General features: G+C 37.1%; 49 protein-coding genes and 3 tRNA genes (1 of these 52 running past the window's edge). 43 read left to right on the top strand and 9 right to left on the bottom strand.

The annotated features are described in order from the left end of the window. Together bafA and ndk are read left to right on the top strand one after the other, a co-directional pair. On the top strand, positions 1 to 16 hold the final stretch of the coding sequence (gene bafA, locus ACFIK6_RS01545; protein ID WP_375641484.1) for a BafA family autotransporter. It extends 2,555 nt beyond the left edge of the window; the window shows 16 of its 2,571 coding nt (coding positions 2,556-2,571); its start codon lies beyond the left edge, outside the window; its stop codon occupies positions 14 to 16. Between the two features lie 391 nt (positions 17 to 407). Then, positions 408 to 830: a nucleoside-diphosphate kinase gene (ndk, locus tag ACFIK6_RS01540; RefSeq protein WP_375641483.1), complete on the top strand. Its 423-nt coding sequence runs from the start codon at positions 408 to 410 to the stop codon at positions 828 to 830. A 323-nt stretch (positions 831 to 1,153) separates the two neighbouring features. On the opposite strand, the gene pgsA is transcribed toward ndk, so the two are convergent. The 3 genes from pgsA to ACFIK6_RS01525 all read right to left on the bottom strand — a co-directional run bounded on the left by pgsA (position 1,154) and on the right by ACFIK6_RS01525 (position 5,046). Beyond that, positions 1,154 to 1,735: a CDP-diacylglycerol--glycerol-3-phosphate 3-phosphatidyltransferase gene (pgsA, locus tag ACFIK6_RS01535; protein WP_273723320.1), complete on the bottom strand. Its 582-nt coding sequence runs from the start codon at positions 1,733 to 1,735 to the stop codon at positions 1,154 to 1,156. Positions 1,736 to 1,807: 72 nt separating this feature from the next. Beyond that, positions 1,808 to 3,787, bottom strand: coding sequence for an excinuclease ABC subunit UvrC (gene uvrC, locus ACFIK6_RS01530; protein WP_375641482.1), 1,980 nt, complete (start codon positions 3,785 to 3,787; stop codon positions 1,808 to 1,810). A 395-nt stretch (positions 3,788 to 4,182) separates the two neighbouring features. Next, positions 4,183 to 5,046 (bottom strand): 23S rRNA (adenine(2030)-N(6))-methyltransferase RlmJ, encoded by an 864-nt coding sequence (locus ACFIK6_RS01525; protein ID WP_375641481.1) that lies wholly within the window; start codon positions 5,044 to 5,046, stop codon positions 4,183 to 4,185. A 1,558-nt stretch (positions 5,047 to 6,604) separates the two neighbouring features. Here ACFIK6_RS01525 and tatA point away from each other — a divergent pair. The 9 genes from tatA (at position 6,605) to ACFIK6_RS01480 (ending at position 15,359) form a co-directional block, all read left to right on the top strand. Beyond that, positions 6,605 to 6,907 carry a twin-arginine translocase TatA/TatE family subunit gene (tatA, locus tag ACFIK6_RS01520; RefSeq protein ID WP_375641480.1) on the top strand — a complete coding sequence of 101 codons (303 nt, stop codon included), beginning with the start codon at positions 6,605 to 6,607 and terminating at the stop codon, positions 6,905 to 6,907. Positions 6,908 to 6,963: 56 nt separating this feature from the next. Further along, complete coding sequence (locus ACFIK6_RS01515; protein ID WP_375641479.1) at positions 6,964 to 7,335, top strand: twin-arginine translocase subunit TatB; 372 nt, start codon at positions 6,964 to 6,966, stop codon at positions 7,333 to 7,335. A 29-nt stretch (positions 7,336 to 7,364) separates the two neighbouring features. Further along, complete coding sequence (tatC, locus tag ACFIK6_RS01510; RefSeq protein ID WP_375641478.1) at positions 7,365 to 8,147, top strand: twin-arginine translocase subunit TatC; 783 nt, start codon at positions 7,365 to 7,367, stop codon at positions 8,145 to 8,147. Between the two features lie 79 nt (positions 8,148 to 8,226). After that, positions 8,227 to 9,504 (top strand): serine--tRNA ligase, encoded by a 1,278-nt coding sequence (gene serS, locus ACFIK6_RS01505; RefSeq protein ID WP_375641477.1) that lies wholly within the window; start codon positions 8,227 to 8,229, stop codon positions 9,502 to 9,504. A 133-nt stretch (positions 9,505 to 9,637) separates the two neighbouring features. Continuing rightward, positions 9,638 to 10,297, top strand: coding sequence for a protein-L-isoaspartate(D-aspartate) O-methyltransferase (locus ACFIK6_RS01500; RefSeq protein WP_273791164.1), 660 nt, complete (start codon positions 9,638 to 9,640; stop codon positions 10,295 to 10,297). A 155-nt stretch (positions 10,298 to 10,452) separates the two neighbouring features. Then, on the top strand, positions 10,453 to 11,634 hold the full coding sequence (locus ACFIK6_RS01495; protein WP_375677287.1) for a peptidoglycan DD-metalloendopeptidase family protein: 1,182 nt from the start codon (positions 10,453 to 10,455) through the stop codon (positions 11,632 to 11,634). Positions 11,635 to 12,329: 695 nt separating this feature from the next. Then, on the top strand, positions 12,330 to 12,782 hold the full coding sequence (gene yajC / locus ACFIK6_RS01490) for a preprotein translocase subunit YajC (protein ID WP_375656762.1): 453 nt from the start codon (positions 12,330 to 12,332) through the stop codon (positions 12,780 to 12,782). Positions 12,783 to 13,231: 449 nt separating this feature from the next. After that, entirely contained in the window at positions 13,232 to 13,618 is a 387-nt protein-coding gene (locus ACFIK6_RS01485; RefSeq protein WP_375641474.1) for an Mth938-like domain-containing protein, read from the top strand. Positions 13,619 to 14,498: 880 nt separating this feature from the next. Further along, on the top strand, positions 14,499 to 15,359 hold the full coding sequence (locus ACFIK6_RS01480; RefSeq protein WP_375641473.1) for a phytoene/squalene synthase family protein: 861 nt from the start codon (positions 14,499 to 14,501) through the stop codon (positions 15,357 to 15,359). A 911-nt stretch (positions 15,360 to 16,270) separates the two neighbouring features. Here the strand turns inward: ACFIK6_RS01480 and ACFIK6_RS01475 are convergent. Next, complete coding sequence (locus ACFIK6_RS01475; protein WP_375677286.1) at positions 16,271 to 18,160, bottom strand: peptidyl-prolyl cis-trans isomerase; 1,890 nt, start codon at positions 18,158 to 18,160, stop codon at positions 16,271 to 16,273. 154 nt (positions 18,161 to 18,314) lie between these two features. Between ACFIK6_RS01475 and tpiA the strand changes: the two genes are divergently transcribed. The 15 genes from tpiA (at position 18,315) to ACFIK6_RS01400 (ending at position 33,374) form a co-directional block, all read left to right on the top strand. Then, positions 18,315 to 19,079, top strand: coding sequence for a triose-phosphate isomerase (tpiA, locus tag ACFIK6_RS01470; RefSeq protein WP_375677285.1), 765 nt, complete (start codon positions 18,315 to 18,317; stop codon positions 19,077 to 19,079). Positions 19,080 to 19,161: 82 nt separating this feature from the next. Beyond that, entirely contained in the window at positions 19,162 to 19,629 is a 468-nt protein-coding gene (secG, locus tag ACFIK6_RS01465) for a preprotein translocase subunit SecG (RefSeq protein ID WP_375641470.1), read from the top strand. 127 nt (positions 19,630 to 19,756) lie between these two features. Then, positions 19,757 to 21,385 (top strand): CTP synthase, encoded by a 1,629-nt coding sequence (locus ACFIK6_RS01460; RefSeq protein WP_375641469.1) that lies wholly within the window; start codon positions 19,757 to 19,759, stop codon positions 21,383 to 21,385. A gap of 36 nt (positions 21,386 to 21,421) precedes the next feature. Next, positions 21,422 to 22,258, top strand: coding sequence for a 3-deoxy-8-phosphooctulonate synthase (kdsA, locus tag ACFIK6_RS01455; protein WP_375641468.1), 837 nt, complete (start codon positions 21,422 to 21,424; stop codon positions 22,256 to 22,258). A 71-nt stretch (positions 22,259 to 22,329) separates the two neighbouring features. After that, positions 22,330 to 23,598 (top strand): phosphopyruvate hydratase, encoded by a 1,269-nt coding sequence (eno, locus tag ACFIK6_RS01450; protein ID WP_375641467.1) that lies wholly within the window; start codon positions 22,330 to 22,332, stop codon positions 23,596 to 23,598. A 113-nt stretch (positions 23,599 to 23,711) separates the two neighbouring features. After that, entirely contained in the window at positions 23,712 to 24,119 is a 408-nt protein-coding gene (locus ACFIK6_RS01445) for a TM2 domain-containing protein (protein WP_375641466.1), read from the top strand. A gap of 400 nt (positions 24,120 to 24,519) precedes the next feature. Further along, a complete protein-coding gene (locus tag ACFIK6_RS01440) occupies positions 24,520 to 24,951 on the top strand; it encodes a TM2 domain-containing protein (RefSeq protein WP_375641465.1) in 432 nt (143 codons plus the stop codon). A 383-nt stretch (positions 24,952 to 25,334) separates the two neighbouring features. Further along, entirely contained in the window at positions 25,335 to 25,787 is a 453-nt protein-coding gene (locus ACFIK6_RS01435; protein WP_375641464.1) for a TM2 domain-containing protein, read from the top strand. Between the two features lie 184 nt (positions 25,788 to 25,971). Further along, positions 25,972 to 26,283 carry a septum formation initiator family protein gene (locus ACFIK6_RS01430; protein ID WP_375641463.1) on the top strand — a complete coding sequence of 104 codons (312 nt, stop codon included), beginning with the start codon at positions 25,972 to 25,974 and terminating at the stop codon, positions 26,281 to 26,283. 135 nt (positions 26,284 to 26,418) lie between these two features. Further along, a complete protein-coding gene (gene pdhA / locus ACFIK6_RS01425) occupies positions 26,419 to 27,459 on the top strand; it encodes a pyruvate dehydrogenase (acetyl-transferring) E1 component subunit alpha (RefSeq protein ID WP_375641462.1) in 1,041 nt (346 codons plus the stop codon). A gap of 16 nt (positions 27,460 to 27,475) precedes the next feature. Further along, positions 27,476 to 28,840: a pyruvate dehydrogenase complex E1 component subunit beta gene (locus tag ACFIK6_RS01420; RefSeq protein ID WP_375641461.1), complete on the top strand. Its 1,365-nt coding sequence runs from the start codon at positions 27,476 to 27,478 to the stop codon at positions 28,838 to 28,840. A 14-nt stretch (positions 28,841 to 28,854) separates the two neighbouring features. Then, on the top strand, positions 28,855 to 30,198 hold the full coding sequence (locus ACFIK6_RS01415) for a pyruvate dehydrogenase complex dihydrolipoamide acetyltransferase (protein WP_375641460.1): 1,344 nt from the start codon (positions 28,855 to 28,857) through the stop codon (positions 30,196 to 30,198). A 221-nt stretch (positions 30,199 to 30,419) separates the two neighbouring features. Next, positions 30,420 to 31,880 (top strand): dihydrolipoyl dehydrogenase, encoded by a 1,461-nt coding sequence (gene lpdA / locus ACFIK6_RS01410; RefSeq protein ID WP_375641459.1) that lies wholly within the window; start codon positions 30,420 to 30,422, stop codon positions 31,878 to 31,880. A gap of 67 nt (positions 31,881 to 31,947) precedes the next feature. Continuing rightward, positions 31,948 to 32,910, top strand: coding sequence for a lipoyl synthase (gene lipA, locus ACFIK6_RS01405; RefSeq protein WP_375641458.1), 963 nt, complete (start codon positions 31,948 to 31,950; stop codon positions 32,908 to 32,910). Between the two features lie 2 nt (positions 32,911 to 32,912). Continuing rightward, positions 32,913 to 33,374: a type II toxin-antitoxin system RatA family toxin gene (locus tag ACFIK6_RS01400; protein WP_273723361.1), complete on the top strand. Its 462-nt coding sequence runs from the start codon at positions 32,913 to 32,915 to the stop codon at positions 33,372 to 33,374. Between the two features lie 597 nt (positions 33,375 to 33,971). On the opposite strand, the gene ACFIK6_RS01395 is transcribed toward ACFIK6_RS01400, so the two are convergent. Genes ACFIK6_RS01395 through rirA form a run of 3 tightly spaced genes read right to left on the bottom strand, consistent with a single transcriptional unit; the run spans position 33,972 to position 36,115 of the window. Then, entirely contained in the window at positions 33,972 to 34,460 is a 489-nt protein-coding gene (locus ACFIK6_RS01395; RefSeq protein ID WP_375677284.1) for a CinA family protein, read from the bottom strand. Beyond that, positions 34,457 to 35,647: a bifunctional 2-C-methyl-D-erythritol 4-phosphate cytidylyltransferase/2-C-methyl-D-erythritol 2,4-cyclodiphosphate synthase gene (locus ACFIK6_RS01390; RefSeq protein ID WP_375641554.1), complete on the bottom strand. Its 1,191-nt coding sequence runs from the start codon at positions 35,645 to 35,647 to the stop codon at positions 34,457 to 34,459. Before ACFIK6_RS01390 ends, ACFIK6_RS01395 begins: the two co-directional genes overlap by 4 nt. 24 nt (positions 35,648 to 35,671) lie before the next feature. Continuing rightward, positions 35,672 to 36,115 (bottom strand): iron-responsive transcriptional regulator RirA, encoded by a 444-nt coding sequence (gene rirA, locus ACFIK6_RS01385; protein WP_375641456.1) that lies wholly within the window; start codon positions 36,113 to 36,115, stop codon positions 35,672 to 35,674. A gap of 173 nt (positions 36,116 to 36,288) precedes the next feature. Here rirA and ACFIK6_RS01380 point away from each other — a divergent pair, with 173 nt between their 5' ends. The 8 genes from ACFIK6_RS01380 (at position 36,289) to ACFIK6_RS01345 (ending at position 47,492) form a co-directional block, all read left to right on the top strand. Then, a complete protein-coding gene (locus ACFIK6_RS01380) occupies positions 36,289 to 38,574 on the top strand; it encodes an ATP-binding protein (protein WP_375641455.1) in 2,286 nt (761 codons plus the stop codon). A 1-nt stretch (position 38,575) separates the two neighbouring features. Then, positions 38,576 to 39,934 carry a sigma-54-dependent transcriptional regulator gene (locus ACFIK6_RS01375; RefSeq protein ID WP_375641454.1) on the top strand — a complete coding sequence of 453 codons (1,359 nt, stop codon included), beginning with the start codon at positions 38,576 to 38,578 and terminating at the stop codon, positions 39,932 to 39,934. 4 nt (positions 39,935 to 39,938) lie between these two features. Then, positions 39,939 to 41,315 carry a Trk system potassium transporter TrkA gene (trkA, locus tag ACFIK6_RS01370; protein WP_273791154.1) on the top strand — a complete coding sequence of 459 codons (1,377 nt, stop codon included), beginning with the start codon at positions 39,939 to 39,941 and terminating at the stop codon, positions 41,313 to 41,315. Positions 41,316 to 41,325: 10 nt separating this feature from the next. After that, a complete protein-coding gene (locus ACFIK6_RS01365) occupies positions 41,326 to 42,135 on the top strand; it encodes a hypothetical protein (protein ID WP_375641453.1) in 810 nt (269 codons plus the stop codon). Positions 42,136 to 42,281: 146 nt separating this feature from the next. Continuing rightward, a complete protein-coding gene (gene clpP / locus ACFIK6_RS01360) occupies positions 42,282 to 42,914 on the top strand; it encodes an ATP-dependent Clp endopeptidase proteolytic subunit ClpP (RefSeq protein ID WP_005773677.1) in 633 nt (210 codons plus the stop codon). Positions 42,915 to 43,098: 184 nt separating this feature from the next. Then, positions 43,099 to 44,373: an ATP-dependent Clp protease ATP-binding subunit ClpX gene (gene clpX / locus ACFIK6_RS01355; protein ID WP_375641452.1), complete on the top strand. Its 1,275-nt coding sequence runs from the start codon at positions 43,099 to 43,101 to the stop codon at positions 44,371 to 44,373. Positions 44,374 to 44,556: 183 nt separating this feature from the next. After that, positions 44,557 to 46,983: an endopeptidase La gene (gene lon, locus ACFIK6_RS01350; protein WP_375641451.1), complete on the top strand. Its 2,427-nt coding sequence runs from the start codon at positions 44,557 to 44,559 to the stop codon at positions 46,981 to 46,983. Between the two features lie 230 nt (positions 46,984 to 47,213). Further along, positions 47,214 to 47,492 (top strand): HU family DNA-binding protein, encoded by a 279-nt coding sequence (locus tag ACFIK6_RS01345; RefSeq protein ID WP_012231443.1) that lies wholly within the window; start codon positions 47,214 to 47,216, stop codon positions 47,490 to 47,492. Positions 47,493 to 48,589: 1,097 nt separating this feature from the next. Here the strand turns inward: ACFIK6_RS01345 and trmFO are convergent. Beyond that, positions 48,590 to 50,002: a methylenetetrahydrofolate--tRNA-(uracil(54)-C(5))-methyltransferase (FADH(2)-oxidizing) TrmFO gene (trmFO, locus tag ACFIK6_RS01340; RefSeq protein WP_375641450.1), complete on the bottom strand. Its 1,413-nt coding sequence runs from the start codon at positions 50,000 to 50,002 to the stop codon at positions 48,590 to 48,592. 134 nt (positions 50,003 to 50,136) lie between these two features. Between trmFO and ACFIK6_RS01335 the strand changes: the two genes are divergently transcribed. From ACFIK6_RS01335 to ACFIK6_RS01310, 6 genes are all read left to right on the top strand, one after another. After that, a tRNA-Leu gene (locus ACFIK6_RS01335) sits at positions 50,137 to 50,219 on the top strand. Between the two features lie 135 nt (positions 50,220 to 50,354). Then, positions 50,355 to 51,782 (top strand): trigger factor, encoded by a 1,428-nt coding sequence (gene tig / locus ACFIK6_RS01330; RefSeq protein ID WP_375641449.1) that lies wholly within the window; start codon positions 50,355 to 50,357, stop codon positions 51,780 to 51,782. Between the two features lie 129 nt (positions 51,783 to 51,911). Continuing rightward, complete coding sequence (gene gatB, locus ACFIK6_RS01325; protein WP_375677283.1) at positions 51,912 to 53,411, top strand: Asp-tRNA(Asn)/Glu-tRNA(Gln) amidotransferase subunit GatB; 1,500 nt, start codon at positions 51,912 to 51,914, stop codon at positions 53,409 to 53,411. 180 nt (positions 53,412 to 53,591) lie between these two features. Further along, positions 53,592 to 53,990 carry an NADH:ubiquinone oxidoreductase subunit NDUFA12 gene (locus ACFIK6_RS01320; protein ID WP_375641447.1) on the top strand — a complete coding sequence of 133 codons (399 nt, stop codon included), beginning with the start codon at positions 53,592 to 53,594 and terminating at the stop codon, positions 53,988 to 53,990. 89 nt (positions 53,991 to 54,079) lie between these two features. Then, positions 54,080 to 54,505 carry a DUF2155 domain-containing protein gene (locus ACFIK6_RS01315; RefSeq protein WP_375641553.1) on the top strand — a complete coding sequence of 142 codons (426 nt, stop codon included), beginning with the start codon at positions 54,080 to 54,082 and terminating at the stop codon, positions 54,503 to 54,505. Between the two features lie 883 nt (positions 54,506 to 55,388). Then, positions 55,389 to 56,114 (top strand): rhomboid family intramembrane serine protease, encoded by a 726-nt coding sequence (locus ACFIK6_RS01310; protein ID WP_375677282.1) that lies wholly within the window; start codon positions 55,389 to 55,391, stop codon positions 56,112 to 56,114. A gap of 3 nt (positions 56,115 to 56,117) precedes the next feature. Here ACFIK6_RS01310 and ACFIK6_RS01305 read toward each other — a convergent pair whose 3' ends face one another. Beyond that, positions 56,118 to 56,948, bottom strand: a complete 831-nt coding sequence (locus ACFIK6_RS01305; protein ID WP_375641445.1) for a TrmH family RNA methyltransferase — start codon at positions 56,946 to 56,948, stop codon at positions 56,118 to 56,120. Positions 56,949 to 57,153: 205 nt separating this feature from the next. Here ACFIK6_RS01305 and ACFIK6_RS01300 point away from each other — a divergent pair. The 3 genes from ACFIK6_RS01300 to ACFIK6_RS01290 form a co-directional block, all read left to right on the top strand. Continuing rightward, positions 57,154 to 57,237, top strand: a tRNA-Tyr gene (locus tag ACFIK6_RS01300). A gap of 33 nt (positions 57,238 to 57,270) precedes the next feature. Then, positions 57,271 to 57,344 (top strand) — tRNA-Gly (locus ACFIK6_RS01295). Positions 57,345 to 57,525: 181 nt separating this feature from the next. Beyond that, a partial coding sequence (locus tag ACFIK6_RS01290) for a GTP-binding protein (RefSeq protein ID WP_375677306.1) occupies positions 57,526 to 57,671 on the top strand: 146 nt, incomplete at its 3' end.

Raw genomic sequence — 57,671 nt, 5'->3', positions numbered from 1 at the left:
ACGCTATAGTTTTTAATTATATGGTTATTTTTTGATTGATCTCAATGTGTGTAGAAGGATTTTCAAACCTAGAACGAAGTGTCTAGGTTCGTCCTCTTTAAAGAAGAAGGCTTTCAAAAGGTATATATTTTGCAGTTAGGATTTTCTTATGACGTTTTATTGCTTCAATGATAAATTTGATGAGAGGCATTTAAGATTATGTAAGAAGGTTCAATATTTATTGAGAGTCGGTAGCACATCTTTATGATGGGATAAGCAATTACAGGTATTTCTGTTAAAGTTTTCTTTATAATTCATTCTATATTTTTGAGAATTTGTGTAGATTTTTGCAGAGTCACTTGGCAAAGAGCTCCTTGCTCGCTATAGAAATGGCTAGAGAATATTATAAATGAAATAAAGGTGGTTAAATGGCTTTAGAGCGTACTTTTTCGATGATTAAACCAGATGCAACCCGTCGTAATTTGACTGGCGCAATTACTAAAATGCTTGAGGATACGGGGCTGCGTGTCATTGCATCTAAACGTGTCTGGATGAGCAAACGTGAGGCTGAAAATTTTTATGCTGTTCATAAAGAACGTCCTTTTTTTAGTGAATTGGTTGAATTCATGTCTTCTGGTCCAACCGTTGTACAAGTTTTGGAAGGCGAAAATGCAATAGCTAAAAACCGTGAAGTAATGGGGGCGACGAATCCTAGTGATGCAGAAGAAGGGACAATTCGTAAGGTTCATGCTTTATCGATTGGCGAAAATTCTGTCCATGGATCCGATAGTGCTGACACGGCAAAAACAGAAATCGCCTTTTGGTTTTCTGAGGTAGAAATTGTTGGTTAATAAAGCTTTTATAATAATAAAGCGTATATAGAAAGCAAAAAACCGAAACACAATATTTCGGTTTTTTGCTTATAAGATTATAGACTTTTGGGGAAGCATAGGGAGCGTTAATCGTTTTTTTTTAGCTTTTAATATTGCAACTTCTTTTGTGAGAATATCAATTTTTTAAGAGTTTTTATCTACACTCCACCCTTACTTGTAATGTGCAAAAAAGAACTTTATTAATTTATCATTAATAGATTTAAACTCAACCAATCTTATGCTATTCTCATCTCTTATTTAAGTGCAAAAAGATAAATAATCATTATAAATTTCCATACTCTTCATAGGATAACGTGTTTTAAACCTGCACGAAAATAATCCCATCCTGTCCACAATGTAAGGAGGGCAGAAATCCACAGCATAGTAATGCCAAACTCTACTGTGTAAGGGAAAATTTTATTACCGGCTGGTCCAGCTAAAAGAAATACAATAGCGATCATCTGTACAAAAGTTTTCCATTTTGCAAGACGAGAGACAGGAACACTCACTTTTAACTCAGCCAAATATTCACGTAATCCTGATACAAGAATTTCTCTGCAAAGAATGATAATAGCTGCCCATAGTGTCCACCCAGCGATAGTACTGTCTGCGGCAAGCAAGAGCAAACAAGCAGAGACGAGAAGTTTATCGGCAATTGGATCTAACATGCGACCAATATTGGATGTTTGTTCCCAAATACGAGCAAGGTAACCATCAAGAAAGTCAGTAATGGATGCAACGATAAAAATGGAAACAGCAATCCAGCGAGTGATATCACTTGATTGTAGTCGCCCTTCTAAAAAAAAGCATGCAACAACCATTGGAACGGCAACAATTCGTGCATAAGTCAAAATATTTGGAAAAGAAAAAGTATGATTTTTCATGGAGCCATTTTTAATTCTTGTGAAAGAGAATATATTTCCTAAACGTAACAAGGCGAAGGTTATGAAACAAGCCTATTTTTCATGAAAATGGTTATGAATTTTTTGTGCAATTGTCATAGAGATTCCCGTAACTTTTTTTAAATCTTCAAGTGAGGCACTAGCAACAGCTTTGGCACTTCCAAAATGATGAAGCAACGCACGCTTTCTCGTCGGACCAATATTTTCGATTTCATCAAGTGGGTTTGTGAATGTTGCTTTTTTTCGTTTTATCCTATGAGCTCCAATCGCAAAACGGTGTGCTTCATCACGCAGACGTTGCAAAAAATAGAGGATAGGATCACGTGGAGGAAGTGTAAAGGAGGGGATACCTTTTATAAAAAATCGTTCACGTCCCGCATGACGGTCAACACCTTTGGCGATTCCAACAACCGTGAAAAGGTCATTTAATTGTAATTCAGCAAGTATTGCATGTACGCTGTTGATTTGTCCTTCACCACCATCGATTAAGATAAGATCAGGCCAAATGGGAAAAAGATCATCATCTTTTACGTCATGACTTCTATTTGGTAGATCATGCTCTTTGATAAGGCGTGAAAATCTTCGTTTAATTACTTCTTTCATCATGCCAAAATCATCGCCAGGCGTGATATCTGTTGAGCGAATATTGAATTTGCGATATTGATTTTTAACAAATCCCATTTGACCAGCAACAATCATAGCTCCTACAGCATTTGTTCCCATGATATGAGAATTGTCATAGACTTCTATCCGGCGTGGAGGAAAAGGTAGTGTGAATGTTTTAGCAAGACCTTGAAGCAATTTTGTATAGGTGGCTGTTTCAGAAAGCTTATGTTCAAGCGCTTCATGAGCATTGAGATAGGCATGATTAACAAGAGTTTTCCGTTCACCTTGTTTGGGTAAAGAGAGGGACACTTTGTGATTTGCTTTGAGACTCAACGCTTCTATAAGAAGTGTCTTTTCTTCAATTTCTTCAGATAAAAGGATGCTTTTGGGAAGTGGTTTATCATCATAAAATTGGGCAAGAAAACTCGCTAAAATTTCAGTGCGGGAAAAAGAGGAATCTGCTTTAGGAAAATAGGCACGATTTCCCCAATTTTGCCCCATGCGAAAAAAGAACACTTGAATACAGGTTATTCCTTCTTTTTGCGCAATTGCAAATACATCCGCTTCTTTTATCGTTTGAGGATTAATACCTTGATGGCTTTGTATATGAGAAAGGGCTGATAAGCGGTCACGATAGGAAGCTGCTTGTTCAAAATCAAGATTTTCTGCGGCTTTATGCATAGCTTGAACCATATCGCTTTTAATAGATTGATCTTTTCCCGAAAGGAACGCTTTTGCTCCATTCACCAGTTCTTTATAATCACTGTCACTAATTTCATGGGTACAAGGTGCAGAACATCGCTTAATTTGATAAAGCAAACAGGGGCGTGTACGATTTTCAAAAACTGAATCAGTACAGGTTCGTAATAAAAAGGCGCGTTGTAAAACATGAACTGTTTGTGTCACTGCACCAGCAGAAGCAAAAGGACCAAAATAGTGAGCCTTTCGTGTTCGCGCACCACGATGTTTGTAAAGTGCAGGCACTCGATGATCATCTGTAATCATAATATAAGGGAAACTTTTATCATCACGTAGTAATACATTAAAATGTGGATGCAATCTTTTGATGAGATTGGCTTCTAAAAGGAGTGCTTCTGTTTCTGTATGGGTAACGATAAATTCCATATGATATGTTGCACGAATCATGCGGGTAATACGATTATTGTGTCCTTGTTCACGTGTATAGTTTGAAACACGTTTTTTGAGATTACGGGCTTTGCCAACATAGAGAATATCACCATTTTCACCAATCATCCGGTAAACCCCTGGCTTATGCGGAAGGTGTCTAACAAACTCTTGTATGACTTTGACACCTTGGAATTGATTTTTCTCATTGCTTTGATTGGCATTATGCCATGTAATATTAGAGAGAAAAGAAAGCTTTTCCCCTTCATTTTGCGGACAATTTGTATTATTTCTCAGGACCATTCCGTTTATTAAGAATATGTTGTTTGTTTAATATATGAAATATTCTTTTTTATTAAATAATGATTATTTATGTCTTTATAATTTTTTTATAAATATAATCTTATAGCATAAGAGTATGATTTTAGAGAGCCGATCTTTCATAAAAAATATGAGAGTTGTTATTCTAAGACAGCTTTATGAATGTGCCTAATTTATCCATTAAAATGATTGGAATAGGAAATCCATGATGATTAAGAGGATAGACTTTCTAAAAGGGAAGAAATTAATTCACGCTGATCGTTATCATCTTATCATTATAATATGTTGATATTATCCCAAAAATCAAAGAACTTTATCATTTAATGCCTTTGTATCTTACAACATGATATTTGATTTAGGAAAATATAGAGAAAAACCTAACATAATAGATGTTCTTTTTGAAGCCACTTATGCGTTATTTGGGCATTTTCATCTTGTCCCAGACGGTTGATAAGAAAGGGGCTGAGTTTTTTCATTTCTTCTTCCAAAAGGTAGGGAGGGTTAATAATAATCATACCACTTCCATTCATTGTCGGTGGATTTGAACTTTTTCGGATACGCATTTCAAGCTGTAGAATCTTAGGAATTCCGGTTTGATAAAGCGCGTGAAGAAAACTTTCAATTTCTTTGTCATATTTAACAGGATACCATAAAGCGTAGATCCCTCCAGAAAAGCGACGATAGGATTTCGTTAATCCCTCAATAAGGCGGGAAAACTCTCCAGCTTTTTCAAAGGGAGGGTCAACAAGGATAAACCCACGTTTTTCTTTTGGTGGTACATGAGCATTTAAGGAAAGCCAGCCATCTAAATGCAGAACTTTTGTTTGATAATCTCCTGCAAAGTTTTTTGCTAAAATATGATAATCTTCATTGTGCAATTCTATTGCGGTGAGGCGATCTTGTTTCCGTAATAATTGACGAATAAGAACAGGAGATCCAGGATAAAATACAATTTCTTTTTCCCCTTTATTGAGGGCATCAATGATATCACACCATGGACAAAGGAGAGTTCTTAAATCTTCTGGAATAGGAGTTGAAAAAAACCGTTGGACACCTTCGCGCCACTCTCCTGTTTTATATGCTTCTAGAGAAGAAAGGTCATAAATACCGATTCCAGCATGCGTATCTATAACGCGAAAAGCTTTTTCTTTGCGTTTGAGATATTCTACAATGCGAGTGACAATAATGTGTTTAAAAACATCAGCAAAATTGCCAGCATGATAAATATGCCGATAATTCATGGAGTAAACTCTATCATATGTATAACTGTACCGGATTATTAGCATAGAATATTAGAATTGATATCCATAAAAATACTCTTGTAGAAATCAAATAATACCTTCACTCCCAAATTATACACTACAGAAAAAATATTAATGGCATAGGAGCATTTATTCACTGGGCTATTTTTATATTATGAGATTAATCGTTAAGATTTTTGATTTTTTTATATGAAAAATAGATAGGAAGAGGGAAAACATTTCAATAGAGATAGTTATGTTGTAAGAGAAGTTTCTTATGATCGCGGATTCTTTCAGGAAAACGATAAAAGACAAGCAATTAACGAGAATATTAGTGAAGTTTGTTAAAAATTGAAGGGTATCTTTCAAATTCATTCATAAATTTGCTTGTTTAAAGATTAAAGAATTTCAAATGCTTGATAAAAACATTGTTACATTTATCAGTTTTTTAACGAGCGTAAAATTATGGATAGGGCAATAAAGTACTGGTATTATAGTGATAGATTTTTGTAAAAGTGTGAATGAATCTCATTGGTTTAAGCAGAGCCAAAGCTTTACAATATACACGCTAAATGGCTTGGTTATTGTGTATGATGCTAAAATAAAACTTTTGAAAAGTGATATGTGCTCTGCAAGCGATCTCAATAAAATGAGGGATTTTTAATTAAAGTACATAGGTTTATCTATCTCTAACACTGTATTATCGAGCGGCTTTATGAGATAATCTTATAAAAAGACAAGGATAAGAAATTCTTTTTACATGGATTATGCTTCGATACCCATGCTTTTTATTGGATGTAATTTTTCATTAATGCCCATTCTGTTTTCAATACTGAGATAAGTTAAGCACATGATATTATGAGAAAGCATGCCCAGAATCCAGAGACTTGTAATAGTTAGGGCATGTAGCGGCTCAGAGAGCTGGTTATATGGAGGTATCTGGATAAAGGCGCAAGCTGGTCCCATTTTTTTACACGCCAGATATTTAATTGAATGCGATGATGGCTCATATTTCTTATTGTATATGGAATAATGGATGATAAAATTCCTACCAACGCAAAGAATAAATGTTGTACGTAAGATGATAGTTTTTGAAGAGACTGATGATGTGTTAAGAAAGTTTTGTAGAGATTTTTCTTTCTGAATTTTTTTAATTGAAACCATAAAAATTTTTTACAGTATGGTATGATCTTTATCAGCAACGGGTAATTTTGAGGAAATGTTTATAATGATATGTACAACATTGTTTAAAAGGAAAGACATGAGCTATAGTGTTTCTAGGAAGATGAGTAACCTAAGAGATCAGATGAAGTTACTTTAGAAAAGTTTTTGAGCCTTTTGAATTTTGTATGAAGCGGTTTATCATTTTTGAATGGTTGATGTTATAATACGCTAAAAAGGGGTAAAAGGATAAAAAGTTTTTTTGCAATAAAAAAGCGTGTGATTGCTTTTAAGTTAAGAAGAAAATATATAATTAAGATATTATATTTGATACATTCTTCAGAGGAAGCAATGAATAAATGAAATCAAATTTAAAAGCATAAAGTTAGAGAGAGTAATGGGTAATATTTTTTCACCAACGCATTTAATTATAATTTTATTGCTTATTTTTGTGCTTTTTGGGCGCGGTAAAATTTCTGAATTAATGGGCGATGTTGCTAAGGGGATTAAAGCCTTCAAAAAAAATATGAAGGAAGAAGATGACAGCATTAAGGACAAAGTTGAAATGGCGACTACTTCTCGAATAATTGATGTAGAATCTCAACAATCTCAGCCGTTATCAGTAAAACATGCAACAGCGCGCAGAAAGGCTTCTTCTGCTTCTAAAAAAAGAAAAACATCTGTTGCGAAAAAACAGTAACAAAAAACGCAATCATCATTGTGCATTATTTTTTGATGAGAAAGTTGAATTAAGAGATGTTTGGGATTGATGGACCAGAGTTTGTCGTAATCTTACTTGTTCTCATCATTGTTGTTGGACCGAAAGATTTACCTAAAATATTAAAGACAATAGCAAAGGTAAGAGCTCATATGTGTTTAATGGCAAATGAACTTCGTCATCAATTTGATGATGCAATAAGACAAATTGAGCTCGATGATTTGCAAAAAACATGTTCGAATATTAGCGATTCAAGCAAGAAGGTGACAGAGACTTTTGATCCCATTCAAAATACATTAGAAAATATCCACGATAATTTAGATATTAAGGCAACACACCATAAATCAGAAAAAGGTAAAGAAATTTTGGAATGCGATCAAAACGTAACCAATAAAGATACGACAGTATAAATTCCTTCTAAAGATAGAGAAGATGTGCCATGAATGTTAAGAAAGATGAAGTTGATGCCCATACGGTACCATTTTTAGAACATTTAATTGAACTTCGTCAGCGAATTATTGCTGCCTTGGTTGCATTTATGATCGCTTTTATGATGTGTTTTCTTGTTAAAGATTATATCTTAAATTTTTTACTATGGCCATATCAGTGGGCAATGAAAATAGCAGGGGGTAATCCTGAGGGTATTCGTTTGCAATCAACGCAAGTATGGGAAACTTTTTTAACGAAGATGAAGCTTTCTGCTTTTGGGGGAATTATTTTATCTTTTCCCTATACGGCTTTTCAGTTTTATAGTTTTATTGCACCAGGGCTTTATAAAAATGAGCGTATGGCTTTTTTACCATTTCTCATCGGAGGGCCTATTTTATTTTGTATTGGGGGAGCGTTTGTTTATGGTCTATTAGCGCCAATAATACTATGGTTTAGCCTTTCTCAACAATTTCTTCCAGATGTTCATTTAAAAATAGAGTTTATAGTGCGTATTTCTGATTATTTGGGCTTTATGACATCGTTTATCCTAATTTTTGGTTTGATTTTTCAATTACCTCTTATAATCAGTCTTTTAACAAAAGTTAGATTTTTAACGTCTCATGATTTGGTGTCTAAACGAAAATGGGCTATTTTGCTCTCTTTTATTATTGCGGCAATCATAACGCCGTCGGATTTTTTTACGATGTTTGCCGTGGCTTTACCAACGATAGCACTTTACGAGATTTCAATTTTAATTGCTTACAGTATAGAAAAGAGAAGAAAATCCGCTTAAGAAAAGTGTATAAGCTTATGCGATAAGAAATAAATAAAAACAATATACATAAATAAAAAAATATAAATGAGGAATTTTTATGCTTGATATTAAGTGGATTCGTGACAATCCTGAGAAATTAGATAAAGCACTCGTAAGTAGAGGTCTTGAGCCACAAGCTGAAAGGTTAATACAACTTGATCTTGCACGTCGGTCGCATATTGCTAAGGTGCAGTTGGCCCAGGAACGTCGCAATGCTGTTTCAAAGGAAATAGGACAGGCTTTAGCGGTATCTGATCAGCAAATGGCTGAACGCTTTAGAGCTGAAGTTGAAGAGATTAAAGCCTTTCTTTCCTCTGCAACAGCGGAAGAAAAACAGCTGACGGAGAATCTTGAGAAAATTCTTTCAGCACTGCCAAATATTCCATTAGATGATGTTCCAGAAGGTAAAGATGAAAGTGATAATGTCGTCATTCGACATTTTGGTACACCTCCAACATTTAATTTTACACCAAAGGAACATTTTGATCTTGGTCAAGATCTCAAGCAGATGAATTTTGAACGAGCGAGTCGTTTGTCTGGAACACGTTTTACAGTACTTTCAGGGGCGTTAGCACGGCTAGAACGAGCATTAGGCCAATTTATGCTTGATGTACATGTGAATGAGCATGGTTATACAGAAGTCTCAATACCTCTTCTTGTTCGTGATGAGATTGTTTACGGGGCAGCACAATTGCCGAAATTTGCTGAAGACCTTTTTCGTACAACAGATGGTCGATGGCTTATTTCTACAGCAGAAGTGCCATTAACCAATTTGGTCAACGATGAAATTCTTGAAATATCAGATTTACCACTGCGATTTTCTGCCTTATCTCCCTGTTTTCGTTCAGAGGCGGGAGCAGCCGGTCGTGATACGCGTGGTATGTTGCGTCAGCATCAATTTTGGAAAGTTGAAATGGTCTCGATTACCAGTGAAGAGCAGTCTTTAATTGAATTAGAACGTATGACGGAATGTGCAGAAGATATATTAAAACGGCTTTGTTTGCCTTTTCGCACAGTGGTTCTTTCTACGGGTGATATGGGGTTTGCAGCGCGTAAAACCTATGACATCGAGGTTTGGCTTCCTGGTCAAGAATGTTATCGTGAAATTTCTAGCTGTTCAGTTTGTGGAGATTTCCAAGGTCGTCGTATGAATGCGCGCTATCGTAAAGAAAGCGATAAAAAATTACATTTTGTTCATAGCCTTAATGGTTCTGGTACAGCTGTTGGACGTTGTCTTATTGCCGTGCTTGAAAATTATCAGCAGGCTGATGGATCAATTGTTGTTCCAGATGTTTTACAACCTTATATGGGAGGCATGCGTTGTATTACTGCTTAATTTTACGAAAGGAGAGACAATATGCGTTTATTGCCAAGAGGTGATGATATGCAAACGCAAGTTTTTGCCATTTTAAAAGAAGCAGTTTGTCAGTATGATAAAAGTGCACCTCCATTGGAGATTGAATGATACTATGGGGCAAAAGGGTATTTTACAATTTCGTGAGGAGTTAGCCGCTCTTGTACTGAAAATGCGTAGCAAAGGCATTGATGACGTGCGATTTTTTTCGGCATTAGAGAAAATTCCGCGTCAACAGTTTGTTGCTGCTCCTTGGTTTAATAGTGCTTATGATAATAAAGTTATTCCCCTTGAGTGTGGTGAATATATGGAACGTTTGGAAGAACAACTCTTAATTCTTTCGGCATTATCGTTGAAAAAAAGGCATCGCGTCTTAGAAATTGGTACAGGATCTGGTTTTTGTACTGCTCTTATGGCATGTCTGAGTGACCGTGTGACAACGATTGATCGTTATAAAACGCTGGTTGATTTGGCACGCCAAAAATTTCAAACTTTAGGCATTGAAAATATTGTTATACGGCAGATTGATGGAAGTCATAGTGTGACAGGCTTAGGATCATTTGATCGTATTCTTATTTGGCCATCACGTTTTGATGAACCCAAGGAATTTTTAGAACTTTTAGCTGAAAATGGAATTCTCATTCAGGCGATAGGACCTGACGAAGGGGTACAAACGGTGACGCGCTATACAAAAATTGGTAGTCGATTTGAGTGTTTAGAACTGTTCCAAGTGCGTTACCAACCTTTTATTAAAGGCATTGCGGAGATACTTTAATTTTTAAAAGTTAAGAAATTGCTGCAAATTGTCTGCGTTAAATTCATTTTGATCTTATGTAAAGATATTTATGAATAAAACATCTCATTTTAACTCTTCGGTAATTTAAAAAAGCTTTAATGGAGTGAGTTGATTATTGATGAGTGAGCAAAACGATGTGTCTAAAAGCTTTGGATAATATTTTCCAGCATAATTTTCAGAAAATAACTTTTTTAGCGGTGGTAACTATTGTTGCTGGTTGTAGTTCTGGTACACAGCGTTTTTCCAATATGTCTTCTCATCGTACGGTATCATCTCAATCAAATATATCGAGCACTATGTCTACAGATCCGCGAATGCTATCATACGGTAGTGGTATGATACAAAGCACTGAATTGCCACCTGTAGAATCAAGTGATGATTCGTGGGGAGATGACAATTCTCCCTATAATTTTTCACATCAAGGTAGGATAACTTCTTCTGATGGTCGCGTTATGGGCTCCCCTCCACGTAATCTTGGGACACTTTCTCGTTCACAAATGGATAAGTCTCCTATTTTTCGGCGGAATTCTTATATTGTCCAGAGTGGAGATACACTGCTCAGTATTGCACGACAAATAGGGGTTAGTGTTGAGGCATTAAAATTAGCAAATGGCATAAACAGCAATTCCATTTATATCGGTCAGGTACTTGTTGTTCCAAGCAGGCGTACATTAGCGGCCTCAAATGCACACAATAATAACAATTGGACAGTGTCAACAACAGAATCTGCATCCCAATCTCAAGTGATGCCCTCTATAAAAAACAAGAGGTCCTCTCCTATATATAAAGCTCCTGTAACAACGCAACCCTCTGCAAAGATGAACAAATCAAGTTCTGAGAAAAATTTTTCTAAACAGATGACGCAATTAAATCATGAGACTAGTTTGTCAAGTACTGTTACGAATACAGATAATATGACGACTCCGCAAGCCACAGGAATTTCTAAGATGCGTTGGCCAGTACGAGGGCGTTTGTTAAGCCAGTTCGGTCAAAAAAAGGGAACAGTAATGAATCGAGGAATAGATATTGCTGTGCCTGAAGGGTCTTCGGTAAAGGCGGCAGAAAATGGTGTTGTTATTTACGCGGGAGATGGGTTAAAAGAGCTTGGTAATGTTGTGATGATTCGACATGAAAATAATATTATCACTATTTATGGATGTAACAGTACGCTTGTTGTTAACAAGGGACAAAGGATAAGACGCGGTGATGAGATTGCTAAATCTGGTGTTTCAGGAAATGTTAAAACGCCACGTGTCTATTTTGAGATGCGTAAGAATTCATTACCTGTTGATCCCCTTAAATATTTAGAAAACTAATTTATTGATGACTTTTACATTTGAGTAGTCTTACAGTTTATAGAAACTTCATGAAAAACAATTGATTTTCTTAAATCAATAATATTGCAGCAAAAAGTCATTGGTTTAAGGAGAGTAGTTCGTTGGGGCGTTAGATATTACCATCTTTGTTTTTATGAAAGTGTAAGACAATAGCATCATACTATTTGTCAGCTTTCAGTGTTCCAACTGCTTTTACATCTGAGAGAAGCATGAAAAAAGATATTTCATGCCTTTTTTAAAAAGTTTTTGTCTACAGACTCATTTCATATGTGTGTCATATGTGTGCCTGCAAGAAAATCGTTTTGATTAATTCGGAGAGTTTGAAAATGAGAGCGTTTTACTGTATTTAGGTCTGTCATTCGATATCAAAAACGATAAATTATCTATATAAATTAAAGTTTTTTCATTAGAAAAATTATCTTGTATAATTTATTGAGTTAGTGAAAAGATTTATATTGTAGGATATACAATAGGGAAAGTGAATCTATTTTTTAAGATTTTTCTCATTGTATTTTGGTATTCTGTCTCTTAAGGATTTATTGTATTTTTGTAAAGCCGTGATTAGATGATGTGGTTATTGCTTTTTATGATAAATTCTTTAAGACTTTTTTCTGAATCGAAATTTTATTTTAATAGAGTGGGAAATACCTGAAGTTTAACTATAGGAGATAAAAATGTTTATTACGAACGCTTATGCTCAAGTTGCAGGCGATGTTTCCGGTGGAATTTCATTTGCTAGCGCAGTCCCATTCATTTTAATTTTTGCAATTATGTATTTGTTTATCATTCGTCCCCAGCGTGCCCAAATGAAAAGACGCCAAGAAATGCTTAATGCAGTACGTCGTGGTGATACAGTTATAACGGGTGGTGGTATTATCGGCAAGGTTACGAAGGTTCACGACGAGAGTGGTGAATTAGAGGTTGAAATTGGTGAGAGTATGAATATTCGTGTTATTCGCTCAACATTAGCTGATGTGCGTGTTAAAGGTGAGCCGATTGCAGAAAAAAAGTCAAAACTTAATACTAAAGCAAAAACACCACAAAAGTCTAAATCTAAAATGACAACGAAAGAAGATATGAGTATCTCTGAAGAGAAAAAAGCTATATCAAAGGAAAATGCATCTTAAGGTGTAGTGGCAGTTTTAAGCATTTTTATAAAAAGCTGGCAAGATCAAGACAATTTCATTGGGAAAATGGCTTTTATAGTGGCTACAGAAAATGGAGTTTTTGTTTTCTTTAGATTATTAAAATAGTTGCTTTATTTATAGAATATTACGCAATTTTTTCTGTCTTTAAAACAAGATCACTGTTTTTATAAAAAGAAATTTGTGAGTAAATAAGCTGAGAAAACTTTTTAAAAGATAGATTTATTTAAGCAGGTATAGCATTTGATTGCGGTTTATTATCAAATTTTCATATATTTGTTGTATGAGAAGATTAGGGTTTTATATAAAAGTTTTCACTTCAATACGCGGCTATGGTTAACATATCAATGTTTGTATCAGCCTTACTTTAATTTTTATGGTGAGAAGTAGCAAAGAGAATTGGATTATTTGAAAATAAAGGGTGTTTGTTCATGTTCGATGCAATTCAAATTCGTGAAGCACATTTCCCAAGTCGCGCACCTATTGATGCTTATGGAAATGGTGGGTTTCGTTTTGCTGATATGTCTCATAGAGGTTCTATTATTTGTGTACCATCAGGTATTTATGGCATTGACATGGCAGGGCCTATTCCCACTCAAGGGGATATATCTCGTATTTTAGAAGAAGCTTCTGAAATCGAAGTTTTATTAATAGGTACTGGAATTGAATTATTGCGATTACCTGAAGAGTTACGGGTGCTTTTATGGGAAAAACATATTTCATCAGATACAATGAGTACGGGAGCGGCGGTGCGTACATTTAATGTTTTATTGGCTGAAGATCGCGCTGTTGCGGCGTTATTATTTGCGGTAGAATAGAGTATTGTTTAATAAAATAAATGCCCTCTTCTAGTATGAAAGACTTGTGTGATTATTTTTCTGCGCTGTAACGTACCGTCGTTTAAGGCGGTGATATAAGCGGTATAGAATATACATAACTTAATACATTAAGTGTTTTTAAATACAGCAGCAAGTATTTAGAGCAGAGCTTTGCTCGTGGTTCCTAATATGAATCACATGAGTGATCAACTCTTGGCACTTGAGACAGTCCATAAGAGGCATTTTAAATTCTTTCTTATACAGTTTTTACCTACAAGCCAGCCCAGCTTGTGACGTGCAAGGGAATAGTTTTGATTGATTCAACATGGAATTGGTTTGAAATGAAAGCATTCTACGATATTTGGGATTCTCATTTAACATATAAAACAATAAATGATCATTGTAAATCAATGTGTTGATAGTAATAGAAACTCACCGAGAGAAATTGGATTTTTTACAAATTGCTGTTGGTAGAAATCTTTGTCCTTTAGGATGGGGAGGAGATCAATGATTTGATGAAGTTTTTGTGATCAGTGCATTTTATAAAATAACATTGTCATCTATTCAGTGAAAAAGTGCTTTGCGTTGTTTGTTATTCTAAGTTTCACTATGCATGTTACAATTAGTTTTTAGCTTTTTTTACTGCAAATGAAAACTTTAGTCCAATAAGATAATTTTTATCAGAAAAATTATTTATTTAATTTTTTTCTTTCTAAAAGGAAAAGTGACTAGAAAAGAAATTTTAATTCATAATACAGTTAAGAGATACATTTAAAAATCTTATTTTCTGAACTGTATTTTCTTATCCCTCATTTCTTAATATGAATAAAAAGAGGATATTAATTTAATTGCTAAAAAGGGACGTTAATAGGTTCATAGAATGATAGGCTCTCTTCCTTATTGTCTTAATATTTTACGTACCATGGATCGTGATCGCTATATATCGGTTTTATTTGCGCCTACAAAAAAGCGCCAAGCATTGGCTGCTCTTTATGTATTTAATGCTGAAGTTTCTCGTATTCGCGAAAGTGTACATGATCCACTCATAGGAGAAATACGGTTACGTTGGTGGTATGATTCTATTGCTCATGGTAACATGCAAACGAGTGGAAATAATCCGATTTTGAGTGATTTATTGAAAGCAATAACTCTTTTTAATTTACCTAAGACAGCTTTTTTACGTTATTGTAATGCACAAATTTTAGATCTTTATCAAAATCCAATAGAAACACTTCATGATCTCGAGCATTATTGTGGTGAGACAGCAAGCATAATTTTACAGCTTTCTTGTCAGATATTAGATCCTGATACTGCACAAGAGTTTACAGATATCTATGAACATGGAGGGATTTCTCAAGGATTAAGCGGTATATTGCGTCTTTTATCATTCATGCAATCACGATATCAGTATTATTTACCTACTGATATATTAAAGGCTGTAGGAGTGAATAGGGAGGATTTGGAATCTCACCGTCTCAGTGATCAACAAAAGGGTCGTATTGTTGAAGCTATGGTAGCATTATCGCGCGATCATTATACCCAATTTTACGAGTATTCTTGTGCTTTACCTAGAGTTCTTAAGCCAGCTTTTCTTCCATTGGTCATTGTGCCGGCTTCTCTTAAAAAAGCTATACAGCTGGGGGCTGCAATTTTTCAAGAGAGTGCAACTTTACCATTGATATATCGCTATTGGTTAATAACAAGGGCAGCAATAGGCGGCAATTTTCCAAAGATACTGTAAAAGAATATTACCACGTTGGAATGCGTAACATATAGACTGATTTTCTCATATGAAGATAAAAGGAACTATTGTGATTCAAAACCATTTTTTTGTTATAAAAAATGTTGACGTTTTAGTTGTTGTGAACGCAAAAGAATAAGAAATTTTATGATCTTGAAAATACGGTGCATTTCTTTATCAGTAATATATTTTATTCAGTGTATGAGATGGTTGAGATGCAGAGAAAGAAAAACATGAGATAAATCTCAATACATTGGTTTGTTTGATGAAGAACTTTTAAGTATTCTGAATGTATTGATTGTATCTCATTTGCAAATGAAATAAAATTTCTATTTTATGAGAGAAGTTATCTTGGCAGTCTATGAGACTATAAAAAACTCTCATTTTTGAGAAATTATAACATCATAATTTATGACTGTTATGATTTATGAATATATTAATTTATAATGATAATTCATTTTTTCTCATATTGAATAAGAGTCTTGAATAGAAAAAGATTTTTTCATTTTGATAATGAATTTTAAAAATAGTTTTTTGTATATTATAAGTTGGCTGTGTAAATGAAATCATTTAAGGAAGAGGCAATACGCTCCTTATGAATGAATATTGAGAGTAGTAATACGATGAGCTATAAATGAATGACGATAGGGATGACATTATAGCTTAATGGGCCACAATCTTTACAACCTTTGGATGGATAATATTGTTTAATGCATTGCAAAAACGACTCTACATTCCATTGACTATTTTCTCGCAAATCCATACATGTACTGATTTGCGAGAGAATTAATCATTATACAAATGCTGATCCTAAGATAGGCAGACAAGAGATCTATCTTACCTCTTCAACTATAAGACGAAGAGCTGATGGAAACTTTATCAATAAGTTTTTTAAATTATGCACAATCTTTTTATTGGAGAGCGTTAAAGATCTGATTATAATTTGTGCTATTAATTTCCAAAGGATGTTCTTTATTGGCAACTTGTAGCATTTCTAGCTTGAGATCTTCTCTTATCATCATATCTATATTGGCGCGGACCTCAGTTGAAAGAGTATGAGACGTGATATCTTTAGGCATGGTTACAGTCTTTATTTGATAAATGATACGGTTTGTTGCAACCGGACCTTTTATGATACCATAATGACCTTTGGGAGCAGTAAATAATGCTTTAATCCCGTCAACGCCAAGAGGGGCAGATGAGTCTTGACGCCGGAGGGCTGGTGTTGTTTGTTTTGTAACACCAAGGGTATGAGCAAGAGCAACAAGACTTTTTCCTTCCGTGAGCTGTTTGAGAGCATTTTGGGCTTTTTCATCAAGAAGGCGTTGGATTTCCTCACGTTTCCATTGAGAAAGAACATCTAGCTTAGCCTCTTCAAGTGTCTTATCGCGGGCAGGAATAATTTTATCGACCTTATACCAGAGATATCCACCATTTTGAAAAGAGAGAGGATCAAGATCAACTCCTTCGTTTGATTGATAGATGGCATTCAGTAAAATATCTTTTTGAGGTAAATCTGTGAGTATTGCACCTTCAAGCGTTTTTCCCGTTTTATCGATGGTAATTGTGCGCAAAGATAACTTATATTTGTCAGCTAGCTCTTTGAGAGAAGCACCCTCAAAACGAGCATTTTCAATGGCTACATAATTGTTACGGATATCATCAGTAGCACGATTTTTGGCAAGTGTTTGACGAATATTTTCTTCTACACTTTCAAAAGGAAGAGAGCTTGATGGTTCAATATGCGTGACGCGAATGATAACAGGTCCCTGTAAGTCATTTATCACAGGACTGACTTGGCCTTGCTGAAGTTGAAAAATTTCAGATGCTAGATGATTAGGAAGTTCATTTTCTGCGATAGGTCCTTTTTTTATGTCATTAAGAGTCTTTTTTTCAGCTTTTACCAGTTCATCAAAACTTAATCCATCAGCTATTTTTTTTGCTGCATTATCGGCTTCTTCGCGTGAGGGGAAGCGCAGTTCTTCGAATGTACGCTTTTCAGGCGTTACAAAACGTGAAGCATTTTGTGTATAATAGGCTTTCGCCTCATCTGTTGAGATATTTTTAGGTTTTACAAAATCACTAAGTTCCATAGATAGTAAAGAAACAGTGCGGTATTCTGGAGCACGAAATTGACTTTGATGTGTTTTAAACCATTTTTGTAGTGTTTCGTGATCAGGATCAGCAATTGATTCCTTTTCTTTTAGATCAATAACGAGATAATCAGCAACACGCATTTCTCCTTGATAAAGAGCAAGTGCTTTATAAAAGAGATTTGGTGCTTTCATATCAGAAAGTAAAGCTGAAATAAGTTGGTTACGCTTTTCTTGTTTGGTGTAGTAATTAAGAAAAGCACTTTCACTAATACGTAACTGCTGAAGATAGTTGTAAAACAAATTTTTATCAAAAGTGCCATTTACTTGGAACATCTTATCAGAACCAATCGTATGAGCTATTGTATCTTTTGAAAGACTTATTTTCATTTTACGTGCTTGTTCATCAAGCAATATATTTTGTTGTAATTGATTAAACACAAAAGCAGGAATTCGGTATTGCTGCATTTCATTTGCTGTAAACATTCGTCCAAGATGAGCAGCATATGCTAAACGTGCGCTTTGATCGGCAAGTGCAAGACGATAATCATCAACAGTTACTGTGGACTTTCCAGACGTAATAAGATCTCTTTCGCTTTTTTTGTGTAAGTGTGGTATCCCCCATAGAAGAATGAAGCATAGGACTAAAATAGCAAGGAAAATTCTGAAAATCCAAGAATTTGTAGCATTTCTTATGACGTCAAGCATTGTTCAATCCCATTTTTAACATAAATTATTATCAAAGCTGTAGTGGAATTTGCAATAAAGAGACGAAAGATGCAAGCTTTTAAAGACTTGCTTTCGTTTTATAATTTGGTAGTACAGATAAACAAAGTATTATAAAAGTTCTTGAGGTAGAAATATGTCTCCAAATACTCGGCCTTTTCTTGCTGGAAATTGGAAAATGAATGGAACGAGTGAATCGCTTGGAGAGTTGCGTGCTATTGCTACAGGCGTTAACTCTGATCTCAGTCATCTTTTTGAGGCACTTATTTGTATCCCAGCAACACTTTTATCACGTGCTTCTGATATGCTGGATAGTGAAAATATCCTTTTAGGAGGACAAAATTGTCATTTTGATGATCACGGTCCCTATACTGGAGATATTTCAGCTTTTATGCTTAGAGACGCAGGGGCAAGTCATGTCATTATTGGCCATTCAGAACGTCGTACAGTATATCAGGAAAACGATGCGATTGTTTGCGCCAAAGTGCAAGCTGCGTGGCGAGCAGGTCTTGTGGCTCTTGTGTGTATTGGTGAAACATTAGAGGAGCGTAATAATAACAAAGTGCTGGATATTCTCACGCAGCAGCTTGAAGAATCTTTACCAGATGATGCAACAGCAGAGAATACCATTATCGCTTATGAACCTATTTGGGCGATAGGAACCGGCAATACAGCAACTCTAGAAGATATTGCAAAAATACATCATTTCATGCGTGATAAGGTGCGCTCTCGTTTTGGTGATGAAGGCAATAAGATACGTTTGCTTTATGGTGGATCTGTAAAGCCCTCCAATGCATTTGAGCTTTTAAGCATTCCTCATGTTAATGGTGTTTTGATAGGTGGAGCAAGCTTAAAAGCGGTTGATTTTTTAACTATTTGTGCTGTTTGCCGTAAACTATAGCAGAGAAATTTGAGTTTCCCCTTGGATTGTGTGCTATTTATGTGTAAATAGCTATTAAAAAGTTATTTGAAGAGCAGGGTTTATGCAAACAGTACTTATAGTTATTCATTTGTTGATTGTGATTACTTTGGTTGGTGTTATATTAATCCAACCTTCAGAAGGTGGTGGGCTAGGTGTGAGTAATAGCTCAGGGTTGATGAAAACGCGTGGATCTCGAAACCCTTTAACACGTTTGACTGCTATTTTAGCCTGTTGTTTTTTTGTTGTGTCTATTGGACTTACTGTGGTGAGTAATATATCAAATTCTAGTTCTGATATTTTAAAGCGTATACCGGTTAATTCAGAGAAGAATTCTACCAATAAAGGTTCAGAATCAGTCCCATCATCAGATGGCCCATTATCAAATGGTGAGTCTTCCCCTTCTATTCTTGAACAGCTAGGAGGCACTTCGAATTCTCCGCAGGAACAGAAACAGTCCACAAAACCTGAAGCAGAAAGTCCAGTTCCACAGGTTCTTGAAAATACAGTTCCGGATAACAGTACAAAATAGTTTTTTAAGAAAATATAGACTTTTTAAAAAGGTGATTTTTTCACCTTTTTTATTTTAGAAGAAAAATTGTTTCTTTTTGCATTTTTTGCTGGAAAAATCATTATAAATTGCTTATCACCATAAGCCCATGGCACGTTATGTTTTTATTACTGGTGGTGTGGTTTCTTCCCTTGGAAAAGGCATCGCAGCGGCGGCGTTAGCAGCGTTATTACAGGCTCGTGGCTATCGCGTACGTCTTCGCAAGCTTGATCCTTATTTAAATGTTGATCCAGGTACGATGTCACCTTATCAACATGGTGAAGTGTTTGTGACTGATGATGGTGCAGAAACGGATCTTGATCTTGGTCATTATGAGCGTTTTACTGGGCGTTCTGCAAATAGCCAAGATAATATTACAACAGGGCGTATTTATCGCAATATCATTGAAAGAGAGCGGCGTGGTGATTATTTGGGGGCAACAGTCCAAGTTATTCCTCATGTTACGGATGAAATTAAGAGATTCATTACGATGGGAAATGAGGAATTTGATTTTGTTTTGTGTGAGATAGGTGGAACGGTTGGTGATATTGAAGCAATGCCTTTTCTAGAAGCGATTCGTCAGCTTCGCAATGAGCTACCGAGAAAAAATGTCGTTTATGTCCATCTCACATTAATGCCTTATATTCCTTCGGCAGGTGAATTAAAAACGAAACCAACACAACATTCTGTCAAAGAATTGCAAGCAATTGGTATTTCTCCTGATATTTTGCTTGTACGTGCAGATCGATCTATTCCAGAAACAGAACGGTGCAAATTATCACTTTTTTGCAATGTTCGCTCCAATGCAGTCATTCAGGCATTAGATATGCCAACAATTTATGATGTTCCTATGGCATATCATAAGGAGGGTTTGGACTCTGAAGTTCTTTGCGCTTTTGGAATCGATTCGGCACCTGCCCCTCAGATGGATCGGTGGGAAGATATTACGCATCGTATCCACCATCCTGAAGGAGAAGTTACGATTGCTGTTGTGGGAAAATATACGGGCTTAAAGGATGCTTATAAATCTCTTATTGAAGCGATTGCGCATGGTGGTTTAGCGAATAAAGTGAAAGTTAATATTGAGTGGATTGATTCGGAACTTTTTGAAAAAGAAGATTCTGTTTCAGCTTTACAAAAAGCCCATGGAATTTTGGTTCCAGGTGCTTTTGGGGCACGAGGGGCAGAAGGAAAGATTCGAGCAATTCAATTTGCACGAGAGCGTAAAGTTCCATTTTTAGGGATTTGTTTTGGGATGCAATTAGCTTGTATAGAGGCTGCGCGCAATATTGCACAGATTAAGAATGCTTCATCAAGCGAGTTTTGCGAAACAGAAAATCCAATTGTAGGTTTAATGACAGAATGGCTTAAAGGAGACGTTCTTGAAAAACGTACAAGAAATGGTGATCTCGGCGGATCAATGCGTCTTGGTGCTTTTGCTGCTGAATTAAAAGAAGAGAGTCATATTGCTCAAATTTATGGAATGACCAAGATTGTTGAACGACATCGTCATCGTTATGAGGTCAATATTGATTATAAGGATAAGTTAGAACAGTGTGGTTTGATTTTTTCTGGGATGTCTCCTGATGGTATTTTACCAGAAACGATAGAATATGCAGATCATCCATGGTTTATTGGTGTTCAATATCATCCAGAATTAAAATCTCGTCCTTTTGATCCTCACCCGCTTTTTTCTTCTTTTATTGAAGCCGCTGTAGAACAAAGTCGATTAGTTTAATGCATAAATTGGGTTACTTTGCTTTTGAGGGATAAAATGACTAAACCAAATGCCCGTGTGAAAGTTGGGAATATTATTTTTTCAAATGAAATGCCTCTTTCATTAATCGCAGGGCCGTGTCAGATGGAAAGTCGCGATCATGCTTTTGAAATGGCTGGTCGTATTAAAACAATTACCGATCAGCTTGGTATCGGGTTTGTTTATAAATCGAGTTACGATAAAGCTAACCGAACTTCTTTGGGTGCGGCACGTGGTATTGGTCTTGAAAAAGCAATGGCTGTTTTCTCTGATTTAAAAAAGGAGTTTAAATGCCCTGTACTAACTGATGTGCATACAGAAGAGCAATGTACAATTGTTTCTTCTACGGTTGATATTTTACAAATACCGGCTTTTTTATGTCGTCAAACAGATCTTTTGGTAGCAGCCGCCAAAACAGAATGTGTTATTAACATTAAAAAAGGTCAGTTTTTAGCGCCTTGGGACATGGAAAATGTTTTAAAAAAGGTTGTTTACAGTGGTAATCCGAATGTTATGCTTTGTGAGCGAGGCACGTCATTTGGCTATAACCGGCTTATTTCTGATATGCGTTCGTTGCCTATTTTACGTTCATTTGGTGCTCCTGTTATTTTTGATGCAACGCATTCTGTTCAAGAACCTGGGGGGCAGGGTGCTTCATCTGGTGGACAGCGTCAATTTGTTGAAGTTTTAGCGCGTGCGGCTGTTTCTGTTGGGGTAGCTGGTATTTTTTTAGAAACACATCAAGATCCAGATAATGCACCTTCTGATGGACCCAATATGGTTAAACTTGATAATTTACAAAGATTGCTTGAGACACTAATGGAGTTTGATTATCTGTCAAAGAAGTTAAATTGAGAAGAGAAAAAACATTTCATTAATAGGACATTAGAAATGAATCGAGACTTTTATTGGATAAGGAAGCACATATGACTATAATTGTCGATATCATTGGGCGTGAAGTTCTTGATAGCCGTGGTAATCCAACGGTAGAAGTTGATGTTCATTTGGAGAATGGAGCTTTTGGTCGCGCTCTGGTTCCTTCGGGAGCTTCAACAGGAGCACACGAGGCTATAGAGCTTCGTGATGGTGGTTTGCGCTATCAAGGGAAAGGTGTTGAAAAAGCGGTTGCTGCAGTTAATGGGGAAATTCTTGAAGAACTTGGTGGGCGGGATGCAACAAATCAAATTGCTATTGATCAAGCAATGATTTCTTTGGATGGAACGCCAAACAAAGCCCGTCTTGGAGCTAATGCGATTCTTGGTGTTTCATTAGCTGTTGCAAAAGCAGCTGCGGATTCATTAAATTTACCGTTGTATCGTTATATTGGTGGTACACAAGCGCATATTCTTCCAACTCCTATGATGAATATTATTAATGGTGGCGTTCATGCTGATAATTTGATTGATTTTCAAGAGTTTATGATTATTCCTATAGGAGCCCCTACTGTAAGAGAAGCCATCCGTTATGGCGCTGAGATTTTCCATGCATTGAAAAAGCGTTTAAAAGATGCAGGTTATAATACCAATGTTGGTGATGAAGGTGGTTTTGCTCCTCAATTTAAAAGTGCTGATCAAGCCATTGATTTTATTATGGAATCTATCATAACATGTGGCTACAAACCAAGTGAACAAATTGCCATTGGTTTAGACTGTGCTTCAACCGAATTTTATAAAAATGGTTCGTATTTTTATAAAGGTGAGGGGAAATGCCGTGACATCCAAGAGCAGGTAGATTATTTAGCGCAGCTTGTGAAAAATTATCCTATTATTACAATTGAAGATGGAATGGCAGAGGATGATTGGGAAGGTTGGAAGCTTCTCACTGACACAATTGGAGAAAAATGTCAGCTTGTTGGTGATGATTTGTTTGTAACGAATTCAGCGCGTTTGCGTGATGGTATCAAAATGGGGGTAGCCAATTCTATTCTCATAAAAGTTAATCAAATTGGTACATTGAGTGAAACACTTGATGCTGTAGAAGTAGCACATAAAGCAGGTTATCGTGCCATTATATCTCATCGTTCAGGCGAAACAGAGGATTCTTTCATTGCAGATCTTGCTGTTGCAACAAATTGTGGACAAATTAAAACAGGTTCTCTTGCTCGTTCGGATAGATTAGCAAAATACAATCAACTTATTCGTATTGAAGAAATGCTAGGATCCCAAGCACGTTATGCTGGTGATGTATATCGTTGATTGTTGTGAGCACAAAATATGAAAGTATAAGATCATTTAGATTATAAAATTGAGATTTTTATTAAAGGCATATACGCAATAATTTTTAAGTGTTCAAATTTATAGGGATTAATATGAGAGGCGTAATTATTAGTCAAGATCAAGGGACTTATCTTGTTTCGGGTGATGATGGTAAACGTTATCAGTTTGCGACTTGGGATTGGTTGGGAAAGAATCCACCAAGGATTGGTAATGCTGTTGATTTTGTCTGTGAAGGGGGTGTTGTCAGTTCTGTTTTTCCATTGTTGAGACCAGGTACAGAGAATTCAAAGATAATGTTCGCACTCCTTTGTTGGTGTGCAGGTATCTTTGGTGTCCATCGCTTTATGGTTGGTAAAGTTCGGACTGGTGCTTTAATGCTGGTTCTATCTTTATCATTGTTTGGATTGATAATTACCGGTATTTGGGCAATTGTTGATTTTATAGTCATTGTTGGTGGAAGATTTACCGATAAAGATGGGAATCAAATTACAGATTTGTAAAAATTTACAATAAAAAGAAAATAATTAAGTTTACTTTTTATTTCGATCAATATATTGAGTTGCATAATGCAAGGTTATTGTACTCTATTTCTTTAATGCGAGATATTAAGAGAAATATGCACAGTTGAATATATGTATAGTTGAATAAAAGCATTGGAAAAGACTGTGCTGTTTTATGTGGGTAAAACAACGACGTAAATCCACTAAGGTGTTTTTTGTATTGCTGCTTATAGCAGCAGAAACATTAGATTATTGGGGGGGATCAGAACTATTTTAATTTCACGTTTATCATGGCTGCTACAAATTTTATTTACGCTGTGAGGTTAATCGATATATCATCAAATTAGAAATAATCTCTTTATGAATAACACATAAGGAGCAGCTTTATAGGTGGGCAAGGATGAAAGGTAGGATTATTGGTCAGGATCAAGGAGATTATTTTGTTTCTGGGGCTGATGGTAAGCGCTATCAATTTGCGAGTTGGGATTGGTTAGGAAAAAAACCACCAAAGGTAGGGGATACCGTTGATTTTGTATATGAAGATAATGTTGTTAAATCTGTTCTCCCTCTTTTGAGTAAAACTCAGTCAGAAAAATCAAGATTGGCGATAGCACTTGTTTGTTGGTTTTTTGGATGGTTGGGAATTCATCGCTTTATGGCTGGTAAAGTCGGAACAGGCATTGCAATGCTTCTTATAAGCCTACTAAGTATACCATTTACTTTTGGGGTAGGGATACTTTTAGTAACAGGGCCTTGGTCATTCATTGATTTTATAGTTATTTTATCCGGATATTTTAGGGATGAAAATGGGGATAAAATTATAAATTGGTAGAAATTTTAGAATAATATAAAATGTAAAGAGCTAAGAATTTTCTTTACTTTTAATGTTGTAAATATATTAATTTAATAATGTAAATTATTTTAGTCTATGTCTTTAAATGTGAAATATTAAAGAAAATTATGAATATTTAAATAAAACTATTGAAAAAGACTGTACTATTTCATATGAGAAAAGAAAAAGTGCAAATCGAACAGCGTGCTTTATATTACCACTTATAATTGCGGGAATTTTAAGTTGTTGGGGGATTTTTAGCTTTTTAAATTGTCATATATCACGGTGAAGACAGATTGTATTCATGCAGTGAGGTTTATTCAACATATTATCATATTAGAAGAAAAGCTTCTTTATGAATAACAATTTTATAGGTGGTGAAGATGAAAGGTAAGATTATTGGTCATGATCAAGGAGATTATTTCATTTCAGGGGCTGATGGTAAGCGCTATCAGTTTGCGAATTGGGATTGGTCAGGAAAAACGCCGCCGAAAGTTGGTGACGTCGTTGATTTTGTGTGTGAAGGGGATACCATTAAATCTATTTTCCCTATCTTGACTGAAGGTCAGTCACAGCAATCAAAAGTGACGTTAGCGGTCGTTTGTTTTTTTCTAGGTGGACTAGGACTTCATCGTTTTATGGTTGGTAAAGTTGGAACGGGCATTGCAATGCTTATTATAAATATAATAAGTGTAATATTTATAATAAGTGTAATATTTATGCCGGTAGGGCTTATAGGAATTTTTTTGATAATTACACCTTGGGTATTGATTGATTTTATAGTCATTTTAACAGGAAATTTTAAGGACAAAGATGGGTGTAAAATCACAACTTAGAGGATATCCAATATTTATAATATAAAAAGTGGGGCATTCAGCTTACTTTAATTGTATTTAAGGGGGGGACTTTGGTGGTAACAAATTGTTTGCATGTGTAGATTTGGTAATGAGGTGTTAATCAAAATCGTGCATAGTTGGGCAGAATATTAAAAAATTTGTGCTGTAAAGACTGTGCTATTTTATGTGGACAAAGCAGAAACGTCGATCAATCAAAGTACGCTTTGTACTACCTCTTATGACGGTGGGAGTCTTAAGCTATTTCAGTTATCACATTTATCATGGTGAGTATGGATTGTATTCACGCAGTGAAGTTAATCAGCATATTAGCGAATTAGAACAGGAGCTTCATAAAATAGAAGCTGAGCGGATATTCATGGAAAAGCGTATTTCTCTTTTACGCAACGGGCATATAGAAAAAGATATGTTGGATGAGTATGTCCGAAAGAATTTGAACTTTTCTAAGCCAAATGAACTGACAATCTTAATACCTTGAAATGATACCAAAGGTAAATGAAAAATCGCTTAATTTAAACAACAATCAGCAATGATATTGTTTAAGCCGATTGATAAGGCTTGTAACTTTTGTTCGTAAAGGTTATTCCTAAATAATCATAAAAGGGAGTTTAATATGGCAGAACGACTTAAAAAAAATTCTGCGTCGGTGGCGCGCACTGCATTATCAAGCACCACAAAGAAAGCACCAATAGCAGACTTTACAAAAGAAGAAGAAATTGATGCTTATCGTGAAATGCTTTTAATTCGCCGTTTTGAAGAAAAAGCAGGACAACTTTATGGTATGGGGCTTATTGGGGGATTTTGTCACCTTTATATTGGTCAGGAAGCCGTTGTTATAGGAACATTGAAAGCAGCCAAAGAAGGTGATCAGGTTATTACGTCTTACCGTGATCATGGTCATATGTTAGCCGTTGGGATGAGTCCGCGTGGTGTCATGGCAGAATTAACGGGACGTCAAGGTGGCTTTTCCAAAGGGAAAGGTGGCTCGATGCATATGTTCTCTAAAGAAAAGAACTTTTATGGAGGACATGGTATTGTTGGTGCGCAGGTTTCCATTGGTTCAGGTTTGGCATTTTCGAATCAGTACCTTGGTAAAGATAATGTGACATTGGTTTATTTTGGTGATGGTGCTGCAAATCAGGGGCAGGTTTACGAAAGTTTTAATATGGCTTCACTTTGGAAGCTTCCCGTTGTTTATATTATTGAAAACAATCAGTATGCTATGGGAACGTCCGTTTCACGTGCATCTGCAGAAACTGATTTTTCTCGCCGTGGTCTTTCTTTTGAAATTCCAGGTATTGTTGTTGACGGTATGGATGTTCGATCAGTAAAAGGAGCTGCTGATGAGGCAATTTCTTGGGCACGATCAGGTAAAGGACCGATCATTCTTGATATGCAGACCTATCGCTATCGTGGTCATTCCATGTCTGATCCAGCAAAATATCGTTCAAAGGAAGAAGTCCAAAAAATAAAAGAGGAACACGATCCGATTGATCAAGTAAAAAGTCGGATTCTTAAGAAAAATTGGGCGAATGAAGATGATTTAAAGTCTATTGAGAAAGAGGTTCGTGCAATTGTTGCTGATGCGGCAGATTTTGCACAAAGTGATCAAGAGCCAGATGCTTCTGAGCTCTATACTGATATTTTAGTTTGATGCGAGGGAAGCAAGTATGTCTATTGATATTTTGATGCCGGCGCTTTCACCAACTATGGAAGAAGGTAAACTGTCTAAATGGCTCAAGAGAGAAGGTGATAAGGTTAGTTCTGGCGATGTTATTGCTGAAATTGAAACAGATAAGGCTACAATGGAAGTAGAGGCCGTTGATGAAGGTACTCTTGGTAAAATTTTTGTGCCTGAAGGTTCTGAAGGCGTAAAGGTTAATACTGTTATTGCGATTTTGTTAGAAGAAGGTGAGCGTGCTGAGGATATTTCCCAACCTACTGATACAGCACAAAAACCTAAGGAATCTGCTCTTTCTCTGGCATCATCAGTTCCGCAGGCTCCTACTTTTGATACGTCTCCTGATTTTGATATTCCATCGGGAACACAAATGATTACAATGACAGTTCGTGAAGCGCTTAATCAGGCTTTGGCTGAAGAAATGCGGCGTGATGAAAAAGTTTTTCTCATGGGGGAAGAGGTTGCACAATATCAAGGTGCCTATAAGGTTAGTCAAGGTTTGTTGGAAGAATTTGGAGAGCGCCGAGTTATTGATACCCCAATTACAGAACACGGCTTTGCTGGGCTGGCTGTTGGGGCTGCTTTTGGAGGGTTACGTCCTATTGTCGAGTTTATGACATTTAATTTTGCGATGCAGGCGATGGATCAAATTATTAACTCAGCAGCGAAAACACGTTATATGTCTGGTGGACAAATGACAGCTCCTATGGTTTTTCGGGGTCCCAATGGTGCGGCTGCCCGTGTTGGTGCTCAACATTCTCAATGCTATGCTGCATGGTATAGTCATGTGCCAGGTTTGAAAGTTGTCATGCCTTATAGTGCTGCAGATGCAAAAGGTTTGCTGAAAGCTGCTATTCGTGATGATAATCCTGTTATTTTTCTTGAAAATGAGATTTTATATGGGCATCAATTTGAAGTTCCTCAACTAGATGATTTTGTTTTGCCTATTGGTAAGGCGCGTATCCATAAGTCTGGACAAGATGTGACGATTGTCGCGTGCGGAATTGGAATGCATTATGCCGTTCAAGCGTTGCCGGAAATTGAACAACTTGGTATTGATGTTGAATTGATTGATTTACGAACCATTCGTCCGATGGATCTTCCAACAATTCTTTCTTCAGTTAAAAAAACAGGTCGTTTGGTAACAATTGAAGAGGGATTTCCTCAGTCATCCGTGGGAACTGAAATAGCAACGCGTGTTATGCAGCAGGCTTTTGACTATCTTGATGCGCCAATTGCTACGATTTCTGGCAAAGATGTTCCGATGCCTTATGCCGCTAATCTTGAGAAGTTGGCTTTGCCTAATACTGCTGAAATTATTGAGGCCGTTAAGGCTGTGACGTACAGAGCATAACGGAGGAAAGCATAATGCCCATTAAAATTACAATGCCAGCGCTTTCCCCTACGATGGAAGAGGGAAATTTAACAAAATGGAATATTAAAGAGGGAGATAAGGTTTCCTCTGGTGATGTTATTGCTGAGATTGAGACGGATAAAGCGACAATGGAAGTCGAAGCCGTTGATGAAGGTAGGGTTGCCAAAATTGTTGTTCCTGCTGGAACACAAGGCGTTAAAGTAAATACTTTAATTGTTGTTTTAGCAGAAGAAGGTGAAGATTTAGCTGAGGCTGCAAAAGTTGCAGAAGAAATCTCTTCTTCTACAAGCCAAGAACCAGAGGGCATAAAACAGACAGATTCTCTGAAACAGACCGACTCAAAGAGTACAAAAATGTCGCATGAGTTATCAGCTCAGCAATTAATACAGCAAGATAAAAAGGAAGGGCGTCTTTTTGCCTCTCCTTTAGCGCGGCGATTAGCATCTCAGGCAGGTCTTGATTTATCCCTTATTTCTGGAAGTGGTCCGCATGGGCGTATTATCAAGCGTGATGTAGAAAAAGCTGCGAGCAGTGATATTTCTAAAGTGCCTTATTCATCACAGATAGGGGAGCTAATAGCTACAGGTGCTTCGGACAAACAGATATTGAAACTCTTCAAAGAGGATGAATATCGCTTCGCTCCCCATAATAATATGCGTAAAACAATCGCGACACGTTTGGTGGAATCAAAACAGAAAGTTCCACATTTCTATGTAACGGTAGATTGTGAACTTGATGCGCTATTAGCACTGCGTACACAACTGAATGCTGCTGCACCAATGGTTAAAAGACAGGAAGAAACACAGCCTACTTATAAGCTTTCTGTTAATGATATGGTGATCAAAGCTGTTGCACTTTCTTTGAAAGCGGTTCCTGATGCGAATGTCTCTTGGCTTGAAGGTGGGATGATTTATCATAAACATTGTGATGTTGGGGTTGCTGTTTCTATTCCTAATGGATTAATTACGCCAATTATTCGCCATGCAGAGGAAAAGCCGTTATCACTTATTTCTAAAGAGATGAAGGATTTTGCAAAGCGTGCGCGTGAAGGAAAGTTAAAAATGGAAGAATATCAGGGTGGAACAACAGCTGTATCAAATATGGGGATGTATGGTATAAAAAGTTTTTCCGCTATCCTTAATCCACCGCATGCGACGATTTTTGCAATTGGTGCAGGGGAGCAACGCGCCGTTGTTAAAAATGATGCATTAGGGATTGCGACGGTGATGTCGGTCACAATTTCTGCTGATCATCGAGCTGTCGATGGTGCTTTAGCAGCAGAGCTTGCGCGGACTTTTAAGAAGATGATTGAAAATCCATTAGCAATGTTGGTTTGAACTGTTTAACAGTTCTTCACGTAAATTGTGAGAGAGTGTGTTAAGGGAATAAAAACAAATTTAAAGAATTTGAACAGCAATGTTATTGCTATTTCTGGTTTGGGTAAAGCATTTATGTGAAGCTTAAAGCAAAAGACAGAAGATAATTCTGTTACGTTGTTTTGCTGTTTTAAGTTCAAAAAATGCATATCCATTTTATATATATCCATGGAGGAATTACTGTGGCAAATCTTTATGATGTAATTGTGATTGGATCAGGTCCAGGCGGATATGTAACCGCAATTCGTGCAGCACAATGTGGCTTTAAGACTGCGATTGTTGAACGTGAACATTTGGGAGGGATCTGTTTAAATTGGGGATGTATTCCAACAAAGGCTCTTCTGCGTTCAGCGGAAATAAAACATTTTGCTGAACATGCAAAAAATTATGGACTAAAAATTAATGGTTCAATTGAGGCAAACATCGAAGATGTTGTGGCACGTTCACGCGGTGTTTCAGCACGTTTAAATGCTGGTGTTGATTTTTTAATGAAAAAAAACAAAATTGATATTATCTGGGGTGAAGCAAAGCTTACGAAAGAAGCAAAAGAAAGCCATCCAGCGGAAATTATGGTTTCTTCATCCTCCAAACCGATTATGCAACCGCAAAATCCAGTCCCTAAAGGGACGCTAGGAGAGGGAACTTATCAAGCAAAGCATATCATTATTGCAACGGGCGCACGTCCTCGTGTCCTTCCTGGTATTGAGCCAGATGGAAAACTCATTTGGACTTATTTTGAAGCTATGGTACCGCCAGCAATGCCAAAATCGCTTTTGGTTATAGGATCTGGGGCTATTGGCATTGAATTTGCCTCTTTTTATCGTGATATGGGGGCGACAGTAACTGTTGTTGAAATGATGCCTCACATCATGCCTGCTGAAGATATTGAAATTTCAACGTTTGCTTGTAAACAGTTAGAGAAAAAAGGTTTACGCATTCTTCGTCAAGCAAAAGTAACAAAGGTTGAAAAATCTTCTGATTCTGTGACTGTACATATTGATGTTCAAGGTAAAATAGAGTCAATGACCGTTGACCGGTTGATTTCCGCTGTTGGGGTGCAAGGTAATATTGAGAATCTTGGTTTAGAAGCTTTGGGAATAAAAACCGATCGCGGCTGCATTGTAACTGATGAATGGAGTTGGACGGGGGTGGAAGGCATTTATGCTATTGGTGATGTAGCAGGTCCTCCTATGTTGGCACATAAAGCAGAAGAAGAAGGTGTGATATGTATTGAGCATCTTGCAGGTTTGAAGAATGCTCATCCGCTTGATAAAAGAAAAATTCCAGGGTGTACATATTGTACACCACAGGTTGCCTCTGTAGGGCTTTCAGAAGCTACAGCAAAAGAAGCAGGTTATGATATACGTATTGGTCGTTATTCTTTTGCTGCGAATGGCAAGGCGATTGCTTTGGGTGAAGATCAGGGGTTGGTAAAAACAATTTTTGATAAAAAAACAGGACAGCTTCTTGGGGCCCATATGGTAGGGGCTGAGGTAACAGAATTGATACAGGGTTTTGTTATTGCCATGAATCTTGAAACAACAGAAGAAGAATTAATGCATACTGTCTTTCCACATCCGACTTTATCGGAAATGATGAAAGAAAGTGTATTGGATGCTTATGGTCAAGTTTTAAACGCTTGATGACTGGATTGTATGAAAAATTTTATATTTTTGATTGTTACTTCGTATTTATAAGGCAAAGGCTTAAATGGTTACGGTTGTTGATAGAGTTACAAATAGACGTTTGCGTCATCCTGAAAAGGCACATCGTCCTGATACAAGCGTTCAAAAAAAGCCAGATTGGATTCGTGTAAAAGCGCCAACATCACCAATTTATAAGGAAACACATGGTATTGTACGTACGCATAAGTTAGTGACTGTATGTGAAGAAGCTGGTTGCCCTAATATTGGCGAATGTTGGAGCCAGCGGCATGCTAGCTTTATGATTTTAGGTGAAATATGTACGCGTGCTTGTGCTTTTTGTAACGTTGCAACAGGTATTCCACTTGCCGTTGATGATAATGAGCCAGAACGTGTAGCCGATGCTGTTGCACGGATGGAATTAAAACATGTTGTCATTACATCTGTTGATCGTGATGATCTTGCTGATGGTGGTGCTGAGCATTTTGCAAAAGTTATTTATGCGATTCGTCAAAAAACTCCTAAAACAACAATTGAAGTTCTGACACCTGATTTTCGTCATAAGGATGGCGCCTTAGAGGTTGTTGTTGCTGCTAAGCCTGATGTTTTTAATCATAACTTAGAAACAGTTCCTTCTAAATATTTGAAGGTTCGTCCAGGGGCACGTTATTTTCATTCAATTCGTTTATTACAACGCGTTAAAGAACTTGATCCAACAATTTTTACAAAATCGGGAATTATGGTTGGCCTTGGGGAGGAGCGAAATGAAATTTTGCAATTGATGGATGATTTGCGCTCTGCTGATGTTGACTTTATGACAATTGGACAATATTTGCAGCCTACCCGAAAACATCATCCAGTTGTTCGTTTTGTGCCTCCTGAAGAATTTGAGTCTTTTGCCAAGATTGGTAAAGTAAAAGGATTTTTACATATGGCCTCCAATCCTCTGACGCGTTCATCTCATCATGCTGGAGATGATTTTGCCATTTTGCAAAAAGCGCGTGAAGAAAAATTTTCCTTACAGAGATAATTATGCCGATTTTTACAATACATCGGCAGATCACCCATAGTGCCAGTGAAATGTTTGATCTGGTTTCAGATATTGAGCGTTATCCTGAATTTTTACCAATGTGTGAGTCTTTAACATTACGTTCTCGAAAAGAATATGGAAAAAAAATATTGCTTCTTGCGGATATGACCGTTGGCTATAAGATTATCCGTGAGACTTTTACAACTCAAGTATTTTTACAGCCGGAAAAAAATCTTATAGAAGTCAAATATATTGATGGTCCATTCAAATATCTTGAAAATCGTTGGGCCTTTCATGATATTGAAAATACCAATGCATGTAATGTAGAGTTTTTTATTGATTATGAATTTAAAAGTAAAACGCTTGGATTAGTGATGGGCTCAATGTTTGATATTGCATTTCGTAAATTTACCGAGGCTTTTGAGAAGCGCGCGCATCAGATTTATGGCTCTACGGAAACATAGTCTACTCTATTATTTTTTGACAATATGTATGCTTATAACAGCGTGAAGGTGAAAACTGGTTTCCATTTTTACTATTTGTTTTTAATTCAGCTTTCAAAAGCATATTGAAGGAATATCATTTTAAATGATGAAGATGATGCACAGCTTCACGCTTTTGTTTCTCTCTTTTTAATGGAGGCACATCCGTTAAACAAAACGCCCAAATAGAACATGCTTGCGTCATACCCATTTCATAATAGTGTTCATAATAAATAGTATAGATTCTCGTAAAAGTATATAAAATCCACATCTTTACACTTATGAAGAAGTCAGCTTGCACTATTTATTGATCATCTCTCAAAATATTGCGTCAGCTCTTAGCACTTGAGAGAGGTACAAGTGTTCCTTCTTTAATTATTTTATTTATACAGTTTTTTCTCTTGTGGCGTGCAAGTGAATAAATTTGATTAATTAAACCTAAACAGGATTGAAGTGAGATAACTTTACGGTATTCAGATCTTTCAATTTCAAGTTATGATACAATAAATTATTTTTTCAAGATGTGAATGATTATAGACTCAATGTGGAATAGAGAATTTTGAAATTAGTATGGGGAATTCAGTGAAGCAATTCCAGAATCATTTTAAAAACACTTTCAACAGTTGCATGGCGAATAGCATTGCGATTAAGATGACCAAAGTGCATTTCTTTGTGCAGGGGGGAGTGATTTTTGTAAGCAACTGCGCAATGTACAAGTCCTATAGGTTTATCAAGACTTGCACCTCCTGGACCAGCAATTCCTGTTACAGAAACTGCAATGTCAGCTTGTGAATGTTTTAATCCACCCTCAGCCATTGCAAGAGAAACTTCTTTTGAAACGGCACCATAGGTTCTTATAAGTTCAGCACAAACGCCAACAAGGCGTGTTTTGGATTCATTTGAATAAACAACAAATCCACAATCGAGAACATCTGACGATCCTGCAATATTTGTGAGGCTTGCAGCAATGAGCCCTCCTGTACAAGACTCTACAGTTGTTAATAGTAAACCTTTTTGGCGAAAGGTATTAAGGACTTCATGTGCTTGTTTTTCACAAAGATATGTCATTGGGGAATTTCTCCTGAATAAAGAACGCTTGCTGTTGCAAAAGCAGCAATTCCCTCACCACGACCAATAAATCCAAGCCTTTCATTTGTTGTTGCTTTGATAGAGATTCGATCAGGTGTTATTGCAAGTATTGTCATAAGATTTTCTGTCATGGCATGACGATAGGGACCAATTTTAGGATTTTCAGCGATAATTGTGATATCAACATTGGCGATACGACCACCTGCTTTTTTTAGAATATCAAGAGCATGACGGAGAAAAATTTCTGATGATACATTTTTCCATTGAGGATCAGAGGGAGGAAAATGTGTACCGATATCTCCAGCACCTCGTGTAGCGAGCAGGGCATCTGTTAATGCATGAAGAGCAACATCCGCATCAGAGTGTCCGTTTAATTTTTTATAAAAAGGGATTTTTATGCCACATAAAATAAGAAAATCACCATCCTCGAAAGAGTGAACATCATAACCATTGCCAGTGCGGATATCAGGAAACATCTGCATTTTCTTTTGGAGATATAAATGTGCAGTATTAAAATCTTCATGCCATGTAATTTTTATGTTGTTAGGATTTCCAGGGACGGTACGCATAGGAATTCCAAACCATTCGGCAATCGCAGAATCATCAGTGAATTCTTGTTTGCAAGCTTGTTTTGCTTGTTTATGGGCCGCTAAGATACGTTCAAAGGGAAAACACTGTGGAGTTTGTGCACTATAAAGATAGGCACGGGGAATTGTTTCTAAAACATGCTGATTATTTACACGTTTAAGGGTATCAGAGATGGGCAAAACAGGAAGAACACCTTCTTGAGGCGTGATCGTGTTGTGAATGTTATCAAGAAGCTTGTTTTCGATAAAGGGGCGTGCACCATCATGAATATGCACATATTGGGGATTTATTTTTTTGAGTGCTTGAAGTCCATGTAAGGTAGAGATTTGACGTGTATTGCCTCCTTCAACGATAATAAGGCGCTCTTTAAAATCACCAAGTGCTTGTTCACAGATTTGACGATCTTTTGGATGAATAACGAGGATAATTGTTGTGATAGCTGGATGTTGCAAAAAACAATTCACTGTATGATAAATAATCGGCTTTTGTCCTAGAAACCGGTACTGTTTTGGAATTTTATGAGGAGATCCTGCTCTTTCACCGCGTCCAGCGGCTAATATTATTGCTGCGATAGAAATACTTAATCTCCTTATGTTATAAGCTTAGTTTGCTTTTTTATCATTAATTTTGAAATGATTTTGAAAGGATGGTTGTTTTAGATCAGCAAGGGATATCACGGATAACACCTCAAAAAAAGCATTTAATGCTTTTTGAAGTGCGGTATTTAAACTACAAAAATCGATTAATGGGCAAGTCGGTTCTGCAGTATCGAAACATTCTGCGAGGGAAAAGTTGTCTTCTGTTACTTTTACAACATCAGCGACTGAAATCTCTGCTGCGGGTTTAGCCAATTTAACACCACCATTGCGTCCACGCACTGTTTGTATAAAACCGGCTTGAACAAGCGGCTGAAGGATTTTAAATAAAAAAAGTTCTGAAACGGCATATGCTTTAGCAATTTCTGGAACACGACTGAGAGTTCCCTGATTATCTGCACAATACATGAGCATTCGAAGAGCATAATTTGTTTGTTTTGTTAATCGCATCTCATTTCCTTCGTAAAGTATCGTCGAACACAGTTTATTTTAAAGATATTTTGCAAAATGGAGAAGTTCTTTCTCATTGACTATATTTGCCCTATTTTAAATGTAGTATTAGTATTGTCAATTTTTGCTACAAAAGGTTATATGAGAATAATGGGATAAGGGTATGTAAGCTCATGACGAATATAACATCTGTGACGAATCTTCAAGACATAGATAAAAATACGTATAACGATAAAAATACTTATAACGATGAGTTGTATCGTTTAAGTAAGGTATATATTTTTTTAGGGATTACAATTATTGTATTGGCTTTACTTACGGCCTCTGTTTCGTTTATTATTCTTATTGGATTAACCCCTGTTGTTCCCAGTAGAACAGTAACCCTTATTCTTATAGGGATTAATAGTTTTTGGGTTTTAGGGCTTATTGTCATCGTTTTTTATGAGATGATTCCGATCATTCGTGCTTGGCGTTCAAGGCGTGCAGGATCGCGTCTTCATGTGCGCCTCATTTCATTGTTTGCACTTGTTGCGACAATGCCAGCTGTTGCTGTAGCTCTTGTATCGGGTCCAGCACTAAATTTGGGACTTGATCGATGGTTTGATACAACAACGCGACAAATTGTGGGCTCTTCTATTGATTTAGCAAATGCTTATGCAGATGAAATGCTTCAAAATTTAAAAAATTTATCCTACGCGATGGCATTTGCACTTGATAACAAAAAACTCTTAGAGCGTAATCTAGCTGAATATAGGATGCAGTTGACGCGTCATGCTATAGGACGCAATTTGCGTGGTGCATTTTTGTTAAGTTCTAGCGGAGCTATTTTTGTATCGAGTGCTCTTGGTGATGAAGATAAACTGCCAATTCCTCCTTCTCATCTTATTGAACGAGCAACCAGTGCGAGACCTTTTTCTTTTCAACCAGGCGTTCATGATTATTTTGGTATTATTTTAAAATTTACCAACATTCCAAACACATTTTTATATTTGGTGCGTGACGTTGATAAAGGTGTTTTATCTGCTTTGCGTTTGACAGAAGTCAATACAGATCGTTATCGCGATTTAAATGAAAATCGCCTGCTGACGCAAATTGCATTTGGTATGCTTTATTTGTGTCTTTTTTTTAGTTTATTCTTATCAGCCATTTGGGCTGCTATTGCTGTCGCTGATCGCTTAGTACGTCCTATTCGTCTTCTCATTAGTGCTGCTGATGATGTTGCTACTGGAAATATGGAAATTTTCGTGCCAGTACGAGCAAAAGATGGAGATATTGGGCAATTATCCAAAACTTTTAATTACATGGTCAGTGAATTGAAAAGTCGGCGCAATGAGTTGATTGCAGTGCGTGATCAAATTGATGAGAGACGGCGTTTTTCTGAAGCTGTGTTATCGGGTGTAACAGCGGGAGTCGCAGGTATAGATGATAATGGTGATATCACAATTATCAATCGATCTATTGAAGCGATGTTTGATATTCGCTCTGAGCACGTTGTTGGCCAAAGTCTTTTATCTTTAAGCGCTGAAATTTGGCAGGTTTTTCAGTTTGTGCGTTCATTGGATCGTAAAAATCATCGTGAGCAGGTCACTTTAAACGTTGCAGGAAAAGAGCGTGTCTGTAATGTCCAAGTTACGATGGAGGAGGATGATGGACAGGGGCAATCTTGGGTTCTAACAATTGATGATATTACAGACCTTGTTGCAGCGCAACGTACAGCGGCGTGGGCGGATATTGCGCGGCGTATTGCACACGAAATCAAAAATCCTCTCACACCCATTCAGTTATCTGCTGAACGTATTCGTAAACGTTATAACAAAGTTATTACACAAGATAGAGAGGTTTTTGATCGGTGTATTGAGACAATTATTAGACAGGTTGGAGATATTGGGCGTATGGTTGATGAGTTTTCCTCTTTTGCACGTATGCCCAAACCACAAATGCATATTTTGGATATACGAGAATTGTTGCGCGAAGCATGTTTTTTGATAGAAGTAACGCGACATGATATTCATTTTGAGCAAGATTTAGGAAGTCTACCACTTATGGGTGCATTTGATAACCGTCTCATTGTACAGGCTTTTTGCAATGTTATCAAAAACGCGAGCGAATCCATAGATTCAGTTATGCGAGAGGAAAATATTCACGGTCATATTCTTGTCCGTTCTTATCGTCAGGAAGAATGGGTGGTTGTGGATGTTGTTGATAACGGGAAAGGACTTCCTAAAGAGCAAAGACAAAAGTTATTAGAGCCCTATATAACAACGCGGGAAAAAGGAACAGGGCTGGGGTTAGCCATTGTGCGCAAAGTTATAGAAGATCACGGTGGTTTCATGGAGCTTCATGATGCACCGGAGAGTTTTTATGAAGGTCGTGGTGCGATGATCCGTTTGATATTTCCCTCAGATGGGGGTAAGCAGGGTAGTATTATACAAGCCATAAATCATAAGATAGGGGAATAGTATGGTATCAGATATCTTGATTGTTGATGATGAAGCAGATATTCGTGAGCTTGTTGCTGGTATTTTAGATGATGAAGGTTATGAAACGCGTGTTGCTTGTAACTCTGATGAAGCATTGGCTCAAATTAGTGAACGTATTCCAAAGCTCATTTTTTTGGATATTTGGCTACAGGGTAGTCGCCTCGATGGTTTAGCACTGCTTGATGAAATTAAAACACAATATCCGGCTCTTCCGGTCGTTATGATCTCTGGTCATGGTAATATTGAGACGGCTGTTTCCGCTATAAAGCGAGGGGCATATGATTTCATTGAAAAACCTTTTAAAGCTGATAGACTTGTGTTGGTTGCAGAGAGAACACTTGAAAATTCAAATTTAAAACGTGAGCTTTTAGAATTGCGAAAGCGTTCGAATGAGACATTAGAGTTGCTCGGGAAATCGACAGTTATAAAAAATTTGCGTCAAATCATAGAAAAAGTAGCACCAACCAATAGTCGCGTCATGATAACAGGCCCTTCAGGGGCAGGAAAAGAGACTGTTGCACGAACTATTCATGCGCTCTCAACGCGTTCGAATGGGCCATTTGTTACAATAAATGCTGCAACGATTACTCCGGAAAGAATGGAAATAGAACTGTTTGGCAGCGAAATGGAAGGAAGGGAGCGCAAGATTGGTGCCTTAGAGGAAGCTCATGGTGGTATATTATATCTGGATGAAATCGCTGATATGCCGCGTGAGACTCAAGGTAAGATTCTTCGGGTGTTAACGGGGCAAACATTTGAGAGAGTTGGTGGCACAAAACGTGTTAAGGTGGATGTCCGTATCATTTCTTCGACAGCGCAAAATCTTGAAAACCTCATTTCCGATGGGCGCTTTAGGGAGGATCTTTTCCACCGTCTTTCCGTTGTTCCTATTGCTGTTCCTCCTCTTTCAGCGCGTCGTGAAGATATTCCAGAACTTGTACATCATTTTGTGAAAACAATATCACAGCAGGTTGGGATTAAACCGCGTGCAATCAGTGATGATGTGATTGCTATTTTGCAAACGCAAGCTTGGCCGGGTAATGTGCGGCAATTACGTAATAATATTGAGCGTCTTCTTATTCTTGTGCGGGATGGTGATGGTCCTATAACAGCGGACTTTCTTCCCAGTGAAGTAAGTGATTCTTTGCCACGTCTTCAAATGGATTCAGATGAAAGTATAATGGATTTGCCGTTACGTGAAGCACGAGAATTGTTTGAAAAGAGATATTTAGTGGCGCAGATTGGGCGTTTGGGTGGAAATATATCACGTACTGCTGAATTTATAGGCATGGAGCGTTCAGCTTTGCACCGTAAACTTAAAGCGCTTGGAGTTTCTTAAAGCGATGCGTGTTATTATTTGTGGAGCAGGACAGGTTGGTTATGGGATCGCAGAGCGTCTTGCTGCTGAAAATCACGATGTTACTGTTATTGATATTGAAACAAGATTAATTGAAAAGATTCGCGATACATTGGATGTGAGAGGTTTTGTTGGTCACGGTTCACGTCCTGAAGTTCTTTTGGCTGCAGATGCAGACAAAGCTGATATGTTGATTGCTGTCACTTTGTTTGATGAAGTCAATATGGTAGCTTGCCAAGTAGCACATTCATTATTTAATGTGCCCACAAAAATTGCTCGTATTCGCTCACAATCTTATTTAGAACCACGTTATAAGACGCTTTTTTCCAGAGAGAATATTCCCATTGATGTGGTTATTTCGCCAGAAGTTGAAGTTGGTGAAATGGTTTTGCGCCGTATTGCTTTGCCTGGTGCAATAGATGTTCTTTATTTTTGTAATGATGATATTGTTGCGCTAGCCTTGGAATGCATGGAAGATTGTCCAGTTATTAATACACCTTTGCGTCAATTAACAGAGCTTTTTCCAGATCTTCATACGACGGTTACTGCTATTAAACGTGGCGCGGAATTATTGGTTGCGCATTCAGAAACGCAATTACGCGTTGGTGATATAACCTATCTTGTTGTTTCTCGTGAACAGATGCGTCGTGCTGTTGGGCTTTTTGGTCATAAAGAACAAGATGCCCACCGCATGATTATTGCAGGGGGTGGTCACATTGGTCTTTATGTTGCACAGGCTATTGAAAAGCGTTTCCATAAATTAAAATTGAAGATTATAGAGTCGCATAGAGAAAGAGCTCTCACAATTGCTGATCAGCTTGAAAAAACAACAGTTTTATACGGTAACGTGTTAGATCCAGTGATTCTTCAAGATGCGGGAATTGATCAGTCCGATTTAATGATTACATTGACCAATCAAGATCAGGTTAATCTCTTAAGCGCTATTATTGCTAAAAGATTGGGCTGCAAAGCCAATATGGTATTGATTAATAATGTTGCTTACCAAGAATTTAGTCGTGCTGTTGGTGTTGATGCATATCTTAATCCCCATAGTGTTACAATATCGAGAATTTTGCAACAAATGCGCCGTGGGCGTATACGTTCTGTTCATTCAGTTTTTAATGGCCGAGCAGAAATTATTGAAGCTGAAGTGATGCAAACATCTTCATTGGTTGGTAAGTCATTATCAGAGCTCAATTTATCAGATGGTTTGAGAATTGGCGCAATTTATCGTAATAAGACAATAATACAGCTTTCGGCAGATACGCGTATTTTGTCTGGTGATAGAATAGTGATTTTCGCTCTTGCTGATAGGGTGCGTGATGTTGAACAACTCTTTCGCGTAAGTTTAGAATATTTTTGATATATTATCTATGGATATTTGTACTTTTTGGTATAGTGGACAATTAAGATTGGTGGATAGGCTTTGCTTGTCCTCAATGGTTAAAACTGGACAGCGCGTTAAGCTTTTTAGTTATGATAAAAAAATAGATAATCTCCCTGCTGGTGTTGAGTTGCATAAAGCCGAATCAATTTTACCACGCTCAGCAATTTATCGCCTTGATCCCGATTTTTCTGGTGATAAACTAGGGTGTACAATTGTTCAATTCTCGGATTTTTTTCGTGTTATGCTGATGAAATATCAACAAGGTGTTTGGTTAGATACAGATGTTTACCTTGTTAAACAATTTCATCCCGATGCGGATAAGGTTTGGTTGGCAAGAGAAAATAATACAAGAGTAGGTGTTTCTGCACTTTATTTTCCGCCCAATAACCCTATTATAAAAACATTTGAAGATTATTGGGCAGGCACAGAAATGGTGCCGAGTTGGCTTGGATTTAAGCGTCGTGTTTGGAGACCATTCTGGTTAAAGAGAAAAAAAATGCCGATTTTACCGGGAAGTCTTGGTGTTACGATATTTGGCAATGATGGTATTTCACGATTAGCAAAACGATATAGTTTTTTTCATGAAGCAAAGGAAAAGGAAACTTTTTATTATTGGACTGGGAGAAAAACTGAACGTATTTTTGAACCAGCTTTTGGCGTAAAGCCGCTTACAGATTCACGCTTGATAGGCTTTCATATTCACAGAAAGACAAAGACTACAGAAAGACCTCAGGAAGGAAGTTTTTACCATTGGGCGGTATCTCGCATTCCTGATGTTCATCATTTGTTTAGGTAGAGTTATTATTGCTATTTTAACTATTGAGATTTTAATCTACCTTAAACAGCTCTTGATTGTAGCTTGCACAAGAGAGTAATGTTAACATATGGATAAAAACATTGAATGTGTAAAGAGCGGTTGTTATATGAACGGAAAGTGAAAATATGAGTGATCCAATGAAAACAGCATTAAGCCTTGTTCCTATGGTTATTGAACAAACCAATCGTGGTGAACGGGCCTATGATATTTTTTCCCGTCTTTTAAAGGAGCGGATTATTTTTATTAATGGTCCTGTTGAAGATGGTATGGCAATGCTTGTTTGTGCACAATTGCTTTTCTTGGAAGCGGAAAATCCTAAAAAAGAAATTAGTCTTTATATTAATTCTCCAGGTGGTGTCGTAACATCTGGTATGGCTATTTATGATACTATGCAGTTTATTCGCCCTCCTGTTTCTACGCTTTGCATGGGGCAGGCAGCATCTATGGGGTCTTTATTGTTAACAGCTGGAGCAAAAGGTCATCGTTTTACATTGCCAAACGCACGTATTATGGTGCATCAACCATCTGGTGGTTTTCAAGGTCAGGCTTCAGATATTGAGCGGCATGCGCAAGATATTATAAAGATGAAACGGCGTTTAAATGAAATTTATGTTCAACATACAGGTCAAGATTATGAGGTTATAGAGAGAACTCTCGATCGCGATCATTTTATGACAGCAGAAGAAGCCAAAGCGTTTGGCTTAGTTGATGATGTTATACAATATCGTGCAGAAACTGAAAAAGAAGAAAAAGATTAAGAATTTTTATAGAAAAAACAGCTACTTTAAATCACAGAGTTTTATAAAAAAATATCGCAAAATAAGAGAAACACCTAAAAATATTGAGACATGCATGGTTTTCTATATGTCTTTTAGTTTTCATGATGAAAAGCTTCCTTTGAAAAGGCAAAGTATTCATATATCGTGGTGAAAGGAAAGAAAAATGAGCAAAATTAGCAATAGCGGGAACGAATCAAAAAATACTCTCTATTGCTCGTTCTGCGGCAAGAGTCAGCATGAGGTGCGTAAGCTCATTGCGGGGCCTACTGTATTTATCTGTGATGAATGTGTAGAGCTTTGCATGGATATTATTCGAGAAGAGAATAAGTCTTCTGGGGTTAAGGTGCGTGATGGTGTTCCTACGCCACAGGAAATTATAACAGTTCTTGATGATTATGTTATTGGTCAGCAGCATGCAAAGCGTGTTCTTTCTGTTGCCGTTCATAATCATTATAAACGGTTGGCGCATCAGTCTAAAAGCAATGATATTGAGTTAGCTAAATCAAATATTCTTCTTGTTGGTCCAACGGGCTGTGGTAAAACTTATCTTGCACAAACATTAGCACGTATTATTGATGTGCCTTTTACGATGGCGGATGCGACCACTTTGACTGAAGCAGGTTATGTGGGTGAAGATGTTGAAAATATTATTTTGAAACTTCTTCAAGCAGCAGATTATAATGTTGAACGTGCACAACGTGGCATTGTTTATATTGATGAGGTTGATAAGATTTCTCGTAAAGCAGATAATCCTTCTATTACAAGAGATGTTTCGGGAGAAGGAGTTCAGCAAGCGTTATTAAAAATTATGGAAGGAACGATTGCTTCTGTTCCTCCTCAAGGTGGACGTAAGCATCCGCAACAAGAGTTTCTTCAGGTTGATACCACAAACATCTTATTTATTTGTGGGGGAGCTTTTGCAGGTTTAGAACGGATTATTTCAGGGCGTGGTGAAAAAACTTCTATTGGTTTTTCTGCGACCGTTAAGGCTCCTGATGAGCGTTGTGTTGGTGAAATTTTTCGTGATTTAGAGCCTGAAGATCTTATAAAATTTGGTTTAATACCAGAATTTATTGGGCGCCTTCCTATAGTTGCTACCTTAGAAGATTTAGATGTTAACGCCCTCATGCAAATTTTATCACAACCTAAAAATGCGTTAGTAAAGCAATATCAGCGTCTTTTTGAAATGGAGAATGTTGAATTAGCATTCCATGAAGATGCTTTACGTGTTATTGCAAAGAAAGCAATTGAACGTAAAACTGGTGCTCGTGGTTTACGTTCCATTATGGAGAAGATTCTTCTTGAGACGATGTTTGAGCTACCGGCTCTTGAAGGCGTTCAAAAAGTGGTTATTTCGAGTGATGTCGCTGATGGGAAAGCGCGTCCTCTTTATATTTACTCAGAACGTGCAGAAGATAAAGAAAATGTATCAGCATGACATTGTGCGATGCACAATATAAAAGGTGGTAATGAACAGTATTTGATGGGTGTTTCTAATAATATCATTATAATGCTTGATTTATGTATGAGTAATTACCACTTCATGTACTGTGAAGAGCTGAGGTTTTCTAAAGGTGGGCTGCTCATTGTAGATAGCTCATAGGCTCCAGAAAGGAGAGTTATGCAATATATTGATGAAAAGACAGATGAAGTAAGAGATGGGGTTTATGCTGTTTTACCTCTTCGGGATATTGTTGTCTTCCCCCATATGATTGTTCCACTTTTTGTGGGCCGCGAAAAATCAATTCGTGCTCTTGAAGAGACGATGGCGGTTGACAAGCAAATACTATTGGTGACACAAAAAAATGCTTCTGATGACGATCCAAAATCAGAGGATATTTATCATATTGGTACATTTGCTAATATTCTTCAACTTTTAAAGCTTCCTGATGGTACTGTAAAGGTTTTGGTTGAAGGGACGGCACGTGCAAAAATTAGTCAATTTGCTTTAAGTGAAGGTTATCATCAGGCATATGCGACTGTTACAGAAGAACTTAGAGAGAGTGATGTTGAGATTGAAGCTCTTTCAAGGTCAGTGATTGCTTATTTTGAAAACTATGTAAAGCTTAATAAAAAAATCTCTCCTGAGGTTGTCAATGCGATTGGCCAGATTGATAATCCTTCTAAGCTTGCCGATACGATTGCTTCTCATTTGATGATTAAACTTGCAGAAAAACAGGAAATATTAGAGCTCTTACCTGTACGGGCCCGTCTTGAACGTGTTCTGTCCTTCATGGAAGGAGAAATTTCCGTTTTGCAGGTTGAAAAACGCATTCGCTCGCATGTTAAACGGCAAATGGAAAAAAACCAACGTGAATATTATCTCAATGAGCAGATGAAGGCTATTCAAAAAGAGTTAGGAGCAGGTGATGATAGCCGAGATGAACTCTCTGAATTAGAAGAACGTATCAAGAATACAAAACTATCCAAGGAAGCACAGGAAAAAGCTGGGGCAGAATTGAGAAAATTACGGAATATGTCTCCTATGTCTGCAGAAGCGACAGTTGTCCGTAACTATCTTGATTGGTTATTAGCAATGCCTTGGGGTAAAAAATCTAAAATTAAGAACAATTTAGATTTTGCTGAAAAGGTCATGAATAATGAACATTTCGGTCTTGAAAAAGTTAAGGAGCGAATTATTGAATATTTGGCTGTACAAAGTCGCGCGTCAAAGATAAAAGGTCCTATTATTTGTTTGTTAGGTCCTCCTGGTGTAGGGAAAACATCATTAGCGCGCTCTATTGCAAAGGCGACGGGGCGCGAGTATGTTCGTATCTCATTGGGAGGCGTGCGGGATGAAGCAGAAATTCGCGGACATCGTCGAACATATATTGGTTCGATGCCTGGAAAAATTATCCAGTCTATGAAAAAAGCAAAAAAATCTAATCCGCTTTTTTTGCTTGATGAAATTGATAAAATGGGACAAGATTTTCGTGGAGATCCTTCATCCGCTTTATTAGAAGTTCTTGATCCTGAACAAAACAGTACATTCATTGATCACTATTTGGAAGTTGAATATGATCTTTCTGATGTCATGTTTATCACAACTGCCAATACGCTTAATATTCCAGGTCCGTTAATGGATCGTATGGAAATTATTCGTATTGCTGGTTATACTGAATGTGAGAAAATGGAAATTGTTAAACAGCATCTTTTACCAAAGGCACTAAAAGATCATTGTTTGTCTAAAAAAGAACTCAGTATTTCTGATGGAGCACTACGGTCAATTATTCAGTTTTACACACGTGAGGCAGGCGTTCGTAACCTTGAGCGTGAACTCATGAAAATTTCCCGCAAATCTGTTACAAAAATTCTCAAAACGCATCAAAAATCTGTAAAAGTTACAGAAAATAATATTCATGATTTCTTGGGTGTTAAACGTTATCATTACAATCAGATTGAAGGAGAAAATCAAATTGGTGTTGTGACAGGACTTGCGTGGACAGAAGTTGGTGGAGAGTTATTGACCATTGAAGGAGTTATGATGCCCGGCAAAGGTAAGATGACTGTAACTGGAAATTTACGTGATATTATGAAAGAGTCCATTTCAGCGGCAGCATCTTATGTGCGTTCTCGTGCTGTTGATTTTGGTATTGAACCTCCACTTTTTGAAAAACGCGATATCCATGTTCATGTTCCAGAGGGGGCGACGCCAAAAGATGGACCATCTGCTGGGATTGCAATGGTGACAGCAATTGTTTCAGTCCTTACAGGAGTGGCTGTGCATAAAGATATTGCAATGACTGGTGAAATTACTTTACGTGGACGCGTTTTACCAATTGGTGGATTAAAAGAAAAACTCCTAGCAGCTCTTCGAGGAGGGATAAAAAAGGTACTTATTCCTGAAGAAAACGCAAAAGATTTGGTTGATATTCCTGACGATGTCAAAAATAATATGGAAATTATTCCGGTAAATCATGTGAGTGAAGTTTTGAAGCACGCTTTGGTTCGTTTTCCAGACACTATTGAATGGAAAGAACCCTCTACAGTGGCTGTCCCAATCCGGTCAGAGAGCAGTGATAGTGAAGGAATACAGATTGCGCACTGATTCACGTATCTCATTTATAACGGCATTTTTTAGGTGGCAGAAGGCGTTGGTGAGGTTATTATTCTGTTTTTTTGTTGGAAAAAGTGAAAAATTCCGTGAATAACTGTGATTATTACTAAAAAAACAATGTTTTGGATAAAAATAAGACTTCTGTTTGCTGTACTTTTCAATAAACTGACCAATAACATGATTAAGTCATGTTCAGGTAATATAGGGAAAGGAAATATTTTATGAATAAAAGTGAATTGGTTAGCTCCGTTGCTGAAAAGGCAGGTGTTTCAAAAGCGCAAGCTGGTGCTGTTGTTGATGCTTTTATGGCTTCTGTAACAGAAGCTTTGGCTTCAGGGGGAGATGTTCGTCTTCCAGGTTTTGGCTCTTTTGAAGTTTCTCATCGTGCTGCAACAAAGGGGCGTAATCCTTCAACTGGTGCTGAAATCGATATTCCAGCACGTTCTGTGCCCAAATTTTCTGCAGGAAAAAGCCTTAAAGAAGCAGTTAATAAAAAATAATTTAAGTTACATTAAAAAAACCCGGTTTATTTATAAGCGGGTTTTTTTAACACATGTATTATGTGTGTTTTTCATATAAAACTTTGACATCTTTGCTATATTTTTTATTTTCATGCATTGCTGATATTTTTGAAAATGATTTTAAGTGTTGTATAAAGTACTGTCAGCTTAAAATATATTCTTTTTACTCTTTTCAATAGAATATCGCACTGTATTAATGAAGTACTGGTATGGCTTATTAAATATAATGTTAACTTTTATTACACTGAAGTGTTACGGTGTTTATTTCAAAATAAGACCCGTAAATAGTATGATGCGAAAAACTCTATGAAGTGTATAAAAGTTATTATATATTGCCATTTACGCTTAATAAAAGCATATGTTGGTGCCACCGCACTGTTTTTCTCATTGCCTATAATGTTGCGACTAGCCCTCGATGTCTGAGACGAGTGCATAAGGGGTAGTTTTATTCTTTTACTTATACACCAACCTTGCTTGTGACGTACCAAGAGGATAATTTTTATTGGTTTATTATAAGAGGGACTAAAATGAAAGAATCTTATGATATTCAGATTTCGCTTTCAGTATTGTGATTTTTCTTAGCATTTGAGAGGGGAGAGATAGATCCAGCTCTATTCTACAAATATTTTTTCCATATCTTTATTTCACTTTCTGATATGCAAGCGAGCGCTTTTTTTCATCACACAAGAGTTAAAATGAGAGAATATCATAAATTTTAAGGGAGGAAGTTAAAAAACAGAAAAATTATTCTTATAAAATAATATGTATTACGTAATATAAAAACTATTAATAGAAATAATACAGTATTGCTTATGTATTTTTCATCTATTTAATTTTTTTGATTATTTATATGATTTATTTTATTTTTAGTCATTAAATCATATTACATTGTTTATAGCGGTAAAGGTTTTTTATAGCCAAAAGTTATTTCACAGCACCTACATAATTGAACAAATGATGAAACGTAGGATAATATTTATTGCTAGGGGAAGGCAGTCTTTAAAAGGCTTTGGAATGATTTTTTCACGAGAGTCATAAAGATCTATTCAGTAGGTGAGAGGCGAATCGTGTGCTTTTTATAAACAGGAATTCTTTGATTCTTTATCTGCTAACCACTGAGTACAATCATTAAGAGCTCTCGCTGTTATGGCTTGTTTTTTTACTAATTTTTTTTCTTTACTTGGTAAGCGTTTTCCTGAATGTTTAATAGAAGCAATAGGGGGAAAGAGTCCGAAATTGATATTCATTGGTTGAAAAGACAGTGTTTCTGCTTTTTCATCTATGATGTGTCCCCCCGTAATATGATTCAAAAGGGCTCCGAATGCTGTAGTTTGTGGGGGCAGGCAAGGAGAAATATGATGATATTCGGCAGCAGCAAAACGTCCAGCAAGAAGCCCTATTGCCGCTGATTCTACATAACCTTCACATCCGGTAATTTGTCCTGCAAAGCGTAGTTGTTTTTTTTGTTTTAAACGAAGGGTTTGATCAAGAATGATTGGCGAGTTGAGGTAGGTATTACGGTGAAGCCCCCCAAGGCGCGCAAACTCTGCTTTTTCAAGACCGGGAATCATTCTAAAAATGCGAATTTGTTCTCCATATTTCAGTTTTGTTTGAAAGCCAACCATATTGTAAAGCGTTCCAAGTTTATTATCTTGGCGTAATTGAACGACAGCATAGGGTTTAACTGTAGGGTTATGGGCATTGGTTAAGCCCATAGGTTTCATAGGACCATGTCTTAACGTTTCAAGTCCGCGCTCAGCCATAATTTCAATGGGGAGGCATCCATCAAAATAGGGTGTTTTTTCAAAGTCACGAAACTCTGTTTTTTCAGCATTTTTTAATGCTGCAACGAATGTTTCATATTGTTCTTTGTTGAGGGGGCAATTAAGATAATCTTTACCTGTTCCCTCAGGACCAATTTTATCATAGCGAGACTGATACCAACAAATGTTGATATCAATACTATCAGTATGGATAATAGGTGCAATCGCATCAAAAAAAGAAAGAGCTTTTATACCGGTTATTGCTTGTAATTCTTGAGCAAGTGCAGGCGATGTAAGGGGACCAGTTGCAATGACAACATGTTTCCAGGCTTTAGGAATTTCTTGAACTTCTTCACGTTGGATTGTTATAAGAGGGTGGTTTTCGAGTGCTGTCGTGACAGTTTTTGAAAATCCATCACGGTCAACAGCAAGGGCACTACCTGCGGGAACTTTATTGGCATCAGCAGCTTTCATAATTAACGATTTTGCTAATCGCATTTCAGCATGTAAAAGCCCTACGGCATTTGTTAATGAATCATCAGAACGGAATGAATTTGAACAAACCAGTTCTGCCAATTTATCGGTTTTATGGGCATCTGATTTTTTTTCGGGTCGCATTTCATGCAAAACAACAGGAATTCCTGACTGAGCGATTTGCCAGCTTGCTTCACACCCCGCAAGACCGCCACCGATGATATGAATTGGGATATCAAATGTCTTTAACATAATTGGCTTTTAGCGTAAGCAGTTATGTATGAAAAGCATAGATTTTGTTTTTTTTAATATATTTGTTTGCTTTTTTTCTGTAATTAATGGTATAGAAACGCCGCTTGTATAAGGTTATTAGCTTGTAAGTTTGAGCGGATGTGGCGAAATTGGTAGACGCACCAGATTTAGGTTCTGGCGGGAGACCGTGGGGGTTCGAGTCCCTCCATCCGCACCAAAGCAATCCCTTAAGTGCTACGGATTTCTACGTGTCTGAAATTCCGCTTCATGGTAAATGTAACACTCGAAGTGTTAGAATGTAATGATTATTAGAGTGGGTTTATCCCTCTCCTTAGAAAAATGAAGGTGTTTAATGCAGGTTACCGAGACGCTTAATGAAGGACTGAAGCGCGAAATTAAGATCGTGGTCCCAGCGAAAGATTTAGAAGAAAAGTTGAATGAACGATTGGATGATACCAAGGGAAAAATCAAGCTTAATGGCTTTCGTCCCGGTAAAGTGCCTAGTGGGCATTTGCGAAAAATGTATGGTAAATCCTTTATGGCGGAGATTCTCAATGAGATAATTAGTGATGCACCACGTTCTATTTTAGCAGACCGCAATGAACGTGCAGCGATGCAGCCAAAAATTGATATAGATGAAGATGAAAAAATTCTAGATGGTAACGCCGATTTTACTTTTAGTTTAAAGTATGAAGTTTTACCAAAAATTGAAATTAAAGATTTTGAACATATTACGGTTATCCGTGAAATTGCAACTGTTCCTGAACAGGATATTGATGATCAAGTCAAACGCGTCCTTTCTTCTACGCGTAATTATTCCCTAAAAGAGGGGGATTCTGAAGAAGGTGATCGTATTACCATAGATTATCAAGGTAAGCTTGAAGGCGTTCCATTTGAAGGTGGGGCAGATAGTGATGCACAACTGATTCTTGGGTCAAAACAATTTATTCCTGGTTTTGAAGAACAATTGGTTGGTGTGAAAGCTGGGGATGCAAAAACGATTTTTGTTAAATTTCCAGATAATTACAGTGCGGCACATTTGGCGGGACGGGAAGCAGAGTTTGACATTACTGTCAAAGCTGTCTTTAAACCAGATGAATTAAAAATTGATGATGAAGCAGCGCAAAAAGTTGGTTTAGAGTCTCTAGATCGCTTACGTGAGGTCGTTCGTGGGCAGATTGAAAGCCAATATGGTTCAGTGACACGTCAAAAAGTTAAGCGTCAAATTCTTGATGCTTTAGATGCTGATTATAATTTTGAGATTCCTGAAGAACTTTTAGAGATTGAGTTTAATAATATATGGGCTCAGGTTAATGATGATTTGAAAAAGGCTGGGCGCAGTTTTGAAGATGAAGGTATTACAGAAGAAAAGGCACGGGAGGAATATCGTGTTCTTGCGCAACGTCGTGTTCGTCTTGGTTTGGTGCTTTCTGAAATTGGAATAAAGGTTGGTGTTAAAGTTAGTGAGGATGAGCTAAAAGCAGCCGTTTTTGATCAGGTTCGCCAGTATCCTGGACAAGAGAAAGAGATTATGGATTTTTTCCGTAGGACTCCGGAAGCTGTTGAAAATCTACGTGCTCCGATTTTTGAAGAAAAGGTCATTGATCATTTATTAGCACAGATAAAAGTCACAGATAAAGAAGTGACGGTTGAAGAGTTGATGAAAGAATATGACGAATCAGATGTCCCTGAAGAAAAGCCGGCAAAGAAAAAATCTGCAGTGAAAGAAACGTCTACAGAGAAAACATCAGCTAAGAAAAAGGCTCCTAAAAAAGCTTAATATTTATGCAAACAGAAAAAGCCCGATAGAATCGGGCTTTTTGTAAGATTTATATCCTAGGATTGCACTTAAGAGAATGGTTTTAGATAAGCCATGAGTATATTTTAAAATATTGGTAGTGGATTGGCAATGAGCATCATTGATACGCGTACTCCTGATTCTAAGCGTTTTATTTCTGGCGTTACAGGTGATTGGGAAGTCATCATTGGCATGGAGGTTCATGCGCAAATCATATCAAATTCGAAACTTTTTTCAGGAGCATCAACCAAATTTGGTGCAGAGCCGAACAATCATGTATCACTTATTGATGCAGCCATGCCGGGTATGTTGCCTGTTCTTAATCAAGAGTGTGTTCGTCAAGCGGTTCGAACGGGGTTAGGATTAAAGGCGCATATTAATTTAAAATCTATTTTTGATCGCAAAAATTATTTTTATCCAGATTTACCGCAGGGGTATCAGATTTCTCAATTTCGCTATCCCATTGTGGGAGAGGGAAAGATTATCATATCTGTTGGTCCAGATTCGAATGGCCAATTTGAGGATATTGAAGTGGGAATTGAAAGATTGCATCTTGAACAGGATGCTGGAAAATCGATGCACGATCAACATCCAACGATGTCTTTTGTAGATCTTAATCGTTCTGGTATTGCGCTTATGGAAATTGTTTCCAAACCTGATATGCGCTCATCAGATGAAGCCAAAGCCTATATGACAAAATTGCGTACGATTGTTCGTTATTTGGGTACTTGCGATGGCAATATGGATGAAGGTTCTATGCGTGCAGATGTCAATGTATCTGTTCGTCGTCCTGGTGAAAATTTTGGAACGCGCTGTGAAATTAAAAATGTTAATTCTATTCGCTTTATTGGTCAAGCAATTGAGTATGAAGCGCGTCGTCAGATTGCAATTTTAGAAGATGGAGGCGTCATAGATCAAGAGACTCGGCTTTTTGATGCCGCTAAAGGTGAAACGCGCTCTATGCGCTCAAAGGAAGAAGCGCATGACTATCGTTATTTTCCTGATCCTGATCTTTTACCATTAGAGTTTGATCAAGCATTTGTAGATGCTTTGGCAGCAGACTTACCAGAATTACCTGACGCTATAAAAGCACGTTTTGTTAAGGAAATGGGATTGACAGTGTATGATGCTTCCATTCTTGTGACAGAAAAGGCTATTGCTGATTATTTTGAAGAAGTAGCGCGTGGGCGTGATGGAAAAATAGTTGCCAATTGGGTGATTAACGACCTTTTAGGGGCTTTAAATAAGGATAATCGTGAGATTGAAGAGTCACCAGTATCGCCAAGTCAATTGGGAAGCATTATTGATCTCATAAAAGAAGGAGTTATTTCTGGAAAAATTGCCAAAGATCTTTTTGAGATTATTTGGAATGAGGGAGGGGATGCGCGCCAAATTGTAGAAGAGCGAAATATGAAGCAGGTAACGGATACAAAGGCTATTGAAAGAGCTGTTGATGAGATCGTTGCCAATAATTCTGATAAAGCTGCGCAAGCAAAGCATAAACCTGCTTTAGCTGGTTGGTTTGTTGGACAGGTAATGAAAGCAACAGGTGGTAAGGCAAATCCCCAAGCTGTTAATGAATTGGTTAAGATGAAACTTGGCATAGATTAATTTTATGGGGTGGAGAAGAAGCCATACATATGATATCTTCTTGAAATTAAGGGATAGCACGTTATCCTATCAATTGGAATTGTAGTTGAATTTACTAGTAACTTTTTCGATAATTTCAATCGTTAGCATTTTTATTCCAACAATGAATTTCATGAGCGCACTAAATGAATGGAATAGCAGATGGCTCGTTTTTTTAAGCAAATCTTCACATGGTGGAATGGCAATACCATTGGTACGCGTTTTTTCACATGGCGCAAAGGTAAGCGGATAGGGGAAGATCAATTTGGAAATATATATTATGAAGGAGGACTTCATAAGGATGGTTATCCGCACCGTTGGGTTATCTATAAAGACTATTCTGAGGCCTCTACTATTCCACCAGGTTGGCACGGCTGGATTCATCATCGTTGTGAGTGTCCACCAACACAGGAGGATTATCGTTCTTATGAATGGGAAAAGCCCCATGTTGCAAATATGACAGGAACAAGTGAGAGCTATCGACCAAAGGGAGCTATCACCGCCAGTGGAGAGCGTTCTTGTGTGCATGAAGATTATGATGCGTGGTCACCTAAAAAATAAAATGTTTTAATGCGCTCGTATATTTTTGTCTTGTTTGACTCTATGTTATGGAAAGAATTATTTTTTTAGGTACGATTGATTTTGATATGATGAGATTTTTTTTATTGTTAGGGGTGAGGCATTTTTTTTATATTTTTTTTATGGGAATTTTAGTGTTTTTATCCTTAAATAGTGGGGTGCGGGCTGAGCGTATTAGCAATGGAGTTGCTGTTTTTGCAGGTCTTGACAAAATCACGGGGCGGACCACACGTTTTGAAGTTCCTCTTGGTAAAATTTATCAGTACGGTGCATTACAGGTAACACCACGTGCGTGTTATACGAGCTCTAAAGATGAACCAACGCGTACAACTGGTTTTGTTGAAGTCAATGAAGTGACATTAGATAAAAAAATACGGCGTATTTTTACAGGATGGATGTTTGCAGATAGTCCTGGTTTGAACGCTGTTGAGCATCCTATTTATGATGTATGGTTAAAAGATTGCAAGCAGGATTCTCAAGATCTTCCTCTTCAATGATGAATGTATTATCTATTTATTATATATTGATTTATAATGGTCCTTTATCATTTTACAACTTAATAAGAGGTTCAAATCCCTATGATTTCCTCCTTTAAATTTTTTTTATATTGAATTAATCCAAACTATTCTCTTGCGCATTACAAGTGGCGGATGTGTAGATAAGACTGTCTAAGATAAGGAATAAAAATTTCCTTCATGAGCTGTTTAAATTCAAAGATGCATCATTAAAATCAATAATTTTTTCCAGTGTTTCATAGGAGACAGTTCTTGAATTTATCTGTTAGAGATTGAAATGAAAGGTTTGTTTATATTTGTTAAAGAGATAGGCAGACGCTTTTGCATTTATAGGGAAAACAGACTATCAAGAGAGTAGTTCATCATGAAACACCAATGAGTATATCTAGAGAATGCTGTTGGTAGTTCTTTTCTTATAGAGATGTCGTTTTTCATTCAAAGAGTAGAAGCAATACAAGCTATATTAATAGAAAAATTGAGATTTAAGATTATTTCAAGTTTATCAATCGAAGTATAGCTTAGTTAAAAAATGCAATGATCAATATATTTCTAGTAAGAAAACAATGTTTGTATATTTTTATTATACACCACCTCATAAATGAGTTTATCTATTCGCAAGTTCTTGTGTAGTGCATGATAACTTCACATTTAAATAAGCGGATACCCATCAGTTTGTAAATCATATGCTTGATATCCATGCTTTTTAAAATCTTTTGTATAAAATACACGTGTTTTCATGTAGAGCTATTGAAAATTTAAAAAGGGGCTCCGAAGAGGCGTTAAAAAGATTCTGCATCACTGGGAGTGGTATATTTATTTTGTATAAAGAATATCCCACTCTCTAAAGAATATGAGATTTTATACAATGAAAGTTTCTAGTCACCAACATAATGATGTTTCACGATTGCCGAAACAACCTAAAGAACCCTTGTTGAATGTTCCATTTATTATAGTTATTTTGATAGCATTTTGTTTTTGTCTTTATTGCATTTCTCAATATTTTTTTTCTCATCAGCTTTATGTTGAAAGTCTTGAGTTTTTTTCATTTATACCAGCATTGTTTAAGAGGGATCCTGTAGCACTCTGTTATACCATGGTGAGTTATTCATTTATGCATAGTAGTTTTAAACATGTTGCTCTTAATATGGTTTGGCTTGTGGTTTTTGGCTCTCCTTTAGCAAGACATTTTGGTGCTTTACGTTTTTTAATTTTTTGGGTGTTAACGGCAGTTATTTCTGTTTTGACTTATTTTACATTTCATCAAGAAAGTACCATATCACTTATTGGGGCGTCAGGTGCCGTATCTGGAATGATGGGAGCTATTGCACGTTACGGTTTTTCTAGTGGTTATCTAGCTGTTAATGCGCAGAACGAAAATTTTTTTGGACCTTTATTGTCCGTCAAAAAAGCTCTGTGTTCTAAAGGGGTACTTGTTTATATGAGTGTATGGCTGACGGCTGATTTTATCATAGGTATTTCTTCTATTTTGTTTGAAGAAAATGGCACCTCAATAGCATGGGAAGCTCATATTGGCGGGTTTCTTGCGGGTTTTTTGTTGATTGGTTTTTTTGATGTTTCACAAAAAAAATAAAAACTAGAATCTAAGATATTTATGTGCCACATAAAGCGCTATTGTTGCTGCATTTGAAACATTTAATGATTTAATATTTCCAGGCATATCAAGGCGTGTTAAAGCGCAAACGGTTTCGCGTGTTTTTTTACGTAAACCCTTACCTTCTGCTCCTAAAACAAGAGCAATTTTATTCCCTGTTAATGCTGTTTCTAAAGGTTGGTCACCTTCTGAATCGAGACCAAAACTTGTAAAACCTGTTTGATGAAGTTCTTGCAGAGCTTCAGCGAGGTTTCGTACGGTAATATAATGAATCATTTCCAGAGCTCCAGATGCCGCTTTCGCAAGAACACCGCTTTCGTGGGGAGAGTGACGGCAAGTTGTAATAAGTGCTTTAGCTTTCAATGCAACTGCAGAGCGCATAATAGCGCCAACATTATGTGGATCGGTAATTTGATCCATGACAATGACCAGATCAGTATTAGTTAGTTCCGATAGTTTGCATGGTTTGAGGGGGAGAGTTTCCAAAACAATACCTTGATGAACAGCATCACTTCCAACAAGCGAATCAAGATATTTGGGGGTGCATAATGTAACAGAGCAAGGATAATCTGATTCGGATATATTTAATCGTTTTAAGGCATTTTGTGTAACGTAAAGACATTTTAAAATTCTTTTTGGGTTTTCTAAAGCTGCCTGAACAGAATGAATGCCGTAAAGATGAATGATCCCTTGCTGTAAAGAAACAGCTTTCTTCTTTGGGTGTGTAAAAGATCGGGAAGGAGAGCCTTTTGTATCGCGATATCGGCGACGCAAACGAGCATAATGAGAATTTTGTGATGTTTTTTCTTTCATAGCTTCTTTATAACGTGTTAATAAGAAAAATAGAGAGAAAAAATCTATGATTTAAAATTATGAGCAGGAAATTTGTACAGAATTGTATTTATTCTGTTGACAGATACAATAGTAATCGTCATAACGACTTCGCAATCAGATTGAATTGAATGGGTATTCAAGATGGTTGTCGTGATGTCTCATTGCGCGACTTTATCGGTGTAATGGAGGGGTGCCCGAGTGGTTAAAGGGGGCGGACTGTAAATCCGTTGCGTATGCTACGTTGGTTCGAATCCAACCCCCTCCACCATTCATCGAAGGAGAGTTAGTACGTGGGTGTCATGCGGGTATAGCTCAATGGTAGAGCAGCAGCCTTCCAAGCTGAATATGCGGGTTCGATTCCCGCTACCCGCTCCAAATGGTTGTTAATGATTGGGCAAATAGGTATGATGGAGGATATTCCATTTATAGATTGGGTGGGGTTTTCCGTCTAAGAGTTGTGGTGATTGGGCTGTTTACAGTCTAGTCAGACTTAAGTTTTGCAGAACTGTCCCTAAGTGCTAACGAAAATAGGGAATAAAACAAGAGATTAATAGCAATGGCGAAGAGCAAGTTTGAACGAACGAAACCGCATGTTAATATTGGTACGATTGGTCACGTTGATCATGGGAAGACCTCGTTGACAGCAGCGATTACGAAATATTTTGGTGAATTTAAAGCCTATGACCAAATTGACGCTGCCCC

This window comes from Bartonella sp. AS69XJJH (genome assembly GCF_042195585.1).
GTDB lineage: Bacteria > Pseudomonadota > Alphaproteobacteria > Rhizobiales > Rhizobiaceae > Bartonella.
This window is presented reverse-complemented; position numbering and strand designations above follow the sequence as displayed.

Bases quoted from the DNA above. Each gene is read 5' to 3' on its own strand.
- ndk (WP_375641483.1), top strand. From the start codon at position 408: ATGGCTTTAGAGCGTACTTTTTCGATGATTAAACCAGATGCAACCCGT.
- pgsA (WP_273723320.1), bottom strand. From the start codon at position 1,735: ATGAAAAATCATACTTTTTCTTTTCCAAATATTTTGACTTATGCACGA.
- uvrC (WP_375641482.1), bottom strand. From the start codon at position 3,787: ATGGTCCTGAGAAATAATACAAATTGTCCGCAAAATGAAGGGGAAAAG.
- ACFIK6_RS01525 (WP_375641481.1), bottom strand. From the start codon at position 5,046: ATGAATTATCGGCATATTTATCATGCTGGCAATTTTGCTGATGTTTTT.
- tatA (WP_375641480.1), top strand. From the start codon at position 6,605: ATGGGTAATATTTTTTCACCAACGCATTTAATTATAATTTTATTGCTT.
- ACFIK6_RS01515 (WP_375641479.1), top strand. From the start codon at position 6,964: ATGTTTGGGATTGATGGACCAGAGTTTGTCGTAATCTTACTTGTTCTC.
- tatC (WP_375641478.1), top strand. From the start codon at position 7,365: ATGAATGTTAAGAAAGATGAAGTTGATGCCCATACGGTACCATTTTTA.
- serS (WP_375641477.1), top strand. From the start codon at position 8,227: ATGCTTGATATTAAGTGGATTCGTGACAATCCTGAGAAATTAGATAAA.
- ACFIK6_RS01500 (WP_273791164.1), top strand. From the start codon at position 9,638: ATGGGGCAAAAGGGTATTTTACAATTTCGTGAGGAGTTAGCCGCTCTT.
- ACFIK6_RS01495 (WP_375677287.1), top strand. From the start codon at position 10,453: ATGTGTCTAAAAGCTTTGGATAATATTTTCCAGCATAATTTTCAGAAA.
- yajC (WP_375656762.1), top strand. From the start codon at position 12,330: ATGTTTATTACGAACGCTTATGCTCAAGTTGCAGGCGATGTTTCCGGT.
- ACFIK6_RS01485 (WP_375641474.1), top strand. From the start codon at position 13,232: ATGTTCGATGCAATTCAAATTCGTGAAGCACATTTCCCAAGTCGCGCA.
- ACFIK6_RS01480 (WP_375641473.1), top strand. From the start codon at position 14,499: ATGATAGGCTCTCTTCCTTATTGTCTTAATATTTTACGTACCATGGAT.
- ACFIK6_RS01475 (WP_375677286.1), bottom strand. From the start codon at position 18,160: ATGCTTGACGTCATAAGAAATGCTACAAATTCTTGGATTTTCAGAATT.
- tpiA (WP_375677285.1), top strand. From the start codon at position 18,315: ATGTCTCCAAATACTCGGCCTTTTCTTGCTGGAAATTGGAAAATGAAT.
- secG (WP_375641470.1), top strand. From the start codon at position 19,162: ATGCAAACAGTACTTATAGTTATTCATTTGTTGATTGTGATTACTTTG.
- ACFIK6_RS01460 (WP_375641469.1), top strand. From the start codon at position 19,757: ATGGCACGTTATGTTTTTATTACTGGTGGTGTGGTTTCTTCCCTTGGA.
- kdsA (WP_375641468.1), top strand. From the start codon at position 21,422: ATGACTAAACCAAATGCCCGTGTGAAAGTTGGGAATATTATTTTTTCA.
- eno (WP_375641467.1), top strand. From the start codon at position 22,330: ATGACTATAATTGTCGATATCATTGGGCGTGAAGTTCTTGATAGCCGT.
- ACFIK6_RS01445 (WP_375641466.1), top strand. From the start codon at position 23,712: ATGAGAGGCGTAATTATTAGTCAAGATCAAGGGACTTATCTTGTTTCG.
- ACFIK6_RS01440 (WP_375641465.1), top strand. From the start codon at position 24,520: ATGAAAGGTAGGATTATTGGTCAGGATCAAGGAGATTATTTTGTTTCT.
- ACFIK6_RS01435 (WP_375641464.1), top strand. From the start codon at position 25,335: ATGAAAGGTAAGATTATTGGTCATGATCAAGGAGATTATTTCATTTCA.
- ACFIK6_RS01430 (WP_375641463.1), top strand. From the start codon at position 25,972: ATGTGGACAAAGCAGAAACGTCGATCAATCAAAGTACGCTTTGTACTA.
- pdhA (WP_375641462.1), top strand. From the start codon at position 26,419: ATGGCAGAACGACTTAAAAAAAATTCTGCGTCGGTGGCGCGCACTGCA.
- ACFIK6_RS01420 (WP_375641461.1), top strand. From the start codon at position 27,476: ATGTCTATTGATATTTTGATGCCGGCGCTTTCACCAACTATGGAAGAA.
- ACFIK6_RS01415 (WP_375641460.1), top strand. From the start codon at position 28,855: ATGCCCATTAAAATTACAATGCCAGCGCTTTCCCCTACGATGGAAGAG.
- lipA (WP_375641458.1), top strand. From the start codon at position 31,948: ATGGTTACGGTTGTTGATAGAGTTACAAATAGACGTTTGCGTCATCCT.
- ACFIK6_RS01400 (WP_273723361.1), top strand. From the start codon at position 32,913: ATGCCGATTTTTACAATACATCGGCAGATCACCCATAGTGCCAGTGAA.
- ACFIK6_RS01395 (WP_375677284.1), bottom strand. From the start codon at position 34,460: ATGACATATCTTTGTGAAAAACAAGCACATGAAGTCCTTAATACCTTT.
- rirA (WP_375641456.1), bottom strand. From the start codon at position 36,115: ATGCGATTAACAAAACAAACAAATTATGCTCTTCGAATGCTCATGTAT.
- ACFIK6_RS01380 (WP_375641455.1), top strand. From the start codon at position 36,289: ATGACGAATATAACATCTGTGACGAATCTTCAAGACATAGATAAAAAT.
- ACFIK6_RS01375 (WP_375641454.1), top strand. From the start codon at position 38,576: ATGGTATCAGATATCTTGATTGTTGATGATGAAGCAGATATTCGTGAG.
- trkA (WP_273791154.1), top strand. From the start codon at position 39,939: ATGCGTGTTATTATTTGTGGAGCAGGACAGGTTGGTTATGGGATCGCA.
- ACFIK6_RS01365 (WP_375641453.1), top strand. From the start codon at position 41,326: ATGGATATTTGTACTTTTTGGTATAGTGGACAATTAAGATTGGTGGAT.
- clpP (WP_005773677.1), top strand. From the start codon at position 42,282: ATGAGTGATCCAATGAAAACAGCATTAAGCCTTGTTCCTATGGTTATT.
- clpX (WP_375641452.1), top strand. From the start codon at position 43,099: ATGAGCAAAATTAGCAATAGCGGGAACGAATCAAAAAATACTCTCTAT.
- lon (WP_375641451.1), top strand. From the start codon at position 44,557: ATGCAATATATTGATGAAAAGACAGATGAAGTAAGAGATGGGGTTTAT.
- ACFIK6_RS01345 (WP_012231443.1), top strand. From the start codon at position 47,214: ATGAATAAAAGTGAATTGGTTAGCTCCGTTGCTGAAAAGGCAGGTGTT.
- trmFO (WP_375641450.1), bottom strand. From the start codon at position 50,002: ATGTTAAAGACATTTGATATCCCAATTCATATCATCGGTGGCGGTCTT.
- tig (WP_375641449.1), top strand. From the start codon at position 50,355: ATGCAGGTTACCGAGACGCTTAATGAAGGACTGAAGCGCGAAATTAAG.
- gatB (WP_375677283.1), top strand. From the start codon at position 51,912: ATGAGCATCATTGATACGCGTACTCCTGATTCTAAGCGTTTTATTTCT.
- ACFIK6_RS01320 (WP_375641447.1), top strand. From the start codon at position 53,592: ATGGCTCGTTTTTTTAAGCAAATCTTCACATGGTGGAATGGCAATACC.
- ACFIK6_RS01315 (WP_375641553.1), top strand. From the start codon at position 54,080: ATGAGATTTTTTTTATTGTTAGGGGTGAGGCATTTTTTTTATATTTTT.
- ACFIK6_RS01310 (WP_375677282.1), top strand. From the start codon at position 55,389: ATGAAAGTTTCTAGTCACCAACATAATGATGTTTCACGATTGCCGAAA.
- ACFIK6_RS01305 (WP_375641445.1), bottom strand. From the start codon at position 56,948: ATGAAAGAAAAAACATCACAAAATTCTCATTATGCTCGTTTGCGTCGC.